Origin of the sequence: Flavobacterium psychrotolerans, from assembly GCF_003097635.1 — a bacterium.
GTDB lineage: Bacteria > Bacteroidota > Bacteroidia > Flavobacteriales > Flavobacteriaceae > Flavobacterium > Flavobacterium psychrotolerans.
Genome location: NZ_QCZI01000011.1, coordinates 1 through 57,671 on the forward strand (window position 1 = coordinate 1; position 57,671 = coordinate 57,671).

Here is a 57,671-nt window from a genome sequence, read left to right on the forward strand (position 1 = left end):
TAAATGTATAATCATACTTGACTTTTCTTTCCATAAAAATACCCCCAAATAGTGTCTAACTTTTTGGGGGCAGTCTATAATTCGGGATTTTTTAGCTTCTATTTGTATTTATTAAAACGTCAGTGTGGTAATTTGTCCTTTATTATTCCGTAAATAAAAGTCCCTAAAAGCGCTCCCAAAAGAACAAAAATTACAGGAAGAAATCCGGCACCCAGCAGAATAAAAATTGGCCCAGGGCAAGAACCAACTAATGCCCAACCCAATCCGAAAAACAATCCGCCAATCCAATATCGAACAGAACCTTCTTCTTTGTCAGCAACCTGAAAAAATTCCCCTTTGCTGTTTTTAAGTTGAGCCCTTTTTATTATTTGCAATCCAATAATCCCCGTTGTAATGGCAACCATGATGATTCCAAACATGTGAAAGGATTGAAATTGAAACATCTCGTAAATTCGATACCAAGAAACGGCTTCGGATTTTGTCAATACAATCCCGAAAACAAATCCAACAAATACATATTTTAATAAATTCATTTTTAGAAAATTAGAGGTAAAATAAAATGAGACATTATTAATCCGCCAACAAAAAAACCGATAACTGCTTTTAATGACTGTATTTGCAAATTACTCAGGCCTGCAATTGCATGACCAGAAGTACATCCGCCGGCATAGCGTGAACCAAAACCTATTAGGATCCCTCCAACAATTAGTATGAATATCATTTTTGGAGATTGAAACACATCACTACTAAACAAGGCATTGGGTAATAATTTTCCGTTTGGCTCATCTATTCCCATACTGGCCAATTGTTCAATCGTTTTTGGATTGATCTCTACATTCGAAGCATCACTCATATAATGTACAGCCACAAAACCGCCAAGCATAGCGCCAATAACAACAGCTAAATTCCAACGTTGCGATTTCCAATCAAACTTAAAAAAATCTGAAAATTTACCAGCTCCAGCAATCGTACAAAGCGTACGAAGGTTTGATGACATGCCAAATACCTTTCCAAAATAATTTAGGGTTAGCATGATTGTTGCGATTAAAAAACCGGAAACATACCAAGGCCAAGTATGAAATATAAAATCCATAGCGCGTTTATTTATTTTTGCAAAAATAACAATTTGTTTGATTTTATCTTCTAAAGATACAGGTTTTAAAATAAACGAGTACTTTTGAATAGAATTTAAACCTTATAATGAATGAAAAAAATTGCAATTGAAATAAAATGGGCTATTTTCTTTAGTATAGCAACACTTGTATGGATGATTATAGAAAATTCAGTTGGTTTGCATGATGTGAACATAGCCAAACAGCCCATTTATACTAATTTATTTGCCCTAATTGCAATTGCGATATACGCATTGGCATTAAGAGAAAAAAAATACTTGTTTTTTAAAGGAAACATGACTTGGAAACAAGGTTTTTTGTCGGGAGTAGTTCTTTCTGTTGTGGTAAGCACATTAAGCCCTTTGGTTCAATACATCACTTACACCTATATTTCACCTAATTTTTTTACTAACATTATTAAATATGCCGTTGGACATAAAATACAAACCCAAGTGCAAGCCGAAGCTTATTTTTCATTAAAAAGCTATATCCTTCAAGGAATATTTGGAGGACTGTCAATGGGTGTAATCACTGCCTCAATTGTTGCTTTATTTTTGAAAACTAAAAATAATAAAATCTGAAAATGAAAAACTGTATCGCTTCCCTAATTGTGTTGATTCTAACAAGTTCTTGTGTAAGCACAAAATCGACTTTGAAAAATGTGGATGATAATGCACCCGTACTTAAATTGACTACTAATAACACTTTCGTAATAAACCAATATAGTAAAGATGTGAAATACGGATATGATAAAGATTATCCCATCAATGTATTCTTTAGAAACACTAAAGAGATTGACGCCAATCAACAGCGTTTTCTTAATGCCTTGGCTGGTCCAAAAGGAGAAAAAATAACCTATAAAAAAACAGAAAGCTGTTGTCCCTTCCCTACCAAAAAGAGTGAAATGGGTGCTGGTTTTCTAGACGTATATGAAATCTCATGGGAAGGACAAAAAACACCAATAAAACTGTATCTAAATATTTATGAAAAAGGAATTTTAATGGTTCCTCTAGGACTGAGTTTAAAAAAATAATTACAAAGAAAAATAATGATTTTGATTTAACATATTTAAAAAAAATTAATAAATCAACATCAGATTGATACGTTTTATCTTCTTTTGTTAAAATTAAAATCCCCAAATTAAAATACAGAAATCATAACTACATTTGCATCATCAAAAAAACAACTATGAACTTACTGCACATTCCTCAAATTAAGCATACCGATAGTGGCAATTTTTTCCTTCTCGCTGGACCTTGCGCCATTGAAGGTGAAGAAATGGCAATGCGCATCGCCGAAAAATTAGTTGCCATAACCGATAAATTACAGATTCCTTATGTTTTCAAAGGCTCCTTCAAAAAAGCCAACCGCTCTAGAATTGACAGCTTTTCCGGAATTGGAGATGAAAAAGCCTTGAAAATCCTTAGAAAAGTTTCTGAAACATTTGGGGTGCCTACAGTAACCGACATACACACTAATGAGGACGCAGTTATGGCTGCACAATATGTAGACGTGTTGCAAATCCCTGCTTTTCTGGTTCGCCAAACCGATTTAGTTATGGCAGCTGCCAACACTGGAAAAGTGGTAAACTTGAAAAAAGGACAATTCATGAGTCCGGAAAGCATGAAGCATGCCGTACAAAAAGTATTAGATTGCAATAATCCAAACGTAATGGTCACTGATAGAGGAACTATGTTTGGCTACCAAGACATGATCGTCGATTTTAGGGGAATTCCAACCATGCAACAGTACGCAACAACAGTTCTTGATGTGACGCATTCCTTGCAACAACCCAATCAAACTGTTGGTGTTACAGGCGGAAGACCTGATATGATTGAAACCGTTGCCAGAGCGGGAATTGCCGTTGGAGTTGACGGTATTTTCATCGAAACCCATTTTGATCCAGCTAATGCAAAAAGTGATGGTGCAAATATGCTACATTTAGACCTTTTTGAAGGTTTAATGACCCGATTAGTGGCCATTAGACAATCCATAAATCAATTTTAATAATTTTAAAAATCAATAATTATGAAAAAGTAAAATTTGACTACCTTTTTTGATAAATAGAAACTATTATTTGGTTTCAAAAAAAATACAACAACAAAATATCACAAAATAATTGAAAAATTTAAATTTAAATTTTTTAGTGCTTTTCATTGCTCTGTCCCTACAAACATTCGCTCAAGAACAAATTAATGCACAAAAAAAATATACGGCAAATAATAAAGGAAAATTCTTTATTTCATGGGGAGGAAATAGAGATAGTTATACTAAATCTGATGTGACTTTTCGAGGTGAAAATTATAATTTCACCTTAGAAAATTTAGAAGCACATGACAAACCTAAAGGTTGGCATATTGATTATATAAATCCTAGCAGAATGACTATCCCTCAAACCAATTTTAGAATGGGCTATTTCATTAATGACCACTATAGTATTGCTTTGGCTTTAGATCACATGAAATATGTAATGACTCAAAACCAAACGGCGAATATGACCGGTACAATTTCCGGAAATTCTCCGTTTAATGGCACTTACAACGACACGCCTACCGTTATGACAGAAGCGTTCTTAATGTATGAACATACAGATGGATTGAATTATGTAAATACCGAATTTTCAAGACACGATGACATTTCTTCCATATTTAAGATTAAGAATACAGACAAGATTCAAATTAATTTAACTGAAGGCGCTGGTTTTGGCTTGTTATATCCCAAAACGAATACGACTCTTATGGGCAAGGAACGTCATGATGATTTTCATGTTTCAGGCTATGGAGCATCATTGAAAACAGGATTAAATATCACTTTTTTAAAGTACTTTTATATTCAAGGTGAACTAAAAGGAGGCTATATTAACATGCAAGATATTCGAACAACTAAAAGCACCAAAGATAGTGCATTTCAAGATTTTTTCTTTTTTCAAAAAATTATAGAACTTGGCGGTATTTTTAGAATATAAAATCGAATACAGTATAAAATATTGAACTAAAAGACTAAAATTAATTTTTTAAAAGCTATTTTTGATTCATCTCGAAATAGAAATTATTACATATGAAAAAAAGGCATTTATTTATCTTAGGGACCATTGCGATTATGATGGTTTCATGCAACAATAAAAAAATGACCGAGGTGGTTGAAGTGCCACTTCCTGCTGCCGAGGAGAAAATGACTTTAGGAAATCCTGAAGATGTAAAAGCAGAGAAAGGAGTATTTGAAATGGTGAAATTGCCATATTCCTATGATGCGCTTGCTCCCAATATTGATGCCATGACAATGGAAATCCATTATTCAAAACATTATTTAACCTACACCAATAATTTGAATAAAACCGTTGCAGGAACAGAATTTGAAACTTTACCAATTGAGGAAATACTAAAAAAATTAGACCCCAACAATTCCGATTTAAGAAATAATGCTGGTGGATATTACAATCACAACTCCTTTTGGGAAAGTATGGCGCCAAAAGCTGGAGGGGAACCCAAAGACACTTTGGCTACTGCTATAGCAAGAGATTTTGGTTCTTTTGATAATTTTAAAATACAATTTGAAGAGACTGCCACTAAACAATTTGGTTCTGGTTGGGCATGGTTGATTGCGGATAAAGACGGAAAATTACAAGTAACAAGTACATCAAACCAAGACAATCCACTAATGCAGAATGCTTTAATAAAAGGCACTCCTATTTTGGCTTTAGATCTTTGGGAACATTCTTATTATCTGAATTACCAATACAAACGCAAAAAATATATTGATGCTTTTTTTAACGTCATCAATTGGAAAAAAGTAGAAGAAAAATATGAGGAAGCGATAAAAAAATAGAGTTAAAAATCTTTGTCGCCCCAATTTATTGGACAATGCTTAATTATAAAATTTAGGCTATAATTACAAAATAATCATAAATTTATTGCTCCTTTAAAATGTTCTTAATCGCTTTAATTACTTTTGTGATTCAAAGCTCACACAGATGAATGATATTCTACGAATTAAAAAAAACATTCGATTTATTGCCTTTCAAAAATTAATTCTTGCTTCGCTCTTAATTGGTTTTCTATCGGCGTTTCTAGCCATTTCTCTAAAACGGATGACCGAATATTACGAAACTATTTTTTTTTGTCAAGCCAATAATCATCCCATTTATTTTTTTATTTTTCCATTTTTTGGATTATCGGTAATCTATTTTCTTCGACTTTATTTGTTTAATAAAAATGAAAATAAAGGCATCAAAGAAATATTTGAAAGCACCAATTCAAAATCAAAAATTTTACCCCTATATAAAATTCCATCCCATTACATCAACGGGCTGCTTACGGTAATCTTTGGGGGCTCAACAGGAATTGAAGTTTCTACCGTTGTTGCCTCTGCAACTATTGGCTCGGTTGCCCAACAAAAAGAAAATGTATTTCGAAAATATAAAGTCGAATTGATATCTGCAGGGGTTGCGGCAGGAGTCACTGCATTGTTTTGCAGCCCAATTGCAGGAATTTTATTTTCATTAGAGGTAATTTCTAAAAAAGCGACTAAATCATTTTTTCTAACCACAATTCTGGCAGTTTCAATAGCTTCGGGATTGTTATTCCTTTTAAATGAACCGCCATTATTTGCTATAAACATTACGACTTGGCACGTTTATGCCATCCCTTATTTTGTGCTTCTTGGAATTTTATCTGGAATACATTCTGTGTATCTTACCAAATGCGTGTTGTTTTTTAAAGCTACATTTTCAAAAATAAAAATTCAATATTATAAAATAATTATTGGTGTCGGCATTATCAGCCTTTCCTTGTTTCTATTTCCAGAATTGTATGGGGATGGATATCGTGCCATTAAAACGATTCTGTTTTCTTCAAAAGAAATTCCGCTAACACTCCCATTAGCAATCACTTTGATTGGAATTCTATTTTTAAAACCTATCGTGACTTCAGCAACACTGGCCTCGGGCGGTGATGGGGGTGTTTTTGCTCCAAGTTTGTTTATTGGTGCATTTTTAGGCTTTCTGATGGCAATGGTTTTGAATACTTTTTTTAATACTAATGTTATTCCCGTAAACTTTATGGTTATTGGCATGGCTGCTATGTTAAGTGCCAGCATACATGCGCCTTTTACAGCACTTTTTTTAGTGTGTGGAATTATAAATGATTACACTTTATTTTTCCCTATATTGGTAATCTGTTTAATTTCGAAATACACAGCAAAAATGATTTATCCTTTTACAGTCTATACCTTCTCTCCTACTCCATCAAAATAAGAAATAGAACATGCCAATTCAGAAAATAAAACGAGGTTATCGCAAAACCAAATATATTCTCTACAAGGAAACTTTAATTGATTATAAAGAACATTTTTGGGCTTTTTTAGGATCATTCGTTGGTATTGGACTTATTGCTTACATTCAATCTAAAACCTTTCTCCATTCTGATTTGGTTTTCTTAATTGGTTCTTTTGGCGCTTCAAGCGTTTTGATATATGGCATTATTCAAAGTCCATTGGCCCAACCTAGAAATCTGGTTGGAGGACATCTTGTTTCTGCAATTGTTGGAGTTACTGTAGCTAAATTTGCACCAAATGTTTTATGGATTACCGCACCTCTTGCCGTTTCGTTATCTATTGTTTTGATGCAAATAACTAAAACATTACACCCACCTGGCGGAGCCACTGCTTTAATTGCCATTATAGGTTCTCCAAAAATTAAAATTATAGGCTATTGGTATGTTCTTTATCCTGTGTTGAGCGGTGCACTCATTCTACTTGCTGTAGCCTTAATTTTTAATAATGTGACCGCAAATAGACACTATCCAAATCATAAAAAATACCATAAAATTAGAAACCGAATTCATGGTGTCTTCAATAAAAATGTCATCCCATAAATAATTTTTATATATTTTGTTAATTACTTTTTAATTCAAAAACGGAATATAAATTTTATCTTTGGCCTTTCAATAAATAAAACGATTATGGTTTATAAATTCAGAGTAATTCTCGATGCCGAAGATGATGTATTTCGAGATATTGCCATACTAGAGGAGGATACTTTAGAAGATTTGCACAATGCCATCGTAAATGCCTTTGGCTTTGACGGTTTAGAAATTGCTTCATTTTATACCTGTGACAATCAATGGAATCAGGAAGATGAAATTTCGCTTTTTGATACGGGAGACGTTATTGGAGAACAAAAAATAATGAACGATTATCCCTTATCCGAAATACTAGACAAGGAAAATACTAAAATAATTTATGTTTACGATTTTCTGAATATGTGGACTTTTCTTGTAGAATTGGCCGCAATTGAGGAACTAACTTTAGGAAACATTTATCCGGAAACTCTTTTTTCACATGGCGAAATGCCAAATGATGCCCCCGAAAAAGATTTTGAAGCCGATATGAAAGATGATATTTATGGCGAATTCGAAGATGATTTTGATGAAGATGACCTAGACATGCTTGATGGCGGAGAGAACTTTGAAGATTATGGGTTTGAGGAAAATTGGAATTAGAGAATAGAGTAAAGAAACAAGAAATTAGAACCAAGATTGGAGACTTTCAAACTGTCTTTTATCTTGGTTCTTTCTTCTAAATAAAAAATAAAAAAAGCAAAATGATCAATTTATACAATACCCACATAGAAACGCTTTCCATACATAGAGTTGGAAACAAAAGTAGAAACGAACCTATTTTTTTATCGGAACAACCCTATTCGCTAAATGACGAAATTGTGCCTTTGATGAAGGAATATTTCTTTAAACCTTTTCGTGAAAAAGAAGAAAATTATTTTCAATTTGCTCATGAAGTCGATTTGGATTATAATGATATGTTCAAATATGCCACTGAAATTTTTGAAAATCCGAGCAAGTTGCATGAAATTTCCAAACAAATAACAACCCATTTGTTCGAGCAATCCAATCATCCGCATATTAAAAACGGAGAAGTTTATGTGACCTATTTGACCAATTTAAATATCGACAATAATGTGGTGGATGCAATTGGTATTTTTAAAAGTGAATTGCAATCGGACTTTTTACAGTTTGAGGAAAAAGGAACAACGCTGGAAATGATTTTACAACATGGTATTAACCTCAACAAACTCGATAAAGGGTGCTTGATCTTTAACCACAAAAAAGAAGAAGGATACAAAATCCTGACCGTTGACAGCAACCGCTATGATGCAAGATACTGGCTTGAACATTTCCTTTCGGTAGATGCTTTTGAGGATGAAAATTTCATTACCAAAAAATACTTAAAATTCTGTCAAGGATTTGCAAAAGATGTTGTTTTTCCTGCCGAAGACAAGAAGGAAGAGGTGATGTTCATGAATCGTTCCGTGAATTATTTTGCTAAAAATGACCAGTTTGAAGAAACTAATTTCTTGAATGAAGTTTTAGACAACCCCGACTTAATTCCGGAATTTAAGAACTACAAAGTTGACAAAGGCGAAAAATACAGTATTGAGGATGTAACGAGTTTTCCAATTGCCAATGCTGCAGTTTCAGATGCAAGAAAATCAATCAAAAACGTAATTAATCTCGATACACATATTCAAATAAAAATGGATTTTATCAATCCCGAAAGTGCCGAAAAATATGTAGAAAAAGGTTGGGACGAAGAAAAACAAATGTATTATTATTTGGTTTATTTCAATAAGGAGCAAAAAAGTTAACAAAAAAATATAATTAAAAAATGCGTTTTGAAAGTATCAAAACGCATTTTTTTTATGGTGTCAATCTAAATTTTTATGTTTTAAATAAATTTCTGTTTTTATAATTTCTAGTAACAAATTCAAAAGCGGCACTCATAATTTTCCCCATAGATTTTGCCCGTTTAAAATTCAAATCATTCGTATAGCGATACAATTCTAATTTTAATTGATTGACATGCGATTCTGGGGCAATAACGTCTTCTCCCATGATATGCAATAACATTTTAATTCGATTTTCAGCAGAATGGATTCTTTTGGCCAATGCTGCTCGTTCTTCATCTTTATATTGTTCAATCGAACTATCCTGAAGTTTTTCTTTCACCAATTTCACCATGGGATAGTTTTCTTTGAAAAACTGGGGTCTGTATACCTTGAAATTTCCCTCGTAGCATTGTTGGTCAAAATCTATAGGGCGAATTTTATAAACCACATGATCAAAATCATGAGTGGCAACAATGACATAATTATAAGAGCGCATATCGCCAAGCAATCGAATCATGCAACGCTCGTTGAACTTTACAAATTCTTTTGCAATCTGGGCCTTCTCTATCTCCGTACAATTTCCCAATTGCCTCTTGATAAATGCGTCCCCTGGAATGCCCATAATATGTTCTTCTATCAAGGTGTCATCATAAACCAAAAAATTGATTTTATCCGGAGACAGAATATGCTCTAATTCAAGACCATAAATACGGGAAGCATCCGCTTTCTTGATATAGAAATGAGTATAATTATCATTTAAAATGTTTCTGACTTTTACACGAAAAGGCTTGGAATTTCCGAACGTACAATAGTCGATGGAGTCTACATTCAAGAATTTTATGATTCCCAAATTTCCATCTGAATGTAAAAGTGAATAAATTTTCTTTAGTGTCAAATCAATTTCATCTCTTTCGAATTCTGTATAATACACCCGAATCCATAAAGTATCATGATTATCCTTATCATAAACATTTATCGAACCTGAAAAACGCAACAAGTCGTCGTAGGAAATCGAGACCTTAGATATTCGGTCAAATCGTTCTAAATAATCCTTGAGTGAATGGTTTATTGGATAGGAAGGTTTTTTAAAAAGCATTAATGGTTCACTCATTGTTATTCTATTTTATACAAATTTACAACTATTAAATTTTATTTCGTGATACTTCATTCAAATCCGCATTTAATACATTTGCCCTGTTTTTGATTTTTATGCCCCTCAAAACGTTTAAACAAACAGTTTGAATTTTGAGTTAAAGTTATTAAGAATTGGACAACTGAGTTGTAATTATTTGTTAATTATAAAAGTAAAAAATAATTAAAAACCGAAATGAATTACCAATAATAGCACTCTATTTCATAGAATATGTACAGTATAATCATTTATTTTGCTAAATAAACATTAATATTGGAATTCAAAATCCAATCGTAGCTTCATTCGATTATCTTTGTAGTAAACAAAATCCACACTGTTTATGGAAGAATGTATCTCGGTTTTTGATATGCTAAAAATTGGTGTAGGACCATCTAGTTCACACACCCTTGGTCCTTGGCGTGCAGCGGAACGTTTTCTTGAAGAATTGCGGAATGAAAAAATAATTCATACTGTAACCAGAGTAAAAGTGGATTTATACGGTTCCCTTTCCTTGACGGGAAAAGGCCATGCTACAGATTTAGCTATCATGCTGGGATTGAGCGGACAAGATCCAGAATCCATTCCTATTGAAAACATTACAGAAATTACCAAAATTATTAGAGAAACAAACGAAATCCATTTAGGAAATGAAAAATATATTCCTTTCTTTCAACAGGACATTGTTTTCAATAAAAACTTCCTGCCTTTTCATGCTAATGGATTGACTTTTAAAGCTTACATAGCAAATAATAAAGCTTTTACTTCTACTTTCTACTCCATCGGTGGCGGGTTTGTGGTAAAAGAAGAACGAATCAACGCAAAGAAAAAAATTGCGATTAAGTGTACTTTTCCCTTCCCCGTAGAAAAGGCAACTGAACTTTTAAACTACTGCACGAAAGAGCACAAAAAAATTTCAGAAATTGTTTATGAGAATGAAAAATCGATGCGTTCTGAAGCTACTATTCATAGTGAATTAATGCGTATTTGGAACACGATGTTAGAGAGTATGTACATTGGATGCCATTCTGAAGGAATTCTTCCAGGAGGCCTAAACGTTCGCAGAAGAGCGTTTGACATGCACCAAAATCTCATTGGTTTAGCCAATTATAACAACCCACAATCTTGGCTGGAACAAATCCGGTTGACCGAAGTGAAATTTCGCCAAATTTTAAAATGGGTAAGCTGTTTTGCGCTTGCGGTGAATGAAGTAAATGCTGCTTTAGGACGTGTGGTTACAGCACCAACAAATGGAAGTGCTGGTGTTATTCCTTCGGTATTAATGTATTATTTGGTTATTGAAAATCATGACGCGGGCGAAAATGAAATCAAACAATTCTTACTGGTAGCCAGTGAAATGGGTAGTATTTTCAAAAAAGGATCCACTATTTCAGCAGCAATGGGTGGCTGTCAGGCAGAGATTGGAGTATCTTCATCCATGGCAGCGGCAGCTTTGTGCGAATTAATGGGAGGGACACCTGAACAGGTTTTAATGGCTGCGGAAATTGCCATGGAACATCATTTGGGATTGACCTGCGACCCTATTGGAGGTTTGGTTCAAATTCCATGTATCGAAAGAAACACCATGGGAGCCATAAAAGCAATCAATGCAGCCGAGTTAGCGCTAGAAACTGATCCAAAAAATGTGAAAGTCCCGTTAGATAAAGTAATAGATACCATGTGGCAAACTGCCAAGGACATGAACAACAAATACAAAGAAACTTCCGAAGGTGGGTTAGCAATTGCCGTAAATATGGCCGATTGTTAGATATAATTATTGGAAAAACAACGCATTGGTTTCTAAACAAAACCTCAGAGGTTATAAAAACCGTGTGTTTTAACTAACTGATTATAAATGAAAAATTTTTCAACTCTTGATTCGCATAATTTATTAGTATGTTTAAAAAAAATAGATTTACTTATTTTCTAATCATTATTTTAGTAATTATTCTTGGCATTTTATCAAGAAAAATTAATGGATTTCCATCTTTTGTGGGAGATGCTTTATATGCAGTAATGGTTTATTTCGGAATACGATTTCTATCCATAAATCTTACCTATATAAAAACAGTACTACTTGCGCTGCTATTTTGTTATTGCATCGAATTTTTTCAGCTTTACAGAGCCGAATGGATTGTGGCTGTCCGACGTACTCCGTTAGGACATTATGCCTTAGGTCAAGGCTTTCTTTGGAGTGATTTGGGGTATTATTTACTTGGGGTAACAGTGGCATATTCAATTGATTTTTTAAAAAACAAACTATCCCATCCTCTTAACAGTTCAATTTTACTACTTTTACCAAATCAAATTGAAAAAAAATGTCAGCCACAAAAAAAGATTACAAAAGAATCACTACCAAATCATTAATTGAAATGAAAGCCAACGGCGAGAAAATTTCAATGCTTACAGCCTATGATTATACCATGGCTAATATTGTTGATACCGCTGGAGTTGACGTTATTCTTGTGGGAGATTCCGCTTCAAATGTGATGGCTGGACATGAAACCACTTTGCCTATTACGTTAGACCAAATGATCTATCATGCTTCGTCTGTTGTTAGAGCGGTAGAAAGAGCACTGGTTGTGGTCGATTTACCTTTTGGAAGCTACCAATCTGACCCGAAAAAAGCGCTGCGTTCTTCCATCAGAATTATGAAAGAAAGTGGTGGTCATGCCGTAAAATTGGAAGGTGGAAGTGAGATTAAAGATTCTATAAAAAAAATACTGAACGCAGGAATTCCGGTAATGGGACATTTAGGTTTAACCCCCCAATCCATTTATAAATTTGGAACGTACACGGTTCGTGCCAAAGAAGAAGAAGAAGCCAAAAAATTGATGGAAGATGCTAAAATGCTTGAAAAAATAGGCTGTTTTGCATTAGTTGTAGAAAAAATTCCGGCGTATTTAGCCGAAAAAGTGGCTAAGAGCATTTCCATTCCTGTAATAGGAATTGGTGCTGGTGGCGGTGTTGACGGTCAAGTTCTGGTCATTCATGACATGTTGGGTATGAACAACGAATTCAGTCCTCGTTTTTTGCGACGTTACATGAACTTATACGAAGGTATGACTACCGCAATTGGTCAATATGTTACCGATGTTAAATCGAGTGATTTTCCGAATTCCGGTGAACAATATTAGTTTCGATTGTTAGATTTATGGATTTTTAGATTGTTCGAAAAAATCCAATTATTTAACAATTTAATAATCCCAATTCAATTAAATAAATGCATCGATTTAAGGATTTAGAAATTTGGAAATTAAGCAGAAAATTTTGTTCTGATATTTATATCGTCACTTCAAATTTTCCCGATTCAGAAAAATTTGGTTTAACAAATCAACTTCGTCGCGCTTCTGTTTCTGTTCCCTCAAATATTGCGGAAGGTTGCTCTAGGAGCAGTAATAAAGATCTTTCTAGATTTCTTGAAATTGCAATCGGTTCCATTTATGAAATTGAAACACAAATATTAATCGCTTTTGATTTAGGCTATATAGAACAAATAAAATTGGATGAATTATGCTTTAATATAGATAAAATTGTTAAAATGACTTCTAAATTTCGTTCAACATTGCAATAATTCGATTTTTAGATTTTTCGAACAATCTAAAAATCCAACAATCTAATAATCGATTTTGAAAATAATTTCCAACAAAGACAACCTTCAAATTCTTCACGAAGACAATCACATTATTGTAATCAATAAACGCGTGGGGGATATTGTACAGGGGGATAAAACCGGAGACAAGCCTTTAAGTGATGTTGTCAAAGAATATATTAAAGACAAATACAATAAACCCGGCGAAGTTTTTCTCGGTGTTGTACATCGTCTAGACAGACCCACTACCGGAATCGTAGTTTTTGCCAGAACCAGCAAAGCATTGACTAGAATGAACGAATTGTTTAGCAATCGCGAAACGCAAAAAACCTATTGGGCAATCGTAAAGAACAAACCGTCAAAAAATGAAGATAAACTTGTTCATTTTTTGAAACGAAACGAAAAAAACAACACTTCAAAAGCACATGTCAAGGAAGTTCCAGAGAGCAAAATGGCCAGTTTAGATTATAAAATCATCAAGGAACTCAACAATTATTTTGCCTTAGAAATTCATCTTCATACGGGAAGACACCACCAAATTAGAGCACAACTTTCGGCTATTGGCTCCCCTATAAAAGGCGATTTGAAATATGGTTTTGACAGAAGTAATCCTGACGGGGGTATTCATCTTCATGCAAGAAAATTAATGTTTATTCACCCAGTATCCAAAGAAAGTCTTGAAATCATCGCCCCCACGCCAAATGATGTCATTTGGAACGCACTAAAATAGATTTTCTTAGTCCTTTCTAATAGTTTAATGAAATCTGAATTTTAATTGTTCTATACGATATTGACATTTGACTAAATAGCACCTTATTGAGGAAGTACGTCCAATCCAATGGATATGTAATTCTTCCAACTTTACAATAATTTTAAGAAGTCCTCGTTGAAATAGTGTTAAATTGCCTCAACTATCATAAACGACACAAAAAAAAATGGATCAAATAAAAATACTTTGGGTAGATGACGAAATTGATTTACTCAAACCTCACATCCTATTTCTGGAAAAAAAGAACTACCATGTTACCACATGCAACAATGGTCGCGATGCGGTAGATGTTTTTGAAGAAGGCGATTTTGATATTGTTTTTCTGGATGAAAACATGCCCGGCATGAGTGGATTGGAAACCCTATCTGAAATTAAAGAGAAAAAATCGTCCACTCCGGTAATTATGATTACCAAGAGTGAGGAGGAGTATATCATGGAAGAAGCTATTGGCTCTAAGATTGCCGACTATCTGATAAAACCCGTAAATCCGAATCAAATTTTGCTTAGTTTAAAAAAGAATCTGGATCATTCCCGATTGATTTCTGAAAAAACAACTTTAGATTATCAGAAAGAATTTAGAAAAATTGCCATGGAACTCTCTATGGTCAACTCCTATGAAGATTGGATTGAGTTGTATAAAAAACTAGTATTTTGGGAATTAGAACTTGAAAACATTGAAGACCAAAGCATGGTTGAAATTTTAGAATCCCAAAAAGTGGAAGCGAATTCTCAATTTGGCAAATTCATAGAACGCAATTATGAAGATTGGTTTGAACCTAAAGCCGATAAACCAGTACTTTCACATACTTTATTTAGAGAAGTTGTAGTTCCTGAAATCACAAAAAAAGAGAAACCCGTATTGTTTGTAGTTATTGATAATTTACGATACGACCAATGGAAAGCCTTCGAAAGTGTCGTGACAAATCACTACAAATTAGAGAAAGAAGTACCCTACTACGCCATTTTACCTACAGCAACCCAATATGCCCGAAATGCTATTTTCTCCGGACTAACACCTTTAGAAATGGAAAAAAAATTTCCTCAATACTGGAAAAACGACGTGGAAGAAGGCGGGAAAAATCTATATGAAGCTGAGTTTTTAGCGGCTCATTTAAAACGACTGGGACTAAACATCAAACAAGATTATTTTAAAATTACGAATCTTGCGAGTGGGAAAAAATTAGCCGAAAACTTTAAAACACTAAAAAACAACGATCTAGTAACTGTAGTTTACAATTTTGTGGATATGCTATCGCACGCCAAAACTGAAATGGATGTAGTGAAAGAATTAGCTTCAGACGATAAAGCCTATCGTTCCTTGACTTTAAGTTGGTTTAAGAATTCCCCACTTTTAGATATCATTCAACAGGGACAAAAAATGGGTTTCAAATTGATTCTTACAACTGATCACGGAACCATAAACGTAAAAAATCCTTCGAAAGTGATTGGGGATAAAAATACTAGTTTGAACCTTAGATACAAAACCGGACGAAGCCTAACCTACGAAGATAAAGATGTTTATGCTGTAAAAGACCCAAAAAAAATAGGGTTACCAACCATAAATATGAGCAGTTCTTATATTTTTGCCAAAAATGATTTTTTTCTGGCCTATGTAAACAACTACAATCATTATGTAAGTTATTACAGAAATAGCTACCAACACGGTGGAATTTCTTTAGAAGAAATGATTATCCCATTATTAGTATTTAATCCTAAATAAAAATAAATAATGATTAATAATTGTTAGCTGAAAAAACGGATTATGAATACTGAAAACTAAACACTGAAATCATGCAGATTACTTTTTCTTTAGAACAAATCAATGCAGTAGCAGAACAAATACTTGCCCAAAAACTCAAAAATGTCATTTTGTTTTATGGGGAAATGGGAGCAGGAAAAACCACCTTAATTAAAAATTTGGCTAAATCTCTTGGTGTAAAAAGCCCAACTAATAGTCCAACTTTTTCTTTAGTTAATGAATATCAAACTGCTGAAAATAAACTACTTTATCATTTTGATATGTACCGAATTAAAAGCGAAAATGAAGCTTATGACATAGGGATGGAAGAATACCTCTATTCCGGAAATTGGTGTTTTATAGAATGGCCAGAAAAAATACCGAATTTAATCCCCGAAGAACATTCCATTATTAAAATAAAACTGATAGATAACGGAAAAAGAGAATTAATATTAACCTCTTAAGGATAAATTTTTGTAAATTGTGCCTTTAACACTCAGGAATATTTATGGCCATTACCCCTTTTACCAAGCAACAACTGCTCCCACAAGAAGAAAAACTAGAAATAGTCCGTCATAAAAGCGAACTTTTTATTGGCATTCCTAAGGAAACAAGTTATCAGGAACGTAGAATATGTTTAACTCCTGACGCAGTTAATTCACTTACGGCTCATGGTCACCGTGTGATGGTTGAATCTGGCGCAGGTCTTAGCTCAAGCTATTGCGATAAAGAATACAGTGATGCAGGTGCTGAAATTACTCAAGATACCAAGAAAGTTTTAGGATGCCCGATGCTATTAAAAGTCGAACCCTTGACGATGGAAGAAATCGAAATGATTAATCCGGAAACTATAGTAATATCTGCAATCCAACTAAAAACCAGAAAAGCCAATTACTTTGAGGCGCTTCAAAAAAAGAGAATAACAGCCTTAGCTTTCGAATACATAAAAGATGAAGATGGTTCTTACCCCGCAGTAAAATCATTAAGCGAAATTGCGGGTACTGCATCCGTTCTTATTGCTGCCGAATTAATGATTAACAACCAGTTTGGAAAAGGATTGTTATTAGGTAATATTACAGGAGTTCCTCCAACAGATGTTGTTATTCTTGGTGCAGGAACCGTCGGGGAATTTGCTGCAAAAACCGCTTTGGGATTGGGTGCAAACATAAAAGTATTCGACAATTCCATTACTAAATTAAGACGTTTACAAAACAATCTAAACCAACGCATTTTCACTTCAACTATTCATCAGAAATCGCTACTAAAGGCCTTGCGTCGTTGTGACGTGGCTATTGGAGCGATGAGAGGAAAAGACCGTTGCCCGGTTGTTGTCACCGAAACGATGGTGGAGCACATGAAAAAAGGAGCCGTGATTGTAGATGTAAGTATTGATACTGGTGGTTGTTTCGAGACATCGGAAGTGACAACCCATGAAAAACCAACTTTTATAAAAAATAATGTAATTCACTATTGTGTTCCTAATATCCCTTCACGGTATTCTAAAACTGCTTCGTTATCTATCAGCAATATTCTTACTCCTTTTCTCTTGCAGATTGCTGAAGATGGCGGGCTTGAAAGTGCTATTCGGTGCAACAAGGGGCTGAAAAATGGGGTGTATTTGTATCACGGAATACTGACCAGTAAAGCTATTGGAGAATGGTTTAACCTTCCTGACAGTGATATTAATTTAATTGTATTTTAATAGAACTTTCAAGTATCTTTGCAAAAAAAATAACAGATGCGTTTTAGATTTCGTTTTGCCTATTATATGGTTGGATTTATTATGGGATTGTTCTTTGTTGCCATGGTATTGAGCGGTAAAGATGCCCGTTGCAATTATTTCCCAAATGCTAGAGTTTTGAATGATTTACGGACAAAACCTTTTAATTTTTCGGATAAAGCAAAACTAATATTAGCTCAAAAATGGGTTGACACCACAGACATCAAAAACACATTAACCTATGGAGATGTCGATTTTGACAAAAGTAATAAAGAAGCCGAAAAAGGTAAACTTTACATTATTGAGGGAAAAACCACAAAAAACCAGCCCATAATTTTAGAGGTGATTAATTACTCAGACAAAGCTGTTTTGAGAGATATCATCAAAAAACAAAACTAACGTTTTAACTATTTAACAGTTTTTTAATAAACGTTACCCCTATCGTTGCCTTACATTTGTAAAATATACGATACCCAATGTCACGATTCAAAGAAAATGATTTACCAAAATCAAAAATTACGGCAAGTTCACTCCAAAAAGCCACACTAATATTTAATTACGCCGGAAATCATCGTTGGAAATTTTATGTAGGTTTGGTTTTTCTTTTATTGACAGGAGCAACCGCATTGGCATTTCCAAAATTGATGGGAATGTTAATTGACTGTGTAAAAAATAAGAGCTACACTCAGGCGAATACTATTGCTTTGGGATTGGTTGTTATTTTATTGTTTCAATCTGTTTTCTCCTTTTTTAGATTGTCATTATTCGTGAATTTCACGGAACATACCTTAGCTAACTTACGCTTATCCTTATATAGCAATCTTGTAAAACTTCCCATGTCGTTCTTTTCGCAAAAACGTGTTGGAGAATTAAACAGCCGAATCAGCTCAGACATTACCCAAATTCAAGATACCTTAACCTCTACAATTGCTGAATTTTTAAGACAATTTATCCTAATAATTGGAGGCGTAGTCTTGTTAGCAAGTGAAAGTTTCAAATTGACTTTATTGATGCTATCCGTAGTTCCACTTGTGGCAGTTGCAGCAGTGATTTTCGGACGTTTTATCCGGAAATATTCCAAAAAAGTGCAGGATCAAGTAGCAGAAAGCCAGGTTATTGTTGAAGAAACCATGCAAGGCATCAGCATCGTTAAGGCATTTGCAAACGAATGGTATGAAATTGCGCGCTATAATGGTAAAATTAAAGAAGTGGTAAAACTCGCCATTAAAGGCGGTAAATACCGTGGCTACTTCGCTTCCTTCATCATCTTTTGTTTGTTTGGAGCTATTGTTGCCGTAGTTTGGTTTGGCGTTCGATTGAGCATTAGCGGAGAAATGAGCGTGGGACAATTAATTTCCTTTGTACTGTATTCCACTTTTGTAGGCGCTTCTTTTGGTGGTATTGCCGAATTGTATGCCCAAATTCAAAAAGCTATCGGAGCGACCGAAAGAGTATTTGAACTGTTAGAAGAAAGTCCAGAAAAAATAAATAGTGCCCAATCAGTAGCAAACCAAAAAATAAAAGGGAATGTAACTTTTAAGAATGTAAAATTCAGTTATCCTTCCCGAAAAGAAATTCAGGTTTTAAAGGACGTAAGTTTTACAGCCAGCTTCGGCCAAAAAATAGCGATTGTCGGGCCAAGTGGCGTGGGTAAATCGACTATTGCCTCACTCCTACTAAGATTTTACGATATTGAAAGTGGCGAAATTCTAATTGATGGAAAAAGTATTTATGATTATGATTTAGAAAATCTTCGGGGCAATATGAGTATTGTACCACAGGACGTTATTTTATTTGGTGGGACCATCAGGGAAAACATTGCTTATGGAAAGCCCGATGCCACCAATGAAGAAATTCTTTTAGCCGCAAAGCAAGCAAATGCCCTGAACTTTATAGAAGGATTCCCAGAGCAATTTGAAACCCTTGTGGGAGAACGAGGAATTAAATTATCCGGAGGACAACGTCAACGTATTGCCATAGCTCGTGCTTTACTTAAAAACCCGAGTATCTTAATCCTAGATGAGGCAACTTCTTCTTTAGACAGCGAAAGCGAAAAACTGGTTCAGGAGGCCTTAGAGATTTTGATGGAAGGAAGAACGAGTATCATTATTGCACACCGTCTCTCTACCATTCGTAGCGCTGACCAAATTTTAGTTCTTGATAATGGAATAATTATTGAAAAAGGTACTCATCAAGAATTAATTGCATTAGAAAATGGAATTTATAAAAACCTGAGCAACTTGCAGTTTAGCTATTCGTAAGATCCATTTAAACTGTGTATACCAAAAAGTTATTGGAGAAACCCTAATAGCTATTTTGTTTATTATAAAATTAAGACTACTTTGACAAAGCGTCATTAACAACAGCCCGATCTATATATTGAATCACTCTATCTACTTTATCATTAGCATCAAAATGGTAATCGGTATGGATCCATTGTTTCATCGTTTTCCCTTTTTTATATTTGACAATAACTTCGTACCAACCCAATAGCCAAATGCCAGGCTTTTCAACACTTTGAGGCTCTTTTACATTAATGGGCAGCCAAATTGCATTCTTAAAAGTAATAGTCTCGATAACATTTGCTCTTCGATCCTTCCAAAATTTGACAATTGCAACTTTTCCAACCAGACTGTCTCCATTATTCCATTTATAAACTGCATCATCTGAAAAGGCGGATACCCAACTATTAATATCTCCTTTCTCTAAATCCATAAGGCTTTTTTTACCTATAACTTCATATTTAGAATCCGCAAATTCTGCCGGAATTGCCTTTGGCGCATTCAAATTCTCCTTTTTTGGCTCTTCATTTTTACATCCTACAAATACCGAAGTAAACAAAATAATTAAAAATAATTTTCTCATCGTTTTATATTTTAAGGTTATTGTAAAAAATTGATTCATCTCTTTAGAGAATTCACACATTAAAATTCAATCCTAAATTAACAAAAAAAGAATAACTTTTTAATTAATTTTTAAAAAAAATCATCAAAAAATACTGAAAATCAATTTTTTACAGCAACAACAATTAATTGTAATTAAACAGTTTGCCCTTTAATAAAACTATTTTGCATAAAAAAACTCCATCTTAACGGGTGGAGTTCTATATCTTCTGTTAATTGAAAACGCAATACTGTAAACTATTTACCTTTTCTTCTATCACGTTCTGTTTTTATTAATTTTAATTCTCGGCTGGTTTGTCCAGCAACTGAAGTATTCTCTTCTGCTCTACGAATTAAATATGGCATCACATCTCGCACCGGACCAAAAGGCAAATATTTAGCTACATTATACCCATCTTGAGCTAAATTAAAGCTAATATTATCACTCATGCCATATAATTGTCCAAACCAAATCCTATTATCATTTTTAGCTATTCCTTTTTCCTGCATCAACTCCATTAATCTGTAGGAGCTCGATTCGTTGTGGGTTCCTGCAAATAGGGACATAGTGTCTAAATGTTCGGTCATATACTGAACTGCGGCATCATAATTTTCATCCGTGGCTTCTTTAGAATTACATATTGGCGATAGATACCCTTTTTCGGTAGCACGTTCATTTTCCTTTTCCAAGTAAGCCCCACGAACTAGCTTCATCCCAATTAAAAAACCTTCCGATTTTGCTATATCATGCAGTTGTTTCAAATAATCCAATCGATCCCAACGATACATTTGCAGTGTATTGAAAACAATGGCTTTTTCTTTATTGTATTTTCGCATCATTTGGGTCACCAAATCATCGGCAGCATCTTGCATCCAACTTTCTTCAGCATCTATCAATAAAGCGACGTTTTTTGTGTGTGCTTCATTGCAAACCAAATCAAAACGAGCCACAATCTTATCCCATTCTATTTGTTCATTGGGAGTTAAGGATTGTTTTTCTCCTAATTTTTCATACAAATCTAATCGCCCAAAACCTGTGGGTTTAAATACTGCAAAGGGAATAGCCTCACGCTCTTTAGCAAATTCTATGGTTTTTAAAGTCATATCAAGAGCAGCGTTAAACTGTTCTTCTTCTTCTTTACCCTCAACAGAATAATCCAAAACCGACGAAACACCTTTGGTAAACATTTTATCAACCACAGTAAGACAATCGTCTTCATTAACGCCCCCGCAAAAATGGTCGAAAACAGTAGCACGAATCAATCCTTCAACAGGCAAATGCGCTTTGATGGCAAAATTAGTTACCGCCGTGCCAATGCGAACTAACGGTTGATTATCTATTAATTTAAAAAGGAAATATGCTCTATCTAATTCAGTATCACTTTTTAGTGAAAACGCAACTTGAGTATTATTGAATATATTTTTCATTTATAAAATTTGTTGAACAAATATAACTAGACTTCGGAAATTATATGATGAAAAATACCTTATTTTGCAATTCTATTTTAAAAGTAATTATGGAATCTATTCAAGCCAACGGTTATGTTGTCCATTTCAATGAAAATGGATATGAAGCACTCAACAAACATTTACAGGAAAAAAAATATTCAAATATATTCATCATCGTCGATAGCCATACCAATGAATTTTGTTTACCCCGTTTTCTTCCCTTAATCGAAACGGAATTGGCTATTGAAATCATAGAATTTGATGCAGGAGAAAGTTTTAAAAATATCGAAACCTGCGTATCCATTTGGAATGTGCTTACCGAACTTGGTGCCGATAGAAAAACTCTGGTATTAAATTTAGGTGGTGGCGTTGTAACGGATTTGGGTGGTTTTGTATCTTCCACATTCAAAAGAGGGATTGATTTCATAAACATTCCAACCACTTTACTCTCCATGGTCGATGCTTCCGTTGGCGGAAAAACTGGCGTAGATTTGGGCAATTTAAAAAACCAAATAGGAGTTATCAATGTGCCTATAATGGTATTAATCGATACTTCTTATTTAGAAACGCTTCCGCAAAATGAGATGCGCTCCGGTCTTGCCGAAATGCTAAAACACGGCTTAATTTATGATAAAACAGAATGGGAAAAATTTCTAGACCTAAAATCTATCGATTTTGCCGATTTTGATACCTTCATTTATCGTTCGGTAGCCATAAAAAATGAAATCGTAATTCAAGACCCTACGGAACAAAACATTCGTAAAGCCTTAAATTTCGGTCATACTCTAGGACATGCCATTGAAAGTTATTTTCTGGAAAACGAAAACAAAACAACTTTGCTTCATGGCGAAGCTATTGCTGTGGGAATGATTTTGGAAAGTTACATTTCTTGGCAAAAAAAGCTGATTTCTTTAGATGAATTTGTTCAAATAAAAGAAACAATCAAAGCTATTTTTGACGACATTATTTTTGAAAAAAATGACCTAGCTCCTATTTTGGAATTACTAATTCACGACAAGAAAAATGAGTATGGAACCATTCAATTTGCCTTGATTGATGGAATTGGCAAAATCAAGATAAATCAAGAAGTTGAAAATGAACTAATTAACAAAGCTTTTAAAGATTATAAATCTTAATATTTTTTTAATCGAAAGGATTGCAATTCAAATATATTATTTTTTACATTTGCGGTAATGAATAAAAATAAAAACAAGAGTGAACGTTCTTTATTCGAGAACCAAAACAATAATTCTCATATTGCATTATTGGATAACATTTTTGACTTAAAAAAAATCCTAAATTTTGATTTTTTCCAACGCTCCAGCATTTATCGGGAAAAGCTTCAAATCATTTTTGCTAATATTCGGGTTTGAAAATTAGATTAACTTAATTTTTTCAATTACTTTTAATCTAAAATAATGACAACTAAATGAATACACGCTATTTTGACCTCATAAATCAAACCTATTATTTTCCGCAAGAGGAGTTTACTCTAAACAAAGACAACTTGCTTTTTCACAATATCGATTTAATGAAATTGGTGGAACAATATGGCACACCTTTAAAATTCACTTACTTACCACAAATATCCAAAAACATCAAAAGAGCCAAATCTTGGTTCCGAAATGCCATGGATAGCAATAAATATGAAGGCAAATATTATTATTGCTATTGTACCAAAAGTTCCCATTTTGAATATGTAATGAACGAGGCCTTCAAAAACAATATTCATATAGAAACTTCATCGGCTTTTGATATTAATATTGTGGAAAACCTTTTGGCAAATGGCAAAATCAACAAAAGTACGTATGTCATCTGTAATGGTTTTAAAAGAGACCAATACATAGAAAACATTGCCCGATTAATAAATAACGGTCATAAAAATGCAATCCCCATTATTGACAATTATGAGGAATTGGATTTGCTTCAAGGCCAAATCAAAGGAAAATTCAAAATTGGAATTCGAATTGCAGCCGAAGAAGAACCGAAATTTGAATTTTATACCTCTCGATTGGGTATTGGATACAAAAACATCGTTCAGTTTTACAAAAAACAGATTCAGGAAAATAATAAATTGGAACTGAAAATGTTACACTTTTTTATCAATACCGGAATTAATGACAATGCCTATTACTGGAATGAATTAGTAAAATGTATCAAAGTGTATGTGGCATTAAAAAAAGAATGCCCTACTCTCGACGGATTAAATATTGGTGGTGGATTCCCTATAAAAAATTCTTTAACGTTTGAATACGATTACCAATATATGATTGACGAAATCATCAATCAAATTAAAATTGCATGTGACGAAGCCGAGGTTGATGTTCCAAATATTTTTACAGAATTTGGTTCGTTCACTGTGGGAGAAAGCGGCGGTGCCATTTACCAAATTTTGTATCAAAAGCAGCAAAATGACAGGGAGAAATGGAACATGATTGATTCCTCTTTCATAACCACTTTACCTGATACTTGGGCAATTAACAAACGTTTTATCATGTTAGCAGTAAACCGATGGAATGATACTTATGAACGCGTTTTATTAGGTGGCATGACCTGTGATAGTGATGATTATTACAATTCCGAACAGAACATGAATGCCATCTATTTACCCAAATACAATAAAGAAAAACCACTGTATATTGGTTTTTTTAATACAGGAGCCTATCAGGAAACTATTGGAGGGTATGGCGGATTGCATCACTGTTTGATTCCGCAACCCAAACATATACTAATTGATAGGGATAAAAACGGAATTCTAGCCACCGAAGTTTTTTCAGAGCAACAAACATCAGAAGAAGTATTAAATATTTTAGGTTACAATAAAAAATAGTTTGCAGTTTGTAGTTTCAGAAAAAAAGATTTTCTTTGAACTACCAACTTTAACATTAAAACTCCCTTTCCAATAGACAGGGTATAAAACAAACAAATACAAAATGAGTAAAGGACCAATTAGTCAGTTTATAGAAAAGCATTACTTGCATTTCAATTCTGCTTCTTTAGTTGATGCTGCAAAAGCCTATGAAGACCAACTTGCAAATGGTGCAAAAATGATGGTTACCATGGCCGGGGCAATGAGTACAGCAGAAATCGGGAAAATTTTCGCAGAAATTATCCGTAAGGATAAAGTACAAATTATATCCTGCACCGGTGCTAATCTTGAAGAAGACATCATGAATTTGGTAGCACATTCCCATTACGAAAGAGTACCGCATTACCGTGATTTGACTCCGCAGGAAGAATGGGATTTGTTAGAAAGAGGCTTAAATCGGGTAACTGATACTTGTATTCCAGAGCATGAGGCATTCCGCCGTTTGCAAAAACACATCTATAAAATTTGGAAAGATGCCGATGACAAAGGAGAACGTTATTTTCCACATGAATTCATGTACAAAATGTTACTTTCTGGCGTTCTTGAAGAATATTATGAAATTGATTTAAAAGACAGCTGGATGTATGCAGCAGCCGAGAAAAATTTACCAATTATAGTTCCGGGATGGGAAGACAGTACTATGGGAAATATTTTTGCTTCCTATGTTATCAAAGGAGATTTGAAAGCATCGACTATGAAATCAGGAATTGAATATATGGTATTCCTTTCGGATTGGTATCCAAAAAACAGTGCCAATGGTGTTGGATTTTTCCAAATCGGCGGAGGAATTGCTGGAGATTTTCCTATTTGCGTGGTTCCGATGTTGTATCAGGATATGGAAATGCATGATATTCCGTTTTGGAGTTATTTCTGCCAAGTTTCAGATTCAACCACCAGTTACGGATCCTATTCCGGAGCTGTACCTAACGAAAAAATTACTTGGGGAAAATTAGATATTAAAACCCCTAAATTTATTATAGAATCGGATGCTACTATTGTAGTGCCATTAATTTTTGCTTACCTACTGGATTTATAATAAAAAATTTATGAAAAGAATTATTGTTGATTATTCAAAACTTACCAACGAGATCCTAACCTTGCTTGTGGAACGATTTCCTGATGGATATGATGACTCAAATATTGTACGGTTTAGAAATGCCCAAAACGAACTCATTGAGGCTGTAGAGGTAAAAACGGAAGATACTATTTACTTAGTAAAAGTAAGTACCAAACTGGCCAGCAGATTAGAAAAATTTGATGACGATGATGATGATATCGACGATATCGTTGAACCAATCGATGTAATTAAAGGTATTGACCTCGATGATGATGATGTTTCTGATGATGACGAAGAAGAAAATGATTTGACTAAGGATTCTGACGATTCCAGTAACGGTGATGACGATGACGATGATGACATAGAAGATGTCGCCAGCGATGATGACGATGATGACGAAGATTAAACATAAAAAAGGAACTCAAAACGAGTTCCTTTTTCTATTTAATGACTAATAAACCATATTTTTCACATCTGCATTTATTACAAATAGCGTTCCTTAAAAATTCGCTGATGGTGTTTTTGGTGTCCAATAACAAGAAATCCCAAGGCTCGAACGGAAATAACATTATCTGAAGCCGTTCCCATCCTTAACAACTGTTCCTCTGAAAAACTTTTAAAAAGAAACAAGGTCGATTGTCTCACAGCAGCCAATTCAGTCAATAAGTTCTGAAGGTTCCGAGCATTTGCGTTCGTATTATCTACATAGCTGTTTTCATCAAAACCGGGCAATGGTGTTTTATCATTTCTGGAAATTCGTAAGGCACGATAACTAAAAACCCTTTCAGCATCAATAATATGCTGGATAATCTCTTTGATTGTCCATTTCCCTTCCGCATACCGATAATCAAATTTATCCATCGGAATGTTTTGCACAAATCGTATAAAATCGTGAAGACAAATTTCTAACTCTTCGATTAAACTGACGTTATCGAGTTCCTTGATATAAGTAGCGTTGAAACTCGAATATTCGTTTTCTGGCAATTGGTTTGAATTCATTTTTTTTATGTAAAGATGTGAAGAATTATAATATCATTTGAGGATTTGGATAAAAAAAATTCCAACTAGGAGACACTTAACGATACTCTTGTTGGAATAATTTATATTTGTCATAAAAAGGTAAAAACCCATGATTGGGTTTGTTCCTTACTCCTTCACAAACTTACTTTGATACGTTTCATTTCCTGAAAACGCTTGTAGTATATATATCCCTTTTGCCAAGCTTTGAACATTAATATAATTGGCATTTTGAGTTTGCTGCAACACTGTTTTTCCTGTTAAATCGTTTATAATCACTCTATCTATTGCTGTTTCATTAGGAAATTGAAAATTCAAGACTGATTTGACTGGGTTTGGAGCAATTGTAAAACCTTTTTGATTGAAGGTAGTTGTTGCCAATGGGTCTGCGGCTAATTTTACTATCCAATAATCCGATGACCCATGGATTCCGGTGGTAACATCTCCATCATTAAATCCAGTTGCTCCGGCTATAATATAACCACCATCTGCGGTTTGTTGAATGCTACTAGCCGCATCATAACCTGAACCCCCTACAGATTTTTGCCACTGTATTGTTCCTATGCCATTTAGTTTTACTATCCAATAATCAGCCCCCCCATGATTTCCTGAAACATCGCCATCGACAGATTGGGTTTCTCCAGCCACAATATAGCCGCCGTCTGTTGTTTGTTGAATGCTACTAGCCTCATCATAACCTGCCCCCCCTATAGATTTTTGCCACTGTATTGTTCCTATGCCATTTAGTTTTACTATCCAATAATCAGAACCCCCATGATTTCCTGTAACATCGCCATCGACAGATTGGGTTTCTCCAGCCACAATATAGCCGCCGTCTGTTGTTTGTTGAATGCTACTAGCCACATCATAACCTGCCCCTCCTAGAGATTTTTGCCACTGTATTGTCCCTGTGCTACTTAATTTTACTATATAATAATCAGAATCCCCATGATATCCTGATAAATAACCATCAGCAAATTTGGTTTCTCCAGCCACAATATAGCCACCATCGGTAGTTAGTTGAATACTACAAGCACGATCATAACCTGAACCCCCTATTTTTTTTTGCCATTGTATTGTTCCAGTGCTACTTAATTTTACTATCCAACAATCCACCCAGCCATAACCTACTATCACACCGCCATCATGAGAAGCAGATTCTCCAGCCACAATATAGCCGCCGTCAGTTGTTTGTTGAATACTGTTGGCAATATCAAGGTTAGTTCCTCCTAAAGATTTTTCCCATTCTACTTGTCCAGTACTACTTAGTTTTAATATCCAGTAATCAAAATTGAAACTATCGATGGTATAATTAGTAGGACAGGAATGTGAAGCCAAAATATAGCCTCCGTCTGTTGTTTGTTGTATGTTGAAGGGGCTAAACCTGTTTGCTGAATTGCCTATATATTTTTCCCATTCTATTGTTCTTGTATTACTTAGTTTTACTATTCTATAATAATTACCAAAAGAATGTCCACCACTATCAGTATACTCGCAAATTCCAGCCACAATATAACCACCGTCAGTTGTTTGTTGAATACTCTTGGCCAAATCAAAGCTAGTTCCTCCTAAAGATTTTTGCCATTGTATGTCTGGCGCTTGAGAAAAACCATTCAGTTGAAATAGGATTGTAAATAAAAGTAGTGTTTTTTTCATGGTGTTTGGTTTGTTCCTTACCTCAGATTGCTTCGTACCTCGTAAAGACTGGGAGCTAAAATGTAAAGGTTATGTTTTGTTAGAATTAACCCCGTAAAGTAAAAAAAAAAAAAACGACTTGTGCTATTTTAAAAGAAGGTATTATTAGGTTATTTTAACAATTTCCTCACCCCGACCCTCTCCAAAGGAGAGGGAGCCGAGATGTGATACGCTTTGGCTACAAATTTACAGGATGCTACCTATTCCCAATAGAGTTAATGAAATGCCATGTAATGAAAATGATATACCCTTTAAGCATTGAAATTACTACTTTAATTCTGCGTGATTTTGTCATTCCGCCGAAAAGAGGAATCACAAATTGAAGTCTGTTTTGTTTCTGTAAACTAAAACCTAAATGTATTACCTATATAAACAACAAAACCTCTTAAAAAAGAGGTTTTGTAATTCATGTGATTATAAGTTATTCCTTTTTATGCTGAATTCCTACTGGCATTTGTATTTCCAAATAAGGAACGTGTCACTATTTTTTCGTACACTTTTATTAAGTTTTCGTCTGGGTTTTCTTCCTTGTTCAGTTCATTGATGCGCAACAAAGCATATTGTTGTATTGTCAACAATGGCAATACAATACGCTCTCGTATTTCAATAGATGCTTTACCGTCAGGATAGTTTTCCATGAGCTCTTTATGCCCCGCAATTTTCAACAACAAGCGTTTGGTTTCCAGAAATTCATCGTATATAATTTGCCAAAATTCTCCAAATTCGGGATCTTTCCTCATGTAAGCCGTCAATGGGAAAAATGATTTTGCCAAGGACATCATACTATTTTCCAATAACGTTTTAAAGAACAAAGAATGATTGTATAAATCCTGCACTTTATCCCATTGATCCGTATCTTCAAAATGTTTTAAGGCCGTTCCTACACCAAAAAAACCGGGAACATTCTGCTTCAACTGACTCCAAGATCCCACGAAAGGGATAGCCCTCAAATCCTTGAAGTCCAATTGTGCCGATTTGCTTCTTTTAGAAGGACGGCTACCAATATTTGTTTTAGCATAATATTTTAAGGTACTCATTTGTTCCAAATACGGAATGAACTTTGGATGGTTTTTAAAGTCCAAATATTTTTCGTAACCTAATTCTGCCAACTGGTTTAAAACTACTGACTCACTTCCTGTCAACTCATTCCTGTTTTTATTAAAAACTTGATTGGTAACTCCAGCACTTAATAAATTTTCTAAATTATAACGACAAGAATCTAAGGTTCCGAAATTAGAACTTATCGTTTGCCCCTGCACCGTAACCTGAATTTCATTATTTTCAATTTTTGGCCCAAGTGAAGCATAAAACTTATGCGTTTTACCCCCTCCTCGTGCCGGTGGCCCTCCACGACCATCAAAGAAAATAGCTTTTATGCCATATTTTCTAGAAATTGCCGTAAGCTCTTCTTTCGCTTTGTAAATACTCCAATTGGCCATTAAATACCCACCGTCTTTTGTTCCGTCAGAAAAACCTAGCATAATTGTTTGCTTTTTATTTCTATTCACAAGATGGTTCGCATAGATTGGATTCGTGTACAGTTTTTCCATAACCTCGTGAGCACTATGTAAATCATCAACTGATTCAAAAAGCGGAACAATATCCACAGACGGATTTTCCCAATTGCTCAAGCGGAATAATGCAAATGTTTCCATCACATTAAGAGCACTCTCATTATTACTAATAATATACCTGTTCGCTCCGAATTCTCCATTTTTTTCCTGAATTTTTTTTATGGCCTGAATCGATTCGATAGTCGATTTGGTCATTTCGTCTTCAAAAACATTCGGATCAAGATCACCTTTGGCACTTGACAGAACCGCAAACTTTTCCTGTTCCGTTAATTTAAAATAATCCTCAGGAAAAACAGATGTACCTGAATCCAAATAATGCTTTACCACATCCTTAAATACAGCATCATGAATTTTACTATTTTGACGAACATCTAAAGACGCAAAATGGAATCCAAATAGATTTACTTTAATAAGAAGCGCATCCAACTCGTCGAGATATAGAGATTGATGTTGCTCTATAATTATCGTTTTTATCTTATTTAATTGTGCTTTAAACTCGTCAAGAGTGATGAAAATCTCTCCTTTTGAATAAAAAACAGAACGATAAAGCTTTTGTTCAAGTTCAGTAACCAAAACATCTACATTATAGAATGTTAATTTTCTTTTCAAACTTCTAATTTCAATGTAATAACACTTCAATATTGAGGTTCTCAAACGCTCTGCAACTTTATAGGTAATCTCTGTGGTTACAAATGGATTTCCGTCACGGTCGCCTCCTGGCCAAAATCCAAGTTTGATTAGCGGATTCTGAATAGGCTTCCCGTCAAATATATTTTTCTCAAGATAGTGCACTATTTCTCCTGCTGTTTCATAAAATACATTTTCCAGATACCAAATTAAACTGACCGCTTCATCAAATGGATTTGGTTTTTCGGTTTGAATGAAAGGAGTCTTACCCAATTGAGCCAACAATTGTTTGATTTCTAGTAAATTATTTTTACGAATAGCCTCTGTCAAGTCGTTAATGATTCCAAGCACTGCTCCAGGATAAAACTGGGTTGGATGGGCTGTTAATACGGTTCTAATATTGAAATTCTCGAAAAAATCGGTTAATTCTTTCTCTTTGGCATCTGCTTTTTCTTTGATATCACGAAGAGACCCTCTCCCTTCCATATTGTTAACCAATGGAAAAGCGGCATCCTCAATAGCATCAAACAATACAATTTGACGCTCTATATACTGAATAAAACGAAACATTAAATCAATTTTATCAGACTCTGAGGCGCTCTGTAAATATTTTTCGGTGTAAAAATCAACAATTTCTTTAGGCGTCTCTTGTTTTTTAAACCCATTTTCGCAGAGTTCCGTAAACAATGGAAGCAAAACTCCTGTATTATCGATAGAATCAAAGGGTAATGTTATAAAAACACTATTGTAAATATTATATTTTGACAGAACTTCCTGATTGAAACGTTCTATTTTTGGTAGCGTATACATAATTCGTTATTGTGGGTTTAAGCTGTTCATTTGTAAAAAAATAACCTCAAGAATAAACTGGAGGTTATGTATAAATATAGCAATCAAGACAAATTACATATTTTTAAAAACCGTATGCATCAAACGTTTTTTATCATTTATGCTTTCCTCTAATGAGATCATCGTTTCTGTTCTATAAACACCTTCAATGTCATCAATCATAAAAATCACCTCTTTTGCATGCTTTGTATCCTTTGCTCTGATTTTGCAGAAAATATTAAATTTACCCGTAGTTACTGAGGCAACGGTAATAAATGGAATTTCATTGATACGTTCCAAAACAAATTTAGTTTGTGATGTGTTGTTAAGAAAAACACCTATATAAGCAATGAAAGAATACCCCAATTTATCATAATCCAGGACTAATGATGACCCCATAATGATTCCGGCATCTTCCATTTTTTTAACTCTCACGTGAACTGTACCTGCAGAAATCAATAATTTTTTTGCAATGTCGGTAAATGGAACTCTAGTATTATCAATCAGCATATCTAATATCTGGTGATCTACTTCATCTAATCGGAATTTACTCATAAAAATATATTTAGTTGTGTTGTGTTTTTATACAAATTAATGAGATGGTAAATAAATTCTATTTTATCTTCAGCACCCCATTAACAATTTCTAAATTTTCATTCAAATAAAAATCTGCTTTTTGATTTAATTGAGGAATATTTCCGTTTTTATCCGAATAAATGGCTCCATGAGCATCATATTCAAAATGACCGAAATAATCCTTTAATTCTCCAATTTTAACAATAAAAGCATTAAAATGAATTTTATTATCAAATAACTCTTCTTTAAATTGAATTGCAATATTCGTGATTATTTTATTACTATCATAATTAATTTGGATGTTTTTATAAACAAAATCATAAAAAACGGGTTTATTTTGAGAAATATTCAGATAATCTTCAATTTTATTGCCAACTATAACGTTTTCGGTAAATTGTTTAAATCCTAATAAAAGTGCAATAAAAATATATTTTCTGGTTTGCTCCCTGTCATAATCCAATGGAAAATGACCTGCTTCTATTAAGATTGTCGGCACATTTAGGGCTTGCATAGTATCTCCTATACAGTTAATATTAAACGAATCATCGAATCGACCAACTTGCTTTGGAATAAACCTCTGCAAAGCGTCATTCATGTCTACAATCACGTTGATAGCTTTCGTCCTTACATCGTTTATCTCCCGCTCTTCATTGAATGATGGAGCCAAAAAGGAAACTGTCGCAGGTTTTCCTGTGCTCCCCACTCCAAAAATAGTTCGCTGGTCATGAAGGTTATAGCAATAATCCGGTTTGAACTCGTTAAAACACGCACGCAACACCTTACTTTCAGGCTGTGTCAAATTTTGTGCATCCCTATTTAAGTCAACTAGATTTGCATTTTCTCTGGTGTACAATTGCGCTCCGTCCGGATTCACCATCGGCAAACAATAAAAAGTGAAATTGCGAAGCAAATCCGTTCCGATATCCGAATCATTTTGCAAAAGATTCAAAAAATCAAAAAGTGCTTTTGTTGTCGTGCTTTCATTTCCGTGCATTTGCGACCAAAGGAATATTTTGATTTTTCCCTCCCCAATTTTATAAGAATAGATCGGTTTATTCAGAACCGAATACCCAACAATATCGAGTTGATTATTCGTATTTAATTGTTGCAAAACAGGCTCGATTTCTGCCAAAGTAATATACCTTCCATACAAGGCATCTACTTTATATTTATTGAAAATAACTTCTAAATCCATAGTTTATTTTTGATGTTACAAAAGTAAACATCTTTAAATTAACAATTGTAAATAATTAAAAACAACCTCTTGTATAACAATGTAAACATCCTCATCTATCACAGCTCCTATTTATATATCTTTTAGCTTCATAATTAAAATTACATTTATAAATACAATTCAAATTATTTATTACCAAGATTTTAAGAACTATTACATTTATTTTTTGTTTAAAATAAAATTCCTAAAAATAACTATTTACTTTTGTAATTTAGGTCAATTCAATTATTTTATTTACATTTGTAACACTACTTTTATTCATACCTATTTACAATGGTAAACACAGAGGATTTCATCAAAAGATTAGAATTGATTCAGGATTATTATTCACTTTCGGCATCTGGATTTGCCGATAAAATTGGTGTGCAACGCTCCAGTTTATCCCACCTTCTTTCTGGAAGAAACAAACCGAGTTTAGATTTTATTCTGAAAATTCTTGACGTTTTTCCCGAGGTTGATTTGTATTGGATATTAAACGGAAAAGGAAGCTTCCCGAAAATAACAACTCAAAATAGCATCAAAAATGAAACCGAAAAAATTGTTGTTGCCCCTACTCCAATTCCTGAAACCAAATTTCAAGAAACATTATTTAATGAAATTGAAACTGCTTCCGGATCAAATCCTTTTGATTCCAAGAAAAGAGTTTTGCTAGAAAATAGCTCGGTTTTCCCAAACCAAGACAAAATAGAAAAAATTGTTGTTTTTTATACGAATGGTACATTTATGGAATATAATCCTAAATAAGGTTTATCTATTTCTCCTAAGCTCTCACAACTTGCAAATAATGGCGTCTTAAATAGTAGAGACTTTGCTTTTGCGTTCTGTAATTAAGAACAACCAAATATCTATATAGTAAAAAACTTGTCAACACGCAAACGTTTTCATATTGATAATGACTGTTTTAACACTAATTTGTTTCTAAATTTAAGTTAAATTCGCAAAAAAATGATTGAATAACAGCGTCCCCATCATAATTACTAAATCAATTTAAACGATTAAAATCAGGAACTCATGAAAAAATTAGTCTTCATTTTATTACTTGCCTTATCAATTGGTTCATGCTCAAACGATGAAAGTGTAGGTCCAAACACACCATCAAGCCAAAAAACTAGTACCAACAGATTATCCGCTAGTGAAAACGTAAAATTATTAAGCGCCTGGACGTCTTACAGCCAAAAATATGGCTACGCATCTTATTCTAGGAGATTTAAGGTTGAAGTTAAAAATTTAGCCTACAATAAAATTGTGGTGATTTCACATAAAATGTCCGATGGTAGCTGGAAGGATTTTCCTCTAAAATACATTTCATCCACAATTGAAAACACTGAAATTTGGGGAGCAGAGATTACAATTAACAACAGTTATTATGTAGGAGATGTGCCTTCTTTATTATTTGCAGATGAATTTGTTGCTCGTTATGAAGTGAATGGGCAAAAATATTGGGACAATAATGGATCTAAAAACTACAAAATGACTGATTTAGAAGGTACTTTCTTGAGAACTGACCTTAACTTAACCGTAGATACTACTTATTCAGCCATTTACGATCAATATAACGGCATAACTAATATTTTCAATGTCAATGTTGATGTTCGGAATATTAATCCAACAAAACTGGTAAATGTAGTTTACACAACAGATAATTGGAACACAACCAAAACTGCTGCGTTAAATTTCAAACAATACATTACTGTTGGGGCACAACAAACTTTAATTAGCCCAAATGTTCATGGAATGGAAAGATGGGGAGTTAACATTGATGTTCCTGCCTCAGTAACAAACATTCAATTTGCAGTGGTCTATAAAGTAAACGGAGTAGAATATTGGGACAATAATTTCGGTAAAAATTACACTATAACGAAATAATTTCTTCACCATTTATTTGAGATTATTAATTCTAAAGAAAAGGCTGCCATTTATAGTAGCCTTTTCTCATTTTATGTTGTTAATACAAACTATGAGGTCGGATAAAACAATGATCTCATCTGCTAAAAAACCAAACATTATCTTGCCAATACTACCATTCATTCCCCTATTTATTTTTCATTACTTTGGGATTTTGGAATAAAATAATCTTCTCAACTAGGCTTTCATAAATATCGATTGCTCTCTTAAGTCTCCTGTTTTATTTGTTTTGTAGATTAAATACAAATGCTGCTAGAATCAAATATTTATAGTTTGTAATTTATAAAACTCACATACTTTTGTTTAAGAACTAAATCATTTGCTTATTTCAAGAATACCAACCTCCTATTTAGTTTATGCAACTTTCATTATGACAGTTTTGAATACTCTTATTATTGATAATTCCTCAGAATTTTAATATAAATAACCCTAATGAAAAGTTTTAATAGATATACTATTAATATTGTTTTTTACCATTGACTATAAACAAAAAAGCCCCGCAGTGATGCGGGGCTTTCCATATTAAAAAAAGAAATATTATTTCTTTTTTTCGTTTTTTTCCATTTTGGCTTTCAAACCAGCAAGAATATCATTGTTGTCTCCTAACGTAGATGCAGATGCATTATTGTTAGAAGAAACTGCTTCAGCAACCGCTTTCACGTTTTTCTCTTCTTCTTCACGGAAGATAGCGGTGTGAGAGGCAACTACTCTTTTAAATTCTTTGTTGAATTCGATAACTTTAAATTCAGCAGTATCGCCTTTTTTCAATTTCTTTCCGTCTTCTTTTTCAAGGTGACGAGTAGGAATGAAAGCTACGATATCATCTCCGAATTCTACAGTAGCTCCTTTGTCAACGATTTCAGAAATTTCACCTGTGTGGATAGTTCCAACTGCGAAAGAATCTTCATATTGATCCCAAGGATTAGCAGTAGTTTGTTTGTGACCTAAAGATAATTTACGTCCGTCAACATCTAATTCTAATACTACTACATCAAGTTTTTCACCAACATTTACAAATTCAGATGGGTGTTTGATTTTCTTAGTCCAAGAAAGGTCTGAGATGTAAATCAATCCGTCAATTCCTTCTTCAAGTTCTACGAAAATTCCAAAGTTTGTAAAATTTCTAACAATACCTGTATGTTTAGAACCTACTGGGTATTTAGCAGTGATATCAGTCCAAGGATCTTGAGATAATTGTTTGATACCTAATGACATTTTACGATCATCTCTATCTAAAGTTAAGATAACAGCTTCAACAACATCACCTACTTTTACGAAATCTTGAGCAGAACGCAAATGAGTAGACCAAGACATTTCAGAAACGTGGATCAAACCTTCAACACCTTCAGCAACTTCAATAAATGCACCATAATCAGCGATTACAACTACTTTACCTTTTACTTTGTCACCAATTTTAAGGTCAGCATTTAATGCGTCCCAAGGGTGAGCGTTTAATTGTTTCAATCCTAATTGAATTCTTGTTTTCTCATCATCGAAATCAAGGATTACAACGTTTAATTTTTGGTCTAATTCAAGAACTTCACTTGGGTGGTTGATTCTACTCCAAGAAAGATCCGTAATGTGAATTAATCCGTCAACACCACCTAAGTCAATAAACACACCATAAGAAGTAATGTTTTTAACAACACCTTCTAATACTTGTCCTTTTTGTAATTGACCGATGATTTCTTTTTTCTGTACTTCAATATCCGCTTCAATAAGCGCTTTATGAGAAACAACAACATTTTTGAATTCGTGGTTAATTTTTACCACTTTGAATTCCATCATTTTGTTTACATATACATCGTAGTCTCTAATTGGTTTAACATCAATTTGAGATCCTGGTAAGAAAGCCTCAATTCCGAAAACGTCAACAATCATACCACCTTTAGTTCTGCATTTTACAAAACCATTAACGATTTCACCTGTTTCGTTTGCAGAAATAACTCTATCCCATGATTTGATAGTTCTTGCTTTTCTGTGAGATAATACTAATTGACCTGTTTTATCCTCACGGATGTCAATTAATACTTCTACTTTGTCTCCAACTTTTAAGTTTGGATTGTAACGGAATTCGTTTAAAGAAATAACACCTTCCGATTTTGCGTTGATATCAACGATTACATCTCTGTCAGTAATTCTAACTACAACTCCTTCTACTACTTCTTCTTGATCGGTATCAATGAAAGTTTTTGATACTAATTCTTCAAATTCAAGCAAGTTTTTTTCGTCAACGGCATCAATACCTTCTTCGAAGTTATGCCAATTGAATTCTGCTAAAAACTGCTCTTGTGATTTTAATGTTTCAGACATGCTGATAAAAAATTTGTATTCTGTTATTCACGTGTTTCTTAATGCGATTGAAAAAACAGAAGTTGTTTTTATATAATTTGTTGATACCTAAAGGAAACACTCCGCGCCAAAAGGTGTGCAAAAGTAATTCTTTTTTATATATTTGCAAAATTTTTAAGGAAAGAAAATAGAAGATAAAACAAGGATAAAAGACTTAGAATCAGGAGCGAGTAGCTTGGGCATTTTTAGAAATCATATTCCCGCTTTCGCCTATAGTCGTTCCTGCGTCACGAGCTATTTGGCTCTATCGGGGCTAAGGAAGATTTGTATTGACTATTTGGCTATAAAAAACCGAAGCATTGAAAATATTAATTCTCATCCAATTTAAGTTTATATATTTGAGAAACATAAAATAATGGATAACTCTTTTCAAATTTTCAAACCTGATAATAAAACATTTCATTGGGATATTAATAACATCTTATTACTGCTCCTACTTATTGCAGGTTTCTTTAAAATTTTAAATTTAGAATATATTTCAAAAATTGCTGGAATAATTATATTCTGTATTATCTTATTGGGTATTATTATGATATTAGCTAATCTTTTCAGAAAAAAACCATTAAACGGAGTGCTTAACGGAACTATTACTTTCAATTCAGATAACATCTGTATAAACGATGAAATAATTAAAATTCAAAGCATAAAAAAAATATTTCTTCGCTTGGATGATTATGATGGAAAAAATTTTGGTATAACGGGCAAAGCTTCATTATTTCCGAAATTATCGAATGGAACTAATAATTTATTAGATTTAGATTTGACAGACGGGGTAAAAAGAAAACTATTTTTCAAAATGAACTATGAAATGCAATATGAAGTCTTAAAACCATTTATAATCTCCCTTTTTAGAAACAATATAATGACATTTGAAAAGGCAATAGAAATTCTTAAAATTGAAGACGATCATAATATTGAGAAATTCAAAACAGAATTAAACAGAAAAGAGCTTGAATAATCAAGCTCTCCCTTATTTTTTTTCTAATGACTCACATTTTCCACCGCATTAGGATCATGCTTGTGCTTGAACATAAATGCGAAGAATATCGCAATTATTAATGCATAAACAGCAAAAGTCAACCAGATGTTCTGCCAATCTTTTACTCCGGTATGAGTAAAATAAGTATCTATTAAATAGCCACTGGCCGAACTTCCTATAACTGCCCCAAAACCATTAGTCATCATCATAAACAAACCTTGTGCACTGGAACGAATGGAAGAATCTGTAGACGTTTCTACAAACAATGAACCCGAAATATTGAAGAAATCAAACGCCATTCCGTAAACAATACAAGATAAAATAATCATCCACAAGCCACCGGATGGGTTCCCGTAAGCAAACAATCCGAATCGCAATACCCAAGCTATCATGCTAATAAGCATGACCTGTTTTATTCCAAACCGTTTCAAAAAGAATGGAATGGCTAAAATGAACAGGGTTTCTGATATTTGAGATATAGACATGATAATGGTAGAATACCTAACTACAAATGAATCCGCATATTCCGGAACTTTAGAAAAATCGGACAAGAATGTATCTCCATACATGTTGGTTAACTGCAAAGCTCCACCTAAAAACATAGAGAAAATAAAAAACAATGCCATTTTGTAAGTTCCAAATAGCTTAAAAGCATTCAAACCTAACAATTCCGTAAAAGAAGCATCTTTTGATGTTAGATTTTGAGGTGCACATTTAGGCAATGAAAAAGAATAAATTCCCAATACAATTGCCGCAAACGCTGAAATGTAAAACATATTGGCCGATGCCTTATTTCCGGATAAATTCGTGATCCACATGGCAATAATAAAACCAACAGTTCCCCAAACACGAATTGGTGGAAATACTTTTATTACGTCAAATTTATTGTTTTTTAAAATATTATAGGCAATTGAATTTGACAGAGAAATGGTTGGCATATAGCACAGCATCGCGATGAAAATAACCCAAAAGAAACTCGTTGGATTATCCACCATAGGAATGTAGGCCAAAGCCAAACCTCCTAAAATATGCAAACCTCCGTATAATTTTTCTGCATTAATCCAGCGGTCTGCAATGATTCCGGTAAGTGCCGGCATGAAAATAGAAGAAAGTCCTAAGGTAGAGAATATGGCTCCAAATTCGGCGCCACTCCATTGTTTTGTTGCAAACCAGTAATTTCCAACAGTAATTAACCAGGCTCCCCAAACAAAAAATTGGAGAAAACTCATTAATGTTAATCTAAACTTGATACTCATAAAATATTTATTTTGGTTTTTGAAAAATTAATAGCCCGTAAATCTACTATTAAAAATGAAATAAACAAGTAATCACAACATTTTAGTAACTTCTTGGATCAATTCTAAAACTACATCAAATTGTTCTTCTCGGGAAAGATGGGAATTATCTATTTCAATTGCTTCATCGGCTTTAACTAAAGGGGAATCGTCCCGATGGGTATCAATATAATCGCGTTCCTGCACGTTTTTCAAAACAACCTCGTAAGGCACATTTTGCCCCTTACTTTTCAATTCATCAAAACGACGTTCCGCTCGAGTTTCTGGACTGGCAGTCATGAAAATTTTAAGTTCCGCATCCGGGAAAACAACAGTAGTAATATCCCTTCCGTCCATAACAATGCCTTTTGCTTTGCCCATTTCTTTCTGTTGCTCCACCAGTTTTTTACGAACTTCTGAGACCTCTGCTACCCTACTTACAAAATTTGAAACTTCAATAGTTCTTATTTCATTTTCGACATTAACATCGTTTAGATACATTTCGGCAAAACCCAAATCAGGATTAAATTTGAATTGTAATTTTATAAATGGCAAACTATTAATTAAAGATTGTTTATCAAAAAAATCAGCATCAATGTATCCGTTTTGCATTGCAAATAAAGAAACCGCTCTGTACATTGCGCCAGTATCCACATAAACATAGCCTAAATGTTTGGCTAACTGTTTCGCTAAAGTGCTTTTTCCGGTAGAGGAAAATCCGTCAATGGCAATGGTAATTTTTTTATTCAAAATATACTATATTAATTGTTTATAATCATTGGCTGTTAAAGTTAATTGTTAGCCCAAACAAACTGGTATTCGCGGCCAAAGTATATCTGGAATACGAATAGTCAAATTTGAGTCTACCCATTTTTAATCCAAAACCAACTGAAATTCCGGAAAAATTGCGCTGTTCTAACAATCGTAACTCTTCTCCTCTTCTAAAATTGTATCCTAATCGAAGATTAAAACTTCTGGTTGGAAATAGTTCTGCCCCAATGATTACATGGCGTAAGGTATTATTAAAGAAAGAAACTTTCTCTTCTATAACACCTCCATCTAAAGTATTTTGAACTCTGGCAGGATTCGAAAAAGCTATATCCCATTGTTGTAAATTCTCCAATGTTAAATGCCAACGAATGGGCACATTCTCTAATTGTTGAGAGACCCCCATCATGATTTCCATGGGTAATTTTTCATTCGTTCCAGAATAGGTCGTGAATTGCGTCCCAAAATTCCGGATAACGATGGCATAATTAATATGTTTTTTATCATCAACATATAATCCACCCAAATCTATAGCACCCCCAAAAGAATTGTACGTCTCTAATGTTGAAGAGATCAGTTTTCCGCTGGCACCAAGATGAAAATTTGTTTTGGGAATGGCGTACGAATATCCGAAATTTAAAGCTACCTCACTCCCTGTAAAACTTGAAGTTGCTGATCCATTTTCATCATAACCATCTATAGTGCCATAATTCACATAGTTGACTCCTGCCTGAAATGTTCTCAATCTATTGTCGAAAGTATACCCATAGGACGCCGTTCCGTATGCAGCTTCACCAAAATAACTGCCGTAGTTTAACGCCAATCGGTTATTCATTTCGGGATTGATGGCAGCTGGATTAAAATTGGCCTGATTCACATCATGGTCATAAATGGTTATATTTTTCCCTCCTAAAGCAGCTTGTCTTGGTGAGGTAACTAAATTCAGAAACTGATAGACAGATTTTCCCCCTATTTGACTATAAGACACCGTGCAAAATAAAATTAGAATATAATAAAATCTCTTTTTAATCATGTTACTGTCGCTGTTTCTATAAGGTATAACGCAATTGCGAAGGTATTATTTTAATAAAAAAAAGACTAAATAATTAGCCCTTTTTTATTTATAATATTTTGGCGTTTTTTACTTTCTGATTCGTTATCGCTATTGTTAATACCTCACTCATTTCCTTGACATAATGAAAAGTCATACCTTCTATATATTCCTCTTTTATTTCGTCAATGTCACTTTTATTTTCATGACACAAAATAATTTCTTTGATATTAGCCCGTTTTGCAGCTAAAATCTTTTCTTTTAATCCACCAACTGGCAATACTTTTCCACGCAAGGTTATTTCCCCTGTCATAGCCAAACTTTTCTTAACTTTCTTTTGGGTAAGCACCGAAACTAAAGAAGTTAACATAGCAATCCCTGCACTTGGCCCATCTTTTGGCGTTGCTCCTTCAGGAACGTGCAAGTGAATATTATATTTGGACAGCGTTTCTGGATTTAATCCTAAAAGTTCAGCATTAGCCTTAATATATTCTAAAGCTATTGTGGCCGATTCCTTCATCACCGTACCTAAATTTCCAGTAATGGTCATTGCTCCTTTTCCTGGAGAAATCAGTGATTCTATAAAAAGAATATCACCTCCAACAGCAGTCCAAGCTAAGCCAGTTACCACTCCCGCAACATCATTATTTTCGTATTTGTCTCTTTCCAATCTAGGAACGCCAAGGGAATGAACAATGTCTTCGTCGGTTACTTTTTTATTGTACTCTTCTTCCATAGCAACCGATTTTGCCGCATTACGAATCACTTGGGCTATTTTAGCTTCAAGGCCTCGAACTCCGGACTCACGAGTGTATCCTTCGACTATTTTTTCCAGTTGTTTTTTACCGATAGTCAACTGTTTAGAGGTTAGGCCATGTTCTTTCAACTGTCTTGGAAACAAGTGTTGTCGGGCAATTTCCACTTTTTCTTCAATCGTATACCCCGACATTTTGATTACTTCCATTCTGTCTATTAATGCAGGTTGAATCGCCGACATGTTATTGGATGTGGCAATAAACATGACTTTTGACAAGTCATATCCCATTTCCAGAAAATTATCGTAAAATGAATTATTTTGCTCCGGATCTAAAACTTCTAATAATGCTGAAGAGGGATCTCCGTGACTGCTAGTTGATAATTTATCGATTTCATCCAAAACAAAAACGGGATTTGATGTTCCTGCTTTTTTCAAACTTTGGATAATCCTTCCTGGCATTGCGCCTATATATGTTTTTCTATGACCACGAATTTCCGCTTCATCTCGCAAACCGCCTAATGAAATACGAACATATTCCCTACCTAAAGCTTCAGCAACTGATTTTCCAATCGATGTTTTTCCAACTCCAGGAGGTCCTGTTAAGCAAATAATTGGCGATTTCATATCATTTCTCAATTTCAAAACAGCCAAATGTTCAATCATTCGTTTTTTCACATCTTCCAGCCCAAAATGATCTTTATCCAGAATTTTTTGTGCTCGCTTTAAATCGAAATTATCTTTAGAATATTCATTCCAAGGCAACTCTAAAAACAACTCCAAATAATTCCTCTGAATACCAAAATCAGGTGCCTGCGGATTCATACGCTGCATTTTAGACAATTCTTTTTCAAAATGTTTCTGCGTTTTTTCGTCCCATTTCTTAGTTTTTGCCTTTTGACGCATTTCATCCAACTCCTCTTCTTGAGAAACTCCACCCAATTCCTCTTGGATAGTTTTCATTTGTTGGTGAAGGAAATATTCACGCTGCTGTTGGTCTAAATCAAAACGAACTTTTGATTGAATATCATTTTTCAATTCAAGTTTTTGCAACTCAATATTCATGTAACGAAGCGTCTCTAAAGCCCTTTCTTTCAAGGCATTAATTGCTAATAAATCTTGTTTTTCTTTTACCGACAAATTCATATTTGAAGTCACAAAATTGATTAAAAACGATTGGCTTTCAATATTTTTAATTGCAAATGTAGCTTCGCTGGGAATATTTGGACTTTCCTTAATAATTTGAATGGCTAATTCTTTTATAGAATCCAGAATAGCTATAAACTCCGTATCATGTTTTCCTGGTCTTTTTTCCTCAACTTCCTTAACATTTGCAATTAAATATGGATTTTCCGAAGTTACGGTTTCTATTTCAAAACGTTTTTTCCCTTGAAGAATAACCGTGACATTACCATCGGGCATTTTTAGCACTCGCAAAATTCGGGCAACGGTACCTATTTTATGGATATCATTTTTTGTTGGGTCTTCATCTTCTTCATTTTTTTGGGCAACAACACCTATAATTTTTCCAGCGGCATTGGCGTCATTAATTAGTTTAATAGACTTATCGCGACCAGCGGTAATTGGGATTACAACTCCTGGAAATAAAACCATATTACGTAACGGCAAAATTGGCAATGAAGTTGGTAGCTCTTCATTGTTCATTTCTTCTTCGTCTTCTGGAGTTAATAATGGGATTAAATCGGCTTCAGAATCGAATTCTTGTAGTGACAGATTGTCCAGTGTTAATATTTTGTGGTATGACATGGTATCGTGTAAGTCAAAATGACATTAGGTTTGTAAATGGAATAACAAATATAATACAACTTGACATTAATTTAATTTAAAATCGATGTAAAGCGTATTAATTCGTTTCATCTCCTAAAAAGACAAATTTTATGCCATAAAAAAATCCGCAAGAAGCGGATTTTAACTTTTTAAAATTAACAATTAATTTAATTTATAACTAAATAATTCCTGAGTAGTGACTTGGCTGTTAAATTCATTTGTCATTTTCACAGGACCAACATCTTTTGCAAACCAATAATAACTTGTAGTAGAGCTACTTGGAGATGATATACCCGAAACAGTTTGAATGCGCTTAATTTTAATAACGTTGTTATAAGTTTTGCCATTAATGGATAGTGTAGCATCTTTTTCAATAATTGTGGAAACTGTAGATACATTTAATGCAATAGGCGGTATTCCGGAATAAGTGGTAGTTTGAACATAACTGTCGTTCCACGTTCCGCCAACAAGCAAATAGTCTTTTAGAAGGATGGTTTCTGAACCTGTTGTTGTTGCCCCTGCTGTTGATACATCTTCCATTTTTAAATAATAATCCCCATTTGATTTTCGTATTCTTTGTGTTCCACTGGCACTGCCTGAGACTTTGTTAAATGTATAATAGGTATTATTTCCGAGAGTATTCATTGAAACTATTTTCATGGATTCTTGTACATTGCCATTAAGTTTAAAAACCCACTCATTATTTATTGCAGTAGGCCAAAAATCTCCTGTGGAACTTCCTCCTCCAGTATTCAAATTAATTGATGGATCAATTGGCTCATCACTACAAGATGTTATACTTAAGGCTGCAAAAAACAATAATAGGGTGGTAATCAATTTTATTTTTCTCATTTTTCTGATTTTTGAAAAGTTTATTTTTCTCAAATGTAAATTATATTTATTTCAAAACTCCTATTTTTTTGAGAGAACGCTATTAAAAAAAGAATATCGTTACTATTGTATTCCATTTTTGTCTAAGAGATTGATTCTACTTTGTAACATAAGGGATATTTGTAAAAACCCCGTTAGTGAATTCTTTTGTCAAAGTAAGGTTTCCTGTTTTATTAAAACCCGTAAAATCAAAATTTCCTGAAATTCTCATATTCCCGGTATTTACGGAAGTGATTTTGATTTGACCCGTATTGGCGTATGCATCTGCCGGATTAATGCTTTGATATATTGGTTGACTGACTCCTCCGCTATATAAGATGATATTCTTATTTGTTGGATAAGATCCTATTGTCATTTCTGGAATAGGAATTGTAAAAGATTCCTTTTGAATGCCCTTAGATGCATACAGAGTCATTAGTCCATTTATAATTACTGCATTAACTTCTGTTGCAACATAGGTTTGTCCACTAAAACCCACCTTAAACGAAATGGGCAAAACCGAATTTGTAGGATTTAAATTTGATGTTGTATTAACAGGTTCATTTTCACAAGAGAACAAAAAAAGTATTGAAAACAGTACCAAAATGCCCGTGATTTTTATATTCTTCATTTGATAGTAATAAAATTAATATTAGAAAAGTAATTATTTTGATTGTTGATAAAAAATTAAGCCTTAATGTATGAAGCAAAATCATGTCTTTTCTCCTTTTTAGTTCTTAGTTTTACGTTCATCCAAAGCATTATTTTTTGGAACCCTATTCAATAACAATACTCCGATAATAAAAAAAATAGCTAAAAAAACAATCGCAAACCTAGGACTGCCCGTAATTTGGTCAATAATCCCATATACACACATCCCAATAACTATTCCGATTTTTTCGGAAACATCAAAAAAACTAAAAAAGGAAGCGGTATCTTCCGTTTCGGGTAATAGTTTAGAATAGGTTGAACGTGACAAAGCCTGAATTCCGCCCATGACCAATCCTACCAAACCCGCCATAATATAAAAATGGATGGGTAAAATTATAAAATAAGCCGCCACACAAAGCAAAACCCAGAAGCAATTGATGGCGATTAGGGTTGGGATATTTCCGAATTTAGCAGATGCTCTAGACGTCAAAACAGCTCCCAAAATTGCAACCAACTGTATCACTAAAATACAAATAATTAACCCCGTTGTACTATCACTTTTAGATTCCCAAGCAATTTCCTGTGCCCCAAAATATGTTGCAATTAACATCACAGTCTGCACCGCCATACTGTAAACGAAAAAGCTCCTTAAATATCTTTTTAATGCCTTATTATGTTCGAGTAATCTCCAAACTTTTTGCAACTCCTTAAAGCCATTAAAAACAACTGCCTTTGTCACCTTGTGCTCTGAATTTCTATTTCCTTTGGGCAAAAAATAATAGACATATTGGCTAAAAATAATCCACCAGATCCCTACCATAATAAAGGAATAGCGCATAGCTTTCATTGCAGCTTCACCACTTGAACCAGAAATTCCAAATAGATCAGGTTTCATTATCATTGCCAAATTAACAATTAATAAAATCACGCTTCCTATATAACCTAAAGAATATCCTTTGGCACTCACCTCATCTTGTTGTTCCGGAAAAGCAATATCTGGCAAATAGGAATTATAAAATACTAAGCTACCCCAAAAACCAATTAATCCTAGAAAATAAAAAACCAAACCCACATAAATATTTTCAAGACTAAAAAAATACAATCCCATGCAGGACAGCGCCCCTAAATAGCAAAAAAACTTCATGAATCCCTTTTTATTCCCAACATAATCAGAAATCCCAGATAAAATTGGAGAGATAAAAGCAACAACTAAAAACGCAAAAGCGGTTACAAAACTTATTAAAGCCGAATTCTTAAGATTCATTCCAAAAACAGAAATGTAATGATCCCTATCTGAAAATAATGCTTCATAAAATATTGGAAAAACTGCTGATGAAATCACTAATGGGTAAACAGAATTTGCCCAATCATAAAAAGCCCACGCATTTAATAGTTTTTTACTTCCTTTAGGTAAATCTTCCATATAGTATCCTTTTAATCTTGCGAATTTATTTATTTTTTTGCTACGAATTACATGGATTTGTCTGAACTTAATCATTCAAAACAAGAAAAGTAACATTTGCGGTAAAACACAACTAAGTATCAATAAGAAAGCCACTTCAAAAGAAATGGCTTAATTTATATACTTTAAAAAATTTATTATTTAAAAACAACTCCAAATTTCAAAGCTTCAGCTTTAGCTTGAGGAATTAAACTCTTGATTTTAGCAATTCTAGTTGCGTCTGATGGGTGCGTACTCAAAAATTCCGGAGGTGCATTCCCTCCCGATTTTGCTGACATCCTTCCCCAAAAAGCAACTGCCTGATCAGGATTATAACCTGCAATGGCCATTAAAGTAAGTCCAATCATATCGGCTTCTGATTCATGACTTCGGCTAAAAGGAAGCATTGCCCCATATTGAGAACCTAAACCATACGCTTGTTGCCAAATTTGCTGCTTTTCAGCACTTTGTTTTCCAGTAGCAAGTGTTACTCCAACGGCTCCTAATTGTTGCAATTCAGCAGCACTCATACGTTGAGCACCATGATTTGCCAGTGCATGCGAAACCTCATGGCCTATAACGGTAGCTAAACCAGCTTCATCTTTAGTTATAGGTAAAATCCCAGAGTAAACCACAATTTTTCCACCTGGCAAACACCAAGCATTCACCTCTTTGCTCTCCACCAATTTATAGTCCCATTGATAATCTTTTAAATAACCTGAATAACCATTTGCATTTAAATACTTTTCTGCTGCCGTTTTAATTTTCATTCCTACCGTTTCTACCATCCGCGCATCAGAAGTTCCGGAAACAACTTTGTTTTCTTTTAAGAAAGTTCCGTATTGCTGGAATGATGACGGAAACAACTCACTATTTGAAACAAAATTCAAGCTGTTTTTACCGGTAAATGGATTTTTGGCACATGAAATAACCAAACTAAAAACCCCAATAATAATTAAGTATCTTTTCATAATTTATTTTATTATATGTGAACAAAAATACATCTCATATAAACATTGAAGTTACATAATATTATTTTATTCTTTCATATTTACGAGAAATTAAACACCTGTAATGTAAATTTCTGTAAAGTCTTTATCTACGATTAACGTATTTAAATTAAATGACGCATCGTTGAATGAAATATGTTCCTTATCAATCATTATTTTTTTTACTTTAAAAGGTAATCCGTGAAGATTAATTTTAAATTTGGTATAATTAGTGACAAACTTCCCTTCTTTATGTTGCTGAATGATCAGTTCTTTTTCTTTACCTGTAAAACTAAATGTAGCTAAACTAAATCGTCCTTTATTATAATCATATCCATCTTGGGCATCTTCATAAAGAACCGACTTTTCTTTACCCAATTTAAAATAAACTTCTAGTGTGATTTCTTCAAATTCCAATTCACCAACGTATTGTTGTACTGGATATTTTGGAATAATTGCTCCTTCTTTTACAAAAATTGGAATTTGATCAAAATCAGTCTGTACCCAAAGTTCCTTTTTACCATTAACCAATTCGTCAGTCCAATAATTATACCAATTCCCGGTTGGCAAATACATGCGACGACCCTGTGCATTAGGCTCTAAAATAGGACACACCAAAATTTGGTTTCCAAAAATAAATTCATCTGTTCTATAATGTGTTTGTGTATCTTCTTGGTCAAAATACACTAATGGTTTCAACATAGGAACTCCATCATTAATATATTCCCAAAACATGGTGTAGAGATAAGGGAGCAATTGGTAGCGTAATTCAACAAATTTCCTAGTGATATCAATCACTTCTTCATCAAATGACCAAGGCTCTTGGTCACCATGGTCTCCGGAAGAATGGGTTCGGCAAAACGGATGAAATACCCCTAACTGAATCCAACGTGCATACAATTCTCCGGTAGGTTGTTCAGCAAATCCACCAATATCAGATCCGGTAAACCCCATACCTGAAATAGACATTCGTTGCACCTGAATATTGGCTATCCACAAATGTTCCCAACTCGCAACATTATCACCTGTCCAAGAAGAAGTATACCGTTGCGCACCAGAATAGGCCGAACGCGTAATAATAAAAGGACGTTTAGGGTATGCAAACTGTTTAACCCCTTCATAAGTGGCACGAGCCATTTGGGTTCCATATATATTGTGCGCTTTCCTATGACTGCAAGGATTTCCATCATAATCGTGACGCACATCCATCGGGAATGTTTTACCCGGAACTTCCATTACTGCTGGTTCGTTCATATCATTCCACACGCCCTTTACCCCAATGTCCGAGATTAGTTCTTTAAATAATCCTGCCCACCATTCTCGCACTTCAGGATTTGTATAGTCCGGAAAATTACATTCTCCAGGCCAAACTTTTCCTTTCATGTAAGGACCATCGGCTCGTTTACAAAAATAATCTTTTTCAAGAGCTTCATTGTAAACCCAATAGTCTTTGTCTATTTTTATTCCCGGATCAATGATAACAACGGTTTTGAAACCGTCTTCAGCTAATTCGGCAACCATTTTTTTGGGATCTGGAAAATATTCTTTATTCCAAGTAAAACAACGGAAACCTTCCATGTAATCAATATCGAGATAAATCGCATCACAAGGAATTTTGAGCTCTCTAAATTTACCGGTTACCTCTTTTACTTTGCTCTCGGGATAATAACTCCATTTACATTGGTGATACCCTAAAGCCCAAAGTGGTGGCAATTCAGGTTTTCCTGTTAAATGTGTATAGGTTGTAACCACGTCTTGCATTTGTGGACCATAAATAAAATAGTAGTTCATTTCCCCACCTTCTGCCCAGAAACTAGTTACATTTCTTCGTTCATGACAAAAGTCAAAAGTGGTTTTAAAAGTGTTATCAAAAAATATCCCATATGAATTTTTATTTTGTAAGCCAATATAAAATGGGACAACCTTATATAAAGGTTCTTGATCCTTATGATAAGCATATTGATCTGTCGCAAAATTTTCTACCCTTTTTCCTTTCAGATTCATTTGGGAAGCTTTATCCCCTAACCCATAAAAACATTCTCCATCTTTAGAAGCCTTACTCATTTTGACGATATTCCCACCAAAATGGTAACTTTCTTCCCAATGAAACCCCAACTCATCCTCAAGAATGCAATTTCCTTCCAAATCCGTTATCGAAACCCGTAAATCTTCTTTTTGAATTTTACAAATTACCTTACTCGTTTGAATTATGTAGCAATCTATATCATCAGCAAGCTCTAGCAAATTATAACCGTGGGATTGAGTTTTGTCAATTGCATACGAAAAATCTTTGCTAAAATAACCTTTGGTAGTGTATCGAAAACGAAGAAGACTATCTCGAAGTACAGTAACTTTTAAAATAACGCTATTGTCTGTATAGAAATAGACGCTATCCACTTCCTTTTTAAATTCTACTATTTTTGAAGGATATAAATCTCCTTTAAATTCTAATTCGGTATTTGTTATCATGGTATTTTGTTTAAGTTCATAGAGACTATTTGAAATAGCCACTAAAGTTCCAAACATACAAAATTAGTTTGTTTATAGAAATGAATTTAATATATTTCTACGAAAACGTTATCGTAAGTATGTATTCCCATTAACCTTATATTTTTTTGTGTTTTATTCTGAAGTTTGATTATAAAAAAAATCTCTCCATGTCTATATCACGCATAAAAATGTTTAGAGATAAACAAATCGCGTCTTGGTGACTTGGAGAGAGATTATAAAAATTGTATTAAATAAATAATTCCAATTATGATATTTTAAAAACAGTTACGCTCAACGGTGGCAACACTAATGCAGCTGAAAAATCTCTGCCGTCACATGGATCTGCTTCAATTTTTATAGATTTAGTGAAAGTTTTTCCGCTTCCTCCATAAATAGTTTCATCGCTATTGAAAACCTGAGTCAATTTTCCTTTTTTAGGTATGCCAATGCGATAATTTTCTCTAATTACTGGTGTGAAATTACAAACTACGACAAGGTCATCTTTAGGGTCATTTCCTTTTCTAATATAGGACATTACCGCATTTTGAAAATCAGAATAGTTAATCCATTCGAAACCTTCAGGACTGAATTGTTTTTCGTGCAATGCGGGATACGTTTTGTACAGGGCATTTAGATCTGTAATCACCTTTTTGATGCCATCATGAAAATCATATTGAAGTAGATGCCAATCTAAACTGCCTTCAAAATTCCACTCACTGCTTTGCCCAAATTCAGCACCCATAAATAACAATTTCGTCCCCGGATGCGTAAACATGTAGCCATAGAGTAATCGCAAGTTGGCAAATTTTTGCCATTCATCTCCTGGCATTCTTCCTGCAATAGATTTTTTTCCATATACCACTTCATCATGTGATAAGGGCAACATGAAGTTTTCAGAAAATGCATAAGTCATAGAAAATGTCAAATCGTTTTGGTGGTATTTTCTGTATATGGGTTCTTTTTGAAAATACTGTAAGGTATCGTGCATCCAACCCATCATCCATTTCATTCCAAAACCTAAGCCTCCAACAAATGTTGGACGAGAAACCATTGAAAAAGAGGTACTCTCTTCGGCAATAGTCTGTACACCTTCAAAATTTGAATATACTGCTTCGTTAAAATCTTTTAGGAAACTGATGGTATCCAAATTTTCTCTTCCTCCAAAAATATTTGGCTCCCATTCTCCTTCTTCTCTAGAATAATCCAGATACAACATTGACGCTACGGCATCAACTCGAAGTCCATCTGCATGATAATGTTGCAACCAAAAAATGGCATTACTAATCAAGAACGACCGTACTTCATTACGTCCGTAATTAAAGACTAAACTTTTCCAGTCTGGATGGTATCCTTTTCTTCTGTCTGGATGTTCAAAAAGATTTGAACCGTCAAAAAAACCTAAACCATGAGCATCATCAGGAAAATGAGACGGAACCCAATCTAAAATTACTCCAATTCCAGCTTGGTGAAGTTTGTCAACCAAAAACATAAAATCCTGTGGTTTTCCAAAACGAGAAGTAGGCGCAAAATATCCTACCAATTGGTATCCCCAAGACGGATCGTATGGAAATTCCATTATAGGCATAAACTCCACATGAGTGAAGCCCGTTTCTTTTACATAATTCACTAAATCTTCTGCAAATTCAAGATAGGTCAAGAATTTCCCTTCTGCATTGCGTTTCCAAGATCCCAAATGTACCTCATAAACAGAATAAGGCTTGTCTAATCCGTTTTTATCTTTACGGTTATCCATCCAAGATTTGTCTTTCCATTTGTATTCCAAATCCCAAATAACTGATGCGGTATGTGGGGGATGTTCACAATACAGAGCAAAAGGATCTGCCTTTTCAGTGATAATATCATTATTGTTCGATTGGATTTTATATTTATAGGTTGTCCCTTTTTCTAAACCTGGAATAAACCCTTCCCAAATTCCAGAAGAATCCCAACGTACTTGCAGTTGATGATCCCCTTGAATCCAATAATTAAAATCCCCAACTACTGAAACGGAACGTGCCGAAGGCGCCCAAACCGCGAAATAAACTCCCTTTACCCCTTCAACTTCTATAATATGTGCCCCGAGTTTTTCGTATAGTCTAAAATGTTTTCCTGCTTTGAATAAATCGATGTCGAAATCGGTTAAAAGGGAATGTGATTGTACTTTGTTCATTTTAATATTATTGTTATTTTTTGTTAGTTTTTTCTAAACAGTTAATTATCATTTTGTATCATGACTGTATTTTATTTTTTCAAAATTCATGATACTGGCAATTCCTGTTAAAGGAATCACTGACCAGCGCGGTCTTGAATTTAGTTCATAACCCAATTCATAAACCGCTTTTTCCAATAAGTGATACTTTAATAAAAAATCAATCTCACTTCGATAACCAATATTCAAATTCCCAGCTTGGGCAACTTCGGTATAGGTATGAATAAAAACGCCAACAAAATATTTAAACAAAATCTCTCCCGCATGAAATAAATCTTCTTGATCATAAGGGTATTTTTCTTTGTTGTTGAAAATTGTTGCGTAAATCGAATAATGAAACGAACGAAACATACCAGCTACGTCTTTCAATGGTGGCTGTTTTACTTTTCTGTCACGTATGGTACTTTCAGGTTCTCCTTCAAAATCCAAAATAGTAAAATCATCTCCATTGACCAAAACCTGACCTAAATGATAATCTCCGTGAATTCTAATCCGTTCTGATTTCATTTTCGTCCAATCAAAGTCAAGAAATAATTTCCTAATGTCTTTTTTGTGGTCTAAAAACTGATTTGCCAATTCTAAAGCCAATCCGTCTAATTTATGCAGATTATTTTCCAAAATATTCAATCTGTTTTGAAACTGATAGGTCAATCTGTTTTTAAGCCAAACTGAATAATCCCCATTGTAAGTGGTTGGGGTAAATGCCGTGTCATGAAAATCACCACCAAGGGCAATGTGCATTTCTGCGGTGCGTGTCGCCAATGTTTGAATTCTAATAAAAATGCTCAATCCAACCCAATCAATGATTTCATGTGGCACTGCATTTAATTTTAATCTTTTAAACAATTCAATATCTGGCAATTTGCATATTTTTATTTTTTTATGCTTTAAATTATCAAAAATATGATCTACTTCTTCTAACATAAATTGCCACGCATCTCCTTGATTTGGGACTAATTCCTGCATCAATCCAAGTGTGATATTTCCTTCAGACATGGCTACACTTATACTCCCAGTGTAAGCTGGAGAACTCTTGAAATCCATCCTTTCTGTAAGAAACCGACTAATCTCATAATCCGGATTGGTACTGATATAAATTCTTCTAAAAATCTTCAGTACTAAAGTGTCATTATAAATAACAGAAGTGTTACTTTGCTCCACTCCCATAAATTTAGAACTTTTATATTCTTTTTCCTCTAATTTCTCTCCTTTGTGAAATCTAACTTTTAGAGTTGTTTTCTCACCAGAATTGACAATTTTATCGAACAAAAGTTTTCTAAAATCCTCTTGGTGCAAGGCATCAACAAGAAAGCCTTCAACCCCATTCATTTTCACGGGAGCAATAATTGTATTGGTATCTAAATCCTCTACTTTCATAAAAGAGACAGGCATAAAATAATGCTGATAAAACGCTTCCTTAAAATTAACTTCTAGTAAAACACCGTAATAAGTGTTCTTTTCAGAAGCAATTTTAAAGGAATCTACTACTTCAATATACTTTAAAGTGCTCGCTTTTCCTCCGTACCAACGCTTATTGATGATATAATTTTCCAAAATATCAGATGAAAAAACCTTTATAAATTCTTCATCTTCAAAAGCACTTTTCCAGCCCACATTAAAGACAAATGGGTTTTGAAATTCGTCTGCATTAATTTGATTTTCTGTCATTATTTTTGAATTTTAAATAGATGAAATGGCAATTCAGGGTTTATTTCTACATAGTTCCACTCCTTATTCCACGAATAATTATTTCCGGTAATTAAATCAATAATTTGAAGAGGTGGATTTACAAAATGTTCCATTGGCAGTCGCACCATTGCTTGAGTTTGATTGTATGGGTTAAGACTGACAATCATTAATGTCTCATTTTGTTTGTCATCATCATATTTATAATATGCCAGAACTTCTTCATTATTGGTCTCACAAAAAACAATATTATTGGTTTGTTGTAATGAAACTTGCTCTTTCCTAATCATATTAACACGAGTAATTAAAGTCGTGATTTTATTTTTTTTGTCCCAATCCCATTTAAAATATTCATATTTTTCTGAATTCAAATATTCTTCCTTTCCGGGAGCCATTGGTGCACAAACCATAAATTCAAAAACGGGTCCGTAAACCCCTACATTAGAACTCAATGTCGCGGCAAGAAAATATTTCTGTAAATGCATTGATTCATTACCACCTTGTAAGGCAAATGGATTAATATCCGGCGTATTAGGCCAGAAATTAGGTCTGTAAAATTCCTTTTGTTCGGTTTGGGTCAATTCGGTTACATAATCTATTAATTCTTTTTTAGAGTTTCTCCATGTAAAATAAGTATAGGACTGAGTGAATCCTTGTTTCGCTAATTCATTCATAATCTTTGGCCTAGTAAAAGCTTCCGCCAAAAATAATACATCAGGATGCTTTTTCTTAATTTCACCAATTAGCCATCCCCAAAAATAAAAAGGTTTTGTATGTGGATTGTCCACTCTGTAAATCTTGATGTCGCACTCTTCAATCCAAAATAAGGCTACATCCAATAATTCTGCCCAAAGGTTTTTCCAATCACCGCTTTCAAAATAAATGGGCTGTATATCCTGATATTTTTTGGGAGGATTTTCAGCGTACTGCACCGTACCATCTGGCCTCCACTTAAACCACTGCGGAAAATCTTTTACATATGGATGATCCGGAGCTGCTTGCAAGGCATAATCCATGGCGACTTCTATTCCGAAATCTTTGGCCTTTTTAACCAATGATTTAAAATCTTCAATACTTCCTAATTCTGGATGTGTTGATTTATGTCCTCCGTGATAAGAACCAATACCCCATGGAGAACCTACATCTCCAAATTGAGCATTGGTAGCATTGTTTTTTCCTTTTCTATTTACCTCTCCAATAGGGTGTATAGGTGGAAAATACAACGTATCAAAACCCATCGCTTCAACCCGAGGTATAAGTCGTTCACAATCTTTGAATGTTCCGTGTTTTCCTTCAAATTCCGAAGCGGATCTAGGGAAAAATTCATACCAAGTGCTAAACAATGCTTTTTTTCTATCCACATAAACTTGGAGTTCAATAGATCTATTTTCTAGAAAACGAATGGGATATTTTTTAAATATTTGTCTTAATTCTAGTGAAGTAGCTTCTCTAATTGCATTTTCATACTCAAATTCCGTCGTAAAGAAATAAATTATTTTGCTTAGATAATCATTTTCTGAATTATTAGCTAGATTCTGAACTGCTTTAACATATTCAGCACCTTCTAAAAGTTCTGATTTAACATACTGACCATCCTGAATTTTGCGTCCGGTTCCGTGTTGCCAATTTAAAGCATAATCTACCCAACCTTCAACAAAATAAGAGTAAAAACCCTGTCTTTCGACTTTAAATTCCGCAATCCATACATCATTTTCAGTTGGAGACATTCGGACTTCCTGCCAATGTTGATCGTGCTCATGTTTAAATTTTACGCAACTTTCCAAAACATCATGTCCATCGGAAAAAACATCTGCTGAAACAGTCACTTTTTGACCAATAATTCTTTTTATAGGATAAACGCCACCATCTAATTGTGGCAAAACATTTTCTATGATTATCCGAGTTTGATTCTGCATTTTAAGTTATTTTTATGATTCCTAAATTTAGTAAAAAATATATAATATCATAACTTGCATAAAAAATTATTAAAATGACAAAAAAAAGCAACAAAATAGCTTCATCTTTGAAAATTCCGAAGACAATACTAATAATCGTTAAATTTTTGTCTGTTATTTCTTCAAAAATATTGATTCAATTTGTAGCAAAATTGTTTACAACACCATTAAAACATAGAATTCCTAAAAGAGAATTGGAAATGGATCGTAAAAGCAAACAAATATTAGTTTTAATTCCTAATCTAAACAAGAATGTAATGGTGTATTTTTTGGGACAAAGTCCGAAAAAAATTCTTCTCGTTCACGGATGGTCAGGACGAGGTACGCAATTGTTTAAATTCGCGGATGAATTAATCAAATTGGGCTATTCAACAATTAGTTTTGATGCACCTGCCCATGGAAAATCATCCGGAAAAAGCACATTGATGCCAGAGTTTGTTGAATCCATTTTGGAGCTTGATAGACAATTTGGCCCATTCGAGGCGGCAATAGGCCACTCTTTAGGAGGAATGTCATTGCTAAATTCAGCAAAAAAAGGTCTGAAAATTAAGCGTTTAGCCATAATTGGGAGTGGCGATATTGTAAAGGACATTATGGATGATTTTATCAAAAAATTAGGACTTCATCAAAAAATGAGTGATTTATTATGCTATTATTTCGAAAAAAAATCCAACCAAACCATGGATAGTTTTTCAGCGTATAAAGCTGCAAAAAAAATTGATATTCCTGTCTTGGTAATTCACGATAAAAATGACGATGAAGTCCCAGTAAAGTGTGCCATTCACATCCACAAATATTTAAAAAATGGTAAATTAATGCTGACACAAAATTTAGGCCACCGAAAAATTTTAGGCAATAATGAAGTGATTGAAAAAGTGATCGACTTTATTCAAAATTAAAGACCTGGAATCGAGGTTTATTCAATTTTTAAAAATAACTTCAAAAAGACAGTCACACATTTAC

50 protein-coding genes are annotated in these 57,671 nt (G+C 34.0%); 27 read left to right on the forward strand and 23 right to left on the reverse strand.

Features of this window, described 5'->3' with window-relative positions:
- Positions 1 to 119: 119 nt before the first annotated feature.
- Positions 120 to 533, reverse strand: coding sequence for a DUF6691 family protein (locus DB895_RS09405; RefSeq protein ID WP_116725110.1), 414 nt, complete (start codon positions 531 to 533; stop codon positions 120 to 122).
- Positions 534 to 535: 2 nt separating this feature from the next.
- Entirely contained in the window at positions 536 to 1,093 is a 558-nt protein-coding gene (locus DB895_RS09410; protein WP_116725111.1) for a YeeE/YedE family protein, read from the reverse strand.
- A 111-nt stretch (positions 1,094 to 1,204) separates the two neighbouring features.
- Here DB895_RS09410 and DB895_RS09415 point away from each other — a divergent pair, with 111 nt between their 5' ends.
- From DB895_RS09415 to DB895_RS09455, 9 genes are all read left to right on the forward strand, one after another.
- Positions 1,205 to 1,693: a DUF4199 domain-containing protein gene (locus DB895_RS09415; protein ID WP_116725112.1), complete on the forward strand. Its 489-nt coding sequence runs from the start codon at positions 1,205 to 1,207 to the stop codon at positions 1,691 to 1,693.
- A 2-nt stretch (positions 1,694 to 1,695) separates the two neighbouring features.
- Positions 1,696 to 2,145, forward strand: a complete 450-nt coding sequence (locus DB895_RS09420; RefSeq protein ID WP_116725113.1) for a 2-dehydro-3-deoxyphosphooctonate aldolase — start codon at positions 1,696 to 1,698, stop codon at positions 2,143 to 2,145.
- Positions 2,146 to 2,300: 155 nt separating this feature from the next.
- Complete coding sequence (kdsA, locus tag DB895_RS09425) at positions 2,301 to 3,119, forward strand: 3-deoxy-8-phosphooctulonate synthase (RefSeq protein WP_116725114.1); 819 nt, start codon at positions 2,301 to 2,303, stop codon at positions 3,117 to 3,119.
- A gap of 112 nt (positions 3,120 to 3,231) precedes the next feature.
- Positions 3,232 to 4,077: a hypothetical protein gene (locus DB895_RS09430; protein ID WP_116725115.1), complete on the forward strand. Its 846-nt coding sequence runs from the start codon at positions 3,232 to 3,234 to the stop codon at positions 4,075 to 4,077.
- A 92-nt stretch (positions 4,078 to 4,169) separates the two neighbouring features.
- Complete coding sequence (locus DB895_RS09435) at positions 4,170 to 4,937, forward strand: superoxide dismutase (protein ID WP_116725116.1); 768 nt, start codon at positions 4,170 to 4,172, stop codon at positions 4,935 to 4,937.
- A 145-nt stretch (positions 4,938 to 5,082) separates the two neighbouring features.
- Positions 5,083 to 6,363 (forward strand): chloride channel protein, encoded by a 1,281-nt coding sequence (locus tag DB895_RS09440; protein ID WP_116725117.1) that lies wholly within the window; start codon positions 5,083 to 5,085, stop codon positions 6,361 to 6,363.
- Between the two features lie 10 nt (positions 6,364 to 6,373).
- Complete coding sequence (locus tag DB895_RS09445; protein ID WP_116725118.1) at positions 6,374 to 6,982, forward strand: HPP family protein; 609 nt, start codon at positions 6,374 to 6,376, stop codon at positions 6,980 to 6,982.
- An 87-nt stretch (positions 6,983 to 7,069) separates the two neighbouring features.
- Positions 7,070 to 7,609 (forward strand): IS1096 element passenger TnpR family protein, encoded by a 540-nt coding sequence (locus DB895_RS09450; protein ID WP_116725119.1) that lies wholly within the window; start codon positions 7,070 to 7,072, stop codon positions 7,607 to 7,609.
- 101 nt (positions 7,610 to 7,710) lie between these two features.
- Positions 7,711 to 8,769: a nucleoid-associated protein gene (locus DB895_RS09455; protein WP_116725120.1), complete on the forward strand. Its 1,059-nt coding sequence runs from the start codon at positions 7,711 to 7,713 to the stop codon at positions 8,767 to 8,769.
- Between the two features lie 73 nt (positions 8,770 to 8,842).
- On the opposite strand, the gene DB895_RS09460 is transcribed toward DB895_RS09455, so the two are convergent.
- Positions 8,843 to 9,901: a hypothetical protein gene (locus DB895_RS09460; RefSeq protein ID WP_116725121.1), complete on the reverse strand. Its 1,059-nt coding sequence runs from the start codon at positions 9,899 to 9,901 to the stop codon at positions 8,843 to 8,845.
- 361 nt (positions 9,902 to 10,262) lie between these two features.
- On the opposite strand from DB895_RS09460, the gene DB895_RS09465 reads away from it, so the two are divergent.
- The 10 genes from DB895_RS09465 to DB895_RS09510 all read left to right on the forward strand — a co-directional run bounded on the left by DB895_RS09465 (position 10,263) and on the right by DB895_RS09510 (position 19,999).
- Positions 10,263 to 11,687, forward strand: coding sequence for an L-serine ammonia-lyase (locus DB895_RS09465; protein ID WP_116725122.1), 1,425 nt, complete (start codon positions 10,263 to 10,265; stop codon positions 11,685 to 11,687).
- 128 nt (positions 11,688 to 11,815) lie between these two features.
- Entirely contained in the window at positions 11,816 to 12,286 is a 471-nt protein-coding gene (locus DB895_RS09470) for a ribosomal maturation YjgA family protein (protein ID WP_116725123.1), read from the forward strand.
- The gene (panB, locus tag DB895_RS09475; protein WP_116725124.1) at positions 12,238 to 13,056 is read left to right on the forward strand and encodes a 3-methyl-2-oxobutanoate hydroxymethyltransferase; all 819 of its coding nucleotides are present in this window, start codon (positions 12,238 to 12,240) and stop codon (positions 13,054 to 13,056) included. The genes DB895_RS09470 and panB overlap by 49 nt, the downstream gene beginning before the upstream one ends.
- 86 nt (positions 13,057 to 13,142) lie before the next feature.
- The gene (locus DB895_RS09480; protein ID WP_116725125.1) at positions 13,143 to 13,493 is read left to right on the forward strand and encodes a four helix bundle protein; all 351 of its coding nucleotides are present in this window, start codon (positions 13,143 to 13,145) and stop codon (positions 13,491 to 13,493) included.
- A 55-nt stretch (positions 13,494 to 13,548) separates the two neighbouring features.
- Positions 13,549 to 14,241 (forward strand): RluA family pseudouridine synthase, encoded by a 693-nt coding sequence (locus DB895_RS09485; protein ID WP_116725126.1) that lies wholly within the window; start codon positions 13,549 to 13,551, stop codon positions 14,239 to 14,241.
- A 205-nt stretch (positions 14,242 to 14,446) separates the two neighbouring features.
- On the forward strand, positions 14,447 to 16,000 hold the full coding sequence (gene porX, locus DB895_RS09490) for a T9SS response regulator signal transducer PorX (RefSeq protein ID WP_116725127.1): 1,554 nt from the start codon (positions 14,447 to 14,449) through the stop codon (positions 15,998 to 16,000).
- Positions 16,001 to 16,071: 71 nt separating this feature from the next.
- A complete protein-coding gene (tsaE, locus tag DB895_RS09495; protein ID WP_116725128.1) occupies positions 16,072 to 16,482 on the forward strand; it encodes a tRNA (adenosine(37)-N6)-threonylcarbamoyltransferase complex ATPase subunit type 1 TsaE in 411 nt (136 codons plus the stop codon).
- Positions 16,483 to 16,526: 44 nt separating this feature from the next.
- Positions 16,527 to 17,720: an alanine dehydrogenase gene (locus DB895_RS09500; protein ID WP_116725129.1), complete on the forward strand. Its 1,194-nt coding sequence runs from the start codon at positions 16,527 to 16,529 to the stop codon at positions 17,718 to 17,720.
- A 36-nt stretch (positions 17,721 to 17,756) separates the two neighbouring features.
- A complete protein-coding gene (locus DB895_RS09505; RefSeq protein WP_116725130.1) occupies positions 17,757 to 18,137 on the forward strand; it encodes a DUF4258 domain-containing protein in 381 nt (126 codons plus the stop codon).
- A gap of 77 nt (positions 18,138 to 18,214) precedes the next feature.
- On the forward strand, positions 18,215 to 19,999 hold the full coding sequence (locus tag DB895_RS09510; protein ID WP_116725131.1) for an ABC transporter ATP-binding protein: 1,785 nt from the start codon (positions 18,215 to 18,217) through the stop codon (positions 19,997 to 19,999).
- Positions 20,000 to 20,075: 76 nt separating this feature from the next.
- Here the strand turns inward: DB895_RS09510 and DB895_RS09515 are convergent, their stop codons facing one another.
- Both DB895_RS09515 and DB895_RS09520 read right to left on the reverse strand, forming a co-directional pair.
- Positions 20,076 to 20,603: a nuclear transport factor 2-like protein gene (locus tag DB895_RS09515; RefSeq protein WP_133242663.1), complete on the reverse strand. Its 528-nt coding sequence runs from the start codon at positions 20,601 to 20,603 to the stop codon at positions 20,076 to 20,078.
- A 275-nt stretch (positions 20,604 to 20,878) separates the two neighbouring features.
- A complete protein-coding gene (locus DB895_RS09520; RefSeq protein WP_116725133.1) occupies positions 20,879 to 22,048 on the reverse strand; it encodes a proline dehydrogenase family protein in 1,170 nt (389 codons plus the stop codon).
- Positions 22,049 to 22,137: 89 nt separating this feature from the next.
- Between DB895_RS09520 and aroB the strand changes: the two genes are divergently transcribed.
- The 4 genes from aroB (at position 22,138) to DB895_RS09545 (ending at position 26,401) form a co-directional block, all read left to right on the forward strand.
- Complete coding sequence (gene aroB / locus DB895_RS09525; RefSeq protein ID WP_116725220.1) at positions 22,138 to 23,205, forward strand: 3-dehydroquinate synthase; 1,068 nt, start codon at positions 22,138 to 22,140, stop codon at positions 23,203 to 23,205.
- A 293-nt stretch (positions 23,206 to 23,498) separates the two neighbouring features.
- Positions 23,499 to 24,899: a type III PLP-dependent enzyme domain-containing protein gene (locus tag DB895_RS09535; RefSeq protein WP_116725135.1), complete on the forward strand. Its 1,401-nt coding sequence runs from the start codon at positions 23,499 to 23,501 to the stop codon at positions 24,897 to 24,899.
- Between the two features lie 103 nt (positions 24,900 to 25,002).
- Positions 25,003 to 25,974: a deoxyhypusine synthase family protein gene (locus DB895_RS09540; protein ID WP_116725136.1), complete on the forward strand. Its 972-nt coding sequence runs from the start codon at positions 25,003 to 25,005 to the stop codon at positions 25,972 to 25,974.
- A gap of 10 nt (positions 25,975 to 25,984) precedes the next feature.
- Positions 25,985 to 26,401, forward strand: a complete 417-nt coding sequence (locus tag DB895_RS09545) for a DNA primase (protein ID WP_116725137.1) — start codon at positions 25,985 to 25,987, stop codon at positions 26,399 to 26,401.
- Between the two features lie 77 nt (positions 26,402 to 26,478).
- Here the strand turns inward: DB895_RS09545 and DB895_RS09550 are convergent, their stop codons facing one another.
- The 5 genes from DB895_RS09550 to DB895_RS09570 form a co-directional block, all read right to left on the reverse strand.
- Positions 26,479 to 26,994, reverse strand: coding sequence for a DinB family protein (locus DB895_RS09550; protein ID WP_116725138.1), 516 nt, complete (start codon positions 26,992 to 26,994; stop codon positions 26,479 to 26,481).
- Between the two features lie 147 nt (positions 26,995 to 27,141).
- Positions 27,142 to 28,668, reverse strand: a complete 1,527-nt coding sequence (locus DB895_RS09555; RefSeq protein ID WP_116725139.1) for a T9SS type A sorting domain-containing protein — start codon at positions 28,666 to 28,668, stop codon at positions 27,142 to 27,144.
- Positions 28,669 to 29,138: 470 nt separating this feature from the next.
- Positions 29,139 to 31,718 carry a phosphoenolpyruvate carboxylase gene (locus tag DB895_RS09560; protein ID WP_116725140.1) on the reverse strand — a complete coding sequence of 860 codons (2,580 nt, stop codon included), beginning with the start codon at positions 31,716 to 31,718 and terminating at the stop codon, positions 29,139 to 29,141.
- Between the two features lie 93 nt (positions 31,719 to 31,811).
- Positions 31,812 to 32,291, reverse strand: coding sequence for an Lrp/AsnC family transcriptional regulator (locus DB895_RS09565; RefSeq protein WP_116725141.1), 480 nt, complete (start codon positions 32,289 to 32,291; stop codon positions 31,812 to 31,814).
- 58 nt (positions 32,292 to 32,349) lie between these two features.
- Positions 32,350 to 33,507, reverse strand: a complete 1,158-nt coding sequence (locus DB895_RS09570) for a M14 family metallopeptidase (protein ID WP_116725142.1) — start codon at positions 33,505 to 33,507, stop codon at positions 32,350 to 32,352.
- 312 nt (positions 33,508 to 33,819) lie between these two features.
- On the opposite strand from DB895_RS09570, the gene DB895_RS09575 reads away from it, so the two are divergent.
- Together DB895_RS09575 and DB895_RS09580 are read left to right on the forward strand one after the other, a co-directional pair.
- Positions 33,820 to 34,290, forward strand: coding sequence for a helix-turn-helix domain-containing protein (locus tag DB895_RS09575; RefSeq protein ID WP_116725143.1), 471 nt, complete (start codon positions 33,820 to 33,822; stop codon positions 34,288 to 34,290).
- A gap of 267 nt (positions 34,291 to 34,557) precedes the next feature.
- On the forward strand, positions 34,558 to 35,412 hold the full coding sequence (locus tag DB895_RS09580) for a carbohydrate-binding protein (protein ID WP_116725144.1): 855 nt from the start codon (positions 34,558 to 34,560) through the stop codon (positions 35,410 to 35,412).
- Positions 35,413 to 35,988: 576 nt separating this feature from the next.
- Here DB895_RS09580 and rpsA read toward each other — a convergent pair.
- Positions 35,989 to 37,764 (reverse strand): 30S ribosomal protein S1, encoded by a 1,776-nt coding sequence (gene rpsA / locus DB895_RS09585; protein ID WP_116725145.1) that lies wholly within the window; start codon positions 37,762 to 37,764, stop codon positions 35,989 to 35,991.
- 394 nt (positions 37,765 to 38,158) lie between these two features.
- Here rpsA and DB895_RS09590 point away from each other — a divergent pair, with 394 nt between their 5' ends.
- Positions 38,159 to 38,761: a hypothetical protein gene (locus DB895_RS09590; RefSeq protein ID WP_116725146.1), complete on the forward strand. Its 603-nt coding sequence runs from the start codon at positions 38,159 to 38,161 to the stop codon at positions 38,759 to 38,761.
- A 23-nt stretch (positions 38,762 to 38,784) separates the two neighbouring features.
- On the opposite strand, the gene DB895_RS09595 is transcribed toward DB895_RS09590, so the two are convergent.
- From DB895_RS09595 to DB895_RS09650, 12 genes are all read right to left on the reverse strand, one after another.
- Positions 38,785 to 40,038: a nucleoside permease gene (locus DB895_RS09595; protein WP_116725147.1), complete on the reverse strand. Its 1,254-nt coding sequence runs from the start codon at positions 40,036 to 40,038 to the stop codon at positions 38,785 to 38,787.
- 72 nt (positions 40,039 to 40,110) lie between these two features.
- Complete coding sequence (gene cmk, locus DB895_RS09600; protein WP_116725148.1) at positions 40,111 to 40,806, reverse strand: (d)CMP kinase; 696 nt, start codon at positions 40,804 to 40,806, stop codon at positions 40,111 to 40,113.
- Between the two features lie 25 nt (positions 40,807 to 40,831).
- Positions 40,832 to 41,857 (reverse strand): type IX secretion system protein PorQ, encoded by a 1,026-nt coding sequence (gene porQ / locus DB895_RS09605; protein ID WP_116725149.1) that lies wholly within the window; start codon positions 41,855 to 41,857, stop codon positions 40,832 to 40,834.
- Positions 41,858 to 41,945: 88 nt separating this feature from the next.
- Positions 41,946 to 44,396, reverse strand: coding sequence for an endopeptidase La (gene lon, locus DB895_RS09610; RefSeq protein ID WP_116725150.1), 2,451 nt, complete (start codon positions 44,394 to 44,396; stop codon positions 41,946 to 41,948).
- A gap of 183 nt (positions 44,397 to 44,579) precedes the next feature.
- Positions 44,580 to 45,269 (reverse strand): BF2992 family fimbrillin-A clan protein, encoded by a 690-nt coding sequence (locus tag DB895_RS09615; protein ID WP_116725151.1) that lies wholly within the window; start codon positions 45,267 to 45,269, stop codon positions 44,580 to 44,582.
- A 136-nt stretch (positions 45,270 to 45,405) separates the two neighbouring features.
- Entirely contained in the window at positions 45,406 to 45,918 is a 513-nt protein-coding gene (locus DB895_RS09620) for a DUF6252 family protein (RefSeq protein WP_116725152.1), read from the reverse strand.
- A gap of 99 nt (positions 45,919 to 46,017) precedes the next feature.
- Positions 46,018 to 47,361, reverse strand: a complete 1,344-nt coding sequence (locus DB895_RS09625) for an MFS transporter (RefSeq protein WP_116725221.1) — start codon at positions 47,359 to 47,361, stop codon at positions 46,018 to 46,020.
- A gap of 176 nt (positions 47,362 to 47,537) precedes the next feature.
- Positions 47,538 to 48,350 carry a M48 family metallopeptidase gene (locus DB895_RS09630; RefSeq protein WP_116725153.1) on the reverse strand — a complete coding sequence of 271 codons (813 nt, stop codon included), beginning with the start codon at positions 48,348 to 48,350 and terminating at the stop codon, positions 47,538 to 47,540.
- Positions 48,351 to 48,440: 90 nt separating this feature from the next.
- Positions 48,441 to 50,837, reverse strand: a complete 2,397-nt coding sequence (locus DB895_RS09635; protein WP_116725222.1) for a glycoside hydrolase family 31 protein — start codon at positions 50,835 to 50,837, stop codon at positions 48,441 to 48,443.
- Between the two features lie 286 nt (positions 50,838 to 51,123).
- Positions 51,124 to 53,028 (reverse strand): 1,4-alpha-glucan branching protein GlgB, encoded by a 1,905-nt coding sequence (glgB, locus tag DB895_RS09640; RefSeq protein ID WP_116725154.1) that lies wholly within the window; start codon positions 53,026 to 53,028, stop codon positions 51,124 to 51,126.
- 48 nt (positions 53,029 to 53,076) lie between these two features.
- A complete protein-coding gene (locus tag DB895_RS09645; protein WP_116725155.1) occupies positions 53,077 to 54,735 on the reverse strand; it encodes a trehalose synthase in 1,659 nt (552 codons plus the stop codon).
- On the reverse strand, positions 54,735 to 56,669 hold the full coding sequence (locus DB895_RS09650; RefSeq protein ID WP_116725156.1) for an alpha-1,4-glucan--maltose-1-phosphate maltosyltransferase: 1,935 nt from the start codon (positions 56,667 to 56,669) through the stop codon (positions 54,735 to 54,737). Before DB895_RS09650 ends, DB895_RS09645 begins: the two co-directional genes overlap by 1 nt.
- A 74-nt stretch (positions 56,670 to 56,743) precedes the next feature.
- Between DB895_RS09650 and DB895_RS09655 the strand changes: the two genes are divergently transcribed.
- Entirely contained in the window at positions 56,744 to 57,607 is an 864-nt protein-coding gene (locus tag DB895_RS09655) for an alpha/beta hydrolase (RefSeq protein ID WP_116725157.1), read from the forward strand.
- Positions 57,608 to 57,671: the final 64 nt, after the last annotated feature.

Bases quoted from the DNA above. Each gene is read 5' to 3' on its own strand.
- DB895_RS09650 (WP_116725156.1), bottom strand. From the start codon at position 56,669: ATGCAGAATCAAACTCGGATAATCATAGAAAATGTTTTGCCACAATTA.
- DB895_RS09655 (WP_116725157.1), top strand. From the start codon at position 56,744: ATGACAAAAAAAAGCAACAAAATAGCTTCATCTTTGAAAATTCCGAAG.
- DB895_RS09580 (WP_116725144.1), top strand. From the start codon at position 34,558: ATGAAAAAATTAGTCTTCATTTTATTACTTGCCTTATCAATTGGTTCA.
- DB895_RS09545 (WP_116725137.1), top strand. From the start codon at position 25,985: ATGAAAAGAATTATTGTTGATTATTCAAAACTTACCAACGAGATCCTA.
- DB895_RS09505 (WP_116725130.1), top strand. From the start codon at position 17,757: ATGCGTTTTAGATTTCGTTTTGCCTATTATATGGTTGGATTTATTATG.
- lon (WP_116725150.1), bottom strand. From the start codon at position 44,396: ATGTCATACCACAAAATATTAACACTGGACAATCTGTCACTACAAGAA.
- DB895_RS09460 (WP_116725121.1), bottom strand. From the start codon at position 9,901: ATGAGTGAACCATTAATGCTTTTTAAAAAACCTTCCTATCCAATAAAC.
- DB895_RS09500 (WP_116725129.1), top strand. From the start codon at position 16,527: ATGGCCATTACCCCTTTTACCAAGCAACAACTGCTCCCACAAGAAGAA.
- DB895_RS09625 (WP_116725221.1), bottom strand. From the start codon at position 47,361: ATGGAAGATTTACCTAAAGGAAGTAAAAAACTATTAAATGCGTGGGCT.
- DB895_RS09540 (WP_116725136.1), top strand. From the start codon at position 25,003: ATGAGTAAAGGACCAATTAGTCAGTTTATAGAAAAGCATTACTTGCAT.
- DB895_RS09455 (WP_116725120.1), top strand. From the start codon at position 7,711: ATGATCAATTTATACAATACCCACATAGAAACGCTTTCCATACATAGA.
- kdsA (WP_116725114.1), top strand. From the start codon at position 2,301: ATGAACTTACTGCACATTCCTCAAATTAAGCATACCGATAGTGGCAAT.
- DB895_RS09570 (WP_116725142.1), bottom strand. From the start codon at position 33,507: ATGGATTTAGAAGTTATTTTCAATAAATATAAAGTAGATGCCTTGTAT.
- DB895_RS09410 (WP_116725111.1), bottom strand. From the start codon at position 1,093: ATGGATTTTATATTTCATACTTGGCCTTGGTATGTTTCCGGTTTTTTA.
- DB895_RS09645 (WP_116725155.1), bottom strand. From the start codon at position 54,735: ATGACAGAAAATCAAATTAATGCAGACGAATTTCAAAACCCATTTGTC.
- rpsA (WP_116725145.1), bottom strand. From the start codon at position 37,764: ATGTCTGAAACATTAAAATCACAAGAGCAGTTTTTAGCAGAATTCAAT.
- DB895_RS09615 (WP_116725151.1), bottom strand. From the start codon at position 45,269: ATGAGAAAAATAAAATTGATTACCACCCTATTATTGTTTTTTGCAGCC.
- DB895_RS09535 (WP_116725135.1), top strand. From the start codon at position 23,499: ATGAATACACGCTATTTTGACCTCATAAATCAAACCTATTATTTTCCG.
- DB895_RS09405 (WP_116725110.1), bottom strand. From the start codon at position 533: ATGAATTTATTAAAATATGTATTTGTTGGATTTGTTTTCGGGATTGTA.
- DB895_RS09620 (WP_116725152.1), bottom strand. From the start codon at position 45,918: ATGAAGAATATAAAAATCACGGGCATTTTGGTACTGTTTTCAATACTT.
- DB895_RS09595 (WP_116725147.1), bottom strand. From the start codon at position 40,038: ATGAGTATCAAGTTTAGATTAACATTAATGAGTTTTCTCCAATTTTTT.
- porX (WP_116725127.1), top strand. From the start codon at position 14,447: ATGGATCAAATAAAAATACTTTGGGTAGATGACGAAATTGATTTACTC.
- DB895_RS09630 (WP_116725153.1), bottom strand. From the start codon at position 48,350: ATGAAAAGATACTTAATTATTATTGGGGTTTTTAGTTTGGTTATTTCA.
- aroB (WP_116725220.1), top strand. From the start codon at position 22,138: ATGGAATCTATTCAAGCCAACGGTTATGTTGTCCATTTCAATGAAAAT.
- DB895_RS09420 (WP_116725113.1), top strand. From the start codon at position 1,696: ATGAAAAACTGTATCGCTTCCCTAATTGTGTTGATTCTAACAAGTTCT.
- tsaE (WP_116725128.1), top strand. From the start codon at position 16,072: ATGCAGATTACTTTTTCTTTAGAACAAATCAATGCAGTAGCAGAACAA.
- DB895_RS09520 (WP_116725133.1), bottom strand. From the start codon at position 22,048: ATGAAAAATATATTCAATAATACTCAAGTTGCGTTTTCACTAAAAAGT.
- DB895_RS09510 (WP_116725131.1), top strand. From the start codon at position 18,215: ATGTCACGATTCAAAGAAAATGATTTACCAAAATCAAAAATTACGGCA.
- DB895_RS09480 (WP_116725125.1), top strand. From the start codon at position 13,143: ATGCATCGATTTAAGGATTTAGAAATTTGGAAATTAAGCAGAAAATTT.
- DB895_RS09440 (WP_116725117.1), top strand. From the start codon at position 5,083: ATGAATGATATTCTACGAATTAAAAAAAACATTCGATTTATTGCCTTT.
- DB895_RS09465 (WP_116725122.1), top strand. From the start codon at position 10,263: ATGGAAGAATGTATCTCGGTTTTTGATATGCTAAAAATTGGTGTAGGA.
- DB895_RS09450 (WP_116725119.1), top strand. From the start codon at position 7,070: ATGGTTTATAAATTCAGAGTAATTCTCGATGCCGAAGATGATGTATTT.
- DB895_RS09550 (WP_116725138.1), bottom strand. From the start codon at position 26,994: ATGAATTCAAACCAATTGCCAGAAAACGAATATTCGAGTTTCAACGCT.
- glgB (WP_116725154.1), bottom strand. From the start codon at position 53,028: ATGAACAAAGTACAATCACATTCCCTTTTAACCGATTTCGACATCGAT.
- DB895_RS09565 (WP_116725141.1), bottom strand. From the start codon at position 32,291: ATGAGTAAATTCCGATTAGATGAAGTAGATCACCAGATATTAGATATG.
- DB895_RS09470 (WP_116725123.1), top strand. From the start codon at position 11,816: ATGTTTAAAAAAAATAGATTTACTTATTTTCTAATCATTATTTTAGTA.
- DB895_RS09515 (WP_133242663.1), bottom strand. From the start codon at position 20,603: ATGAGAAAATTATTTTTAATTATTTTGTTTACTTCGGTATTTGTAGGA.
- DB895_RS09435 (WP_116725116.1), top strand. From the start codon at position 4,170: ATGAAAAAAAGGCATTTATTTATCTTAGGGACCATTGCGATTATGATG.
- panB (WP_116725124.1), top strand. From the start codon at position 12,238: ATGTCAGCCACAAAAAAAGATTACAAAAGAATCACTACCAAATCATTA.
- DB895_RS09415 (WP_116725112.1), top strand. From the start codon at position 1,205: ATGAAAAAAATTGCAATTGAAATAAAATGGGCTATTTTCTTTAGTATA.
- DB895_RS09575 (WP_116725143.1), top strand. From the start codon at position 33,820: ATGGTAAACACAGAGGATTTCATCAAAAGATTAGAATTGATTCAGGAT.
- DB895_RS09555 (WP_116725139.1), bottom strand. From the start codon at position 28,668: ATGAAAAAAACACTACTTTTATTTACAATCCTATTTCAACTGAATGGT.
- DB895_RS09635 (WP_116725222.1), bottom strand. From the start codon at position 50,837: ATGATAACAAATACCGAATTAGAATTTAAAGGAGATTTATATCCTTCA.
- porQ (WP_116725149.1), bottom strand. From the start codon at position 41,857: ATGATTAAAAAGAGATTTTATTATATTCTAATTTTATTTTGCACGGTG.
- DB895_RS09560 (WP_116725140.1), bottom strand. From the start codon at position 31,718: ATGTATACGCTACCAAAAATAGAACGTTTCAATCAGGAAGTTCTGTCA.
- DB895_RS09590 (WP_116725146.1), top strand. From the start codon at position 38,159: ATGGATAACTCTTTTCAAATTTTCAAACCTGATAATAAAACATTTCAT.
- DB895_RS09445 (WP_116725118.1), top strand. From the start codon at position 6,374: ATGCCAATTCAGAAAATAAAACGAGGTTATCGCAAAACCAAATATATT.